Genomic DNA, 57,671 nt, shown 5'->3' with positions numbered 1-57,671 from the left:
TACCGGCATCATGTTGCTGGTGGCGGCGCTCAGTTGGGTACTGCTGCGCGCGGAACAGCGGATACTGGGCATGCTCGCCGCGGCGGTGGCGCTGTACCTGTCCCTGGATTTCGAGGTGCTCGGCAACATGAGCCAGTACTTCACCCATCCCTTCTTCGGCAACGGCCTCAGCCAGGAAACCGGAGAATCACTGCTGGTGGGCGTGGACGAGGCGCTGCGGATCATTCCCCACCCGGACAATGTGCTGCTGGCGGTCATCCACTCCTCCGGGCTGGTGGGTCTGATTCTGTTCATCGCCGCCTGGGCGGTGCCCGCCTGGCGCCTGCCGGACGGTGAACAGAACCTGCGCGAAGGGGCGATCTTCCTGATCGCCGCGGTACCGGGCCTGCTCGCCATGCTGGCGGTGGGCGCCTATCTGCTGGTGCCGTTCCACCCCAGTTGGATGAGCCTGTGGATGCCACTGGCTCTGATGCTGGCCAGCCTCAGCACCCGTGACACCATCCGCCCGCCCGTGCGGCACCCGCAACCGCAGTCGCAGTAACCGCACCATGGCTAAACGTCGACAACGCCCCACGGATCCCCGCGACCCGCGCCTTTGGCCCACACGTGTGGGCCTGGCCCTGTTCTGGCTGATCGGCCAGTTGCCCTGGGACCTGCTGCTGGCGCTGGGGCGCGGCATCGGGCATGTGGCCTGGTGGCTGGCCAGGAAGCGGCGGCATATCGCCGTGACCAATCTGCGTCTGTGCTTTCCCGAACTCTCCGACACCGAGCGGGAGGCCCTGGCCCGGAAAGTCATGGTCAGCACCGGCGAGGCCTTGATGGAGATGGCGGGCAGCTTCCACAACCGCCGCATCGACCTGGGCCAGCGGCTCTCGGTCACTGGCCTGGAGCACCTGGAAGCCGCTCGAGAGCGCGGCCAGGGAGTCCTGCTGCTGGGCATGCACTTCAATTCCATCGATGTGGGCAGCCGCCTGCTGGGCAAGTTCTTTACCTTCAGTGCGGTCTACCGCCCCAATGACAACCCGCTGCTGGATCACCTGATCACCGAAGGCCGCGGCACCTGGATAAAACACTCAGTGGACCGCCGCGACTTGCGGCAAACGGTGCGGCTGCTGCGCCAGGGCGAAGTGGTGTGGTACGCCCCGGATCAGGACTACGGCACCGAACATGCCGTATTCGCACCGTTTTTCGATGTGCCGGCGGCCACCATCACCGCCACCAGCCGTATCGCCCGCCTGGGCAAAGCGGCGGTGATCCCCTGTGCCCATTACCGCCTGCCCGGCGGGCGCTATAAGATCGAATTCGGCGAACCGCTACCTGACTTCCCCAGCGGCGACGACGAAGCCGACAGCGCCCTGATCAACCGCACCATCGAGCACTACGTGCGCAAGCACCCCGAGCAGTATTTGTGGGTGCATAAGCGCTTCAAGCATCAGCCGGACAGCATTTCCCCCTATATATAAATGACTCACACGGAGCATCTCAATGGCTAGAAAAGAAAAGCTGCTATTGCTATGGATGGCAGTTTCTTTCTGTCTTTTGTTTTCTGGCTTATTAATGTTTGGCCGCCGCCCTCGCGTACTAAACGTATTGGATGCGCTTTTCTTTATTCCAGCGTTTGTTTACGCGATGAAAACCAACCGAACCAACCTACTCTCTCTTTTGAAGAAGCACATCCCCCTACTCTTCTTCCTCCTGTATGCCACAGTCTCTACTTTTTTTTCCGATGCACCCAATCCCAGCCGGTTTCTTAGGGCTTTCTTTCACATCTTCACTTTCTTCATTTTCGTGGAGACCATTATCAGAAGAGCCCCCAAAGCATTTTGGGGTGGCATGCTGATCGGCGTCTGCTTCGCCTCAGTCATCGCAATTATCGACTTCTATTGCTACTATTTCGTTGTCGGGCGCCCATTCACTAGCGAATTGTATGGCGGATTGTTTGAGACCTTCCAAATCAATCGCTTTATCACACTCGACACCAACCAGCTTTATGCCAGTATGTATTTCATAACTTTGCCGTTCTTTGCCTTTTTGGCATCCTCTCGGCTACCCAAGAGCTGGGCGACAACACTGGCGCCTTATTTTGCCACCATATTGATCGTTATCTACCTGATCGCCAATCAGCGCCGGTCCACGCTGGTCGCCTTAATGGCCGGGTGTCTTGTATTACCCTTGGTAACATTAAAGAAGCGCCTTCTGATCCCACTGGCACTCATTGTTGCTGTGGCGGGCGGCATTCTTGCTATTCATCCAGGTATGATTGTTGACCGAGGCTCCAGCAACCGAATCGTGATTTGGGAAGGTACTTGGGAGATGATCAAGGAGCGCCCTCTATTTGGTCATGGCATGTCCAACAAGACAGAGGCCATTCATATTGTCCGCCCGATGGACGGCGTACATGAGGCCATCGACCATCCACATAATTACTATCTTTCTTTAGTTTACTATTTGGGCTTTTTAGGGCTTGCTCTATGGACAATGATTTGGCTACCTACCGCTTTAAAATCATTACGACAGGGAAGGCAAGCGCATCTATCACTAGCAGCACTGACTACCGGGTTGGTAGCTGTACTATTTGATGGCATTCACCCCTATACACCTTTTATGTACAACTGGCCGAGCGTCTGGATTCCAATGGCTTTATTAATTGGCATCTACAGAACACAACATAATCCCATCCTCCAAAAGGTGTCATGAGATGCGCATCGCCCAGATTTGCAAATACGCCAACACCACGGTTCAAGGAGTTGATCTATTCGAGGAGGTCGCTCGCGCTTTCCCAGATCACCAGTTCGACTTCTACGTTCTGCATGGTGATAGCAACCACGCAGAAAACCGCCTGAACTGCAATATGGTACACTGCCACTTCACCAAAAAGCAGCTAAAACGGGTTCGATTCTCCGTTTTGATCGAATTATTAACCAAGCTCAGGCGAGCCTCACTTGATGTTGTCATAACCCACCGCGTCACCCCAACGATTCTGATAGCTCTAATGCAGCTTTTCCTGAATATACCTAGAAAAATCGCGGTCATTCATGGCATCGGGCAGTTCCGAAAACCTCGAAGGAAGCTCTTTCTCCGTTTATGGCTGCGCAGTTGGACTATCGTTGCCGTTTCCGAAGCTGTGGCTGAGGATTTAGTTCGAAGTGGATTTTCCTCTAAGCAGGTAAAAGTCATTCGTAACGCAGTAAACGAAGAATTGGTTCAAAATAACATTCTTTCACGGGAGGAAGCTCGCAAAGCCCTCGGCATCCCTAGTCATGTCGGCCGTCTGGCGGGCACCATCGGGCGCTTGCATCGAGTGAAAGGACACCGCTATCTGGTCCACGCGCTGGCAAAGGAACCTGCGGCTCTTCCAGTGGCTATCATTGGTGGAGGAAGCGAAGAGGCCGCTCTTAAGGCACAGATCAAACAGCAAGCTCTTCAGAATCGGCTATTTCTCTGCGGCCCTTTCAAAAATGCTTATCGCTATCTGAGTGCCTTCGACGTCTTTATTATGCCATCGGTGAGCGAAGGGCTGCCAATTTCCATATTGGAAGCAATTAGTGCAGGAGTCCCCGCTTTTGGCACCTCCGTAGGAGGTATACCGGAAATTCTACCGAATCCCGAATGGACGCTGCCGCCTCAAGATAGTCAGGCGCTTGCCAAACGCTTGCTCACTCTGACCACATGCACCGAGAGCGATCTCCGAACAATAGCAAAAGCGCAGCATCAGGTAATGGAAGACAAGTTTGGAATCGAGCAATACCATCAGGCTTTCCGGGAACTAGCTCTAGGCTAGTTCCCGGAGAATTGCTTCCAATTGTCATGGAAACGTTTCATTTCCCGCTTACCCTTACGCACCCCTCGTTCGTGCCAGCGACTGAATCCGGCACCGTCCAGGTCAATCCAATGAATATGTTCCAGGGCATCCACCAAAACGTTCTGCGCTTTGGTGTCACCGTGCCAAAATCCGGCGCCATGAAGCCTATCCAACCAATACTCAGCTTGCGGCGCGATACGATGCGCTCGGGGTGGATCATGCTCCATCAGATAGCTTAGCGCTACACTGTCTATACGGGGAAAGGCGATCACTGCCTGGGCATCGCGACGCCTTAGCAGCATGACGGGACGCGGTGTTGGTATGCCCAACAGCGCCCAGGTCCAGCCCATCAACCAGGACACATCGGCTCTGCCACGAAACCAGCGCTGTTTCAGACGCGCCTTCCAACTGGTATCGCGGTAGTGCTTGATCACCCAATGCTCATCACCATGAACGCTGATACGACTGCCCTTTTTTATTAATGGCAGGGAATCCGGCGCCACCAACGCTCTGGCCAGCGTCTTTTTTTCTTCGTCCGGCAAGGCACGCTGCACGAGCCAGTCACCATGCTCGTCGCTATGACTGGCAATAGCCGACGACGCCCGGCGCCATTTCCTCAGAGCACTGGCGATCCGCCGTATGGAATGGCGATGTACCCGGGCTTTTAAACGGGCTGACGGCAGCCCTCGTTCGCTCAGAGCAGCCGCCACCCGATTCAGCAAAGTGTCATGCAAATCCAGGGGAGCCTGAGCACAAAACAGCGCCAGGTTATCAAGGATGGCTCCCGGTCGGCGCCTGCCTTCAGGCAGGGTGTCAATATCACCCGCGTCAAGAATCAGTGCTTGCCGGCCGTCGAACAGAAAATTATCCAGATGCAGATCGCGCTGGCGCCAACCGGCTTGATATAACCCAAAAACGCTGTCCAGCACAGCCGGCATCACTTGGTCTTCCTGGTGACGAAGGGCGGCACCCGCGGGCTCCCCTTCACACCATCGGGTCAACGCCACCGTACCATCGTCCAACTGGTGCAGCCCCAGAGGCTCAGGGGTGGGCAGACCAGCGGCCAGGAGCGCCTTTTGCCGCTCCTGTTCCGGAGCGGCTTTCTCCGCCTCGGGTTGAAAGAACAACTTCGCGAACACCAGCTCACCGCGCCAGCGCGCGCGCATGGCCAGCCGCCGTCCCGGCAGATGACGCAGGATGCGATCCGCATATAAAGGTTCATCACCAACCATCAGAGTGAATGCGGCCACCTCCCCCCAATCGCGACGGGAGAGTTGCGACAGTGACAACGGAGAATCACCGGTCATGCAGCCCCCTTTTTAAACAGGCTGGCAATCAGCCGGCGTACATAACGGGGCCGCAAAGCCAGCCCGGGGGCGGCACGCAATGCCTGAAAATAAAAGCGTTGAACCAGATCCGGCCATCCCCCTCTATCCGCCAGCTTCAGCAGCGACAAGGCACGGCGGGCCCGGTACGGCTTCCGGTACGCCATTGCCCAGGAGGGCAAGCCGTTGTTCTCGAATATCTGCTGTTCCAATGCCATTCCCACCGACAAGGCGGCCTGCAGATCATTCCGGCGGCTACCCGGGTGTTTATGCACGTTCAACAATGGCTCAGGCAATGCCACGGCCGTGTAGCAAGCCAGCAGATGGGCAAACACCGGCATATCCTCGGTATGACGCAGCTCTTCACGGAAGTCCACCGTGGCAAACGCCTCCCGGTGGATAGCGCTGGCGCCATTGCTGAATTGGATTTTTTTATTTAAATAAAGGGCGAAGTTGCGCTCCTGGTCATCGCCAACGGGCCCGGGAGGAACCGGCACGACTTTCCCTTCCGTCAAAGCATAATGCCCCGCGATCACCACCTTCGCCTGCGGGTGAGCCTGCACGCTGCTGGCGAAAGCAGAGAGCGCCCCGGCGCACAGCTCATCATCCGCATCCAGAAAAATCAGCCATTCATTGGACGTTTCTTCCACGCCTCTGGCACGTGTCGCGGCCGGACCACGGTTACGCTGCGTCAGACACCGTAACGGCCCGGCGCTCTCCGAAACCAGCCTCTCCATGACCTCAAGCGTGTTGTCGGTGGACCCGTCGTCGATCACCAGCACTTCAAAATGCGGATAGTCCTGGGCCAATACCGACTTTACCGCCCGTTCCAGGCAGTGAGCGTAGTTATAGGCCGGAATGACCACCGAAAACGCCGCACTCATGATCAGATATCCTTTCCCGGATGCTCGGCGAACGGCAACGGAAACGTCGGTGTTTTTTCGAAGTAGCGCTGATAGATGCGCTCGCCCTCGCGACGACTGGCATTCAGTAGCGGCGTCTTGTCGCTGAGCGCTTCCCGTAACGGCATGTCGGTGTAGATCCGTACGAAGCGCAGCACATCGCGCCGGGTCAGAGAAAAGCGGGCGGTGGAGAAATACAAGCCGCCCAGATCCTTGACCCGCCAGCGACGCGGCACCCGCCCGCGCACCTGGGAGCGGTGCAGGTCAATCAGATACAACGGCGCGGTGGCATCGTGCGCGGCGGCCGCATCCCGGGGCATCAGGAAATGCCCCAGGTAGAAATCACGGTGGTTCACACCAGCATCGTGCATGCGTTTGGCAATCTCCGCCACACGCCGGATCAAGGCCCATTTAAAGGCCGCCGGCGGCGGGTTGTCGCGCCAGGTTTCGCCGAGCTCTTCCAGGCTCACGGTGTCCAGCAATTCCTCGGTGACCAGGAAACTTTGCCGTGACGCCGGGTTGAGGCCGCGTTCGCCATAGCCGACGATGGTGAGCGTATCCAGCCCGGCTTCCGCCACCCGGCGAATGGCGCGCACTTCCGACATGGCGCCGAGGATCGGCAGTTTGGCCTGGGTCAGATTCTTGAGGATTTCACCCCAGCCGATGCCACCGTGGTACTTGAGAAAATAATGCCCGCGCCCGGTCTGGAAACGCAGTGTGCGGCGCCCCTCCCGCTCCCGGAACACCTCCCCCTGTTGGCGGGCGGCCTGTTCGAACGGGTCTTCGCCACGCCAGACCTCGGCCAGATCGTCACGCAGATACAGCGTCATGAAGACTTCCTTGGATGGCGTTCGATAGCGTCCACCGCGTGACGCACCAGATGGTAGATATCCGCGCTCTCGGCGAACGCCCTGCCACGCTGACGCCATTGGTCCCGTGACGTGGCCATCAGTGCCTTAACGTCGGTGGCTGAGGGTTCGGCACTGACCTTGCCCATGTTTGCCCGCTCAATATAGGGCGCGTAACCGCAAACCGGAGTGGTCAGCACTGGCAAGCCGGCCACCGCCGCTTCCAGCAGTACGGTGCCGGTATTCTCCGCATAGGCGGGATGGAGCAGCAGGTCCGCGCTCCACAGCCATTCCGCCACGTTATCCTGACCGCCCATGAAGTGCACACGGTCCCGCACCCCCAGACGGCGGGCACGGCGCAGGTAAGGCGCCGGGTTATCATCGCCCACCACATACAAAGGGATCCGCTCCGGCAAATCCGGCAACAACGCGATGGCGCGATCCAACCCCTTGGTGCGAAAACCGGAACCGACGAACAGCAACATCGGCGTGTCCTCGGCCAGCCCCAGCCCGGCTCGCAGGCGTTGACGGCGGGAGGCGTAGTCCTCCGGCGGGATGCGGTCACGGCGGATGCCCGGCGGCAGATCCACGAAGCGCTCGTCGGCGGTACCGTAGTGGCGTTGGTACAAGGCTCGCTGAGGCGGCGAAATAGAGAGGATCCGGGTGGCGGCGTCCGCACCGAACACCGCGGCTTCCTTGGCCAGTTTGTCGCGGTAGCGGGAAAGCCAGCGCCGCACGCCCCGATAACGGGCCGCCAGGCAGCCGTCGGCGGCGTAATACCAATCCAGTCCCGGCATTTTGTTGAAGCCCACCACGCTGTCGAAGCCTGCCAGTCGGTCCCGCACCTGCCGGGCGAAGCGATCATCGCGAACATGGTTCATGCCGTCGTGCACCGGCAAGGTTTCCACCGCCAGCCCGGGTTCCGGCGCACCGTGCCAGGCGCGGGTGAACACCGTGACCTCCTGCCCCCGGGACTGTGCCTCCCGGGCGATGGCGAGCATGTCCCGCTGCAGGCCGCCATAGGGGAAGTATTCAAACAACACAAAGGCCAGCTTCATGGATCCGTGACCTCCAGCAGCCGCTGCCACACCCACTGCGGTTTCAGACTGCTGAAGCAGGGTGGTTCCACCCCTTTGCCCAGACTGCCCCGGTAGGTGCATTTCTCCTGCACACAGGGCGCGCAGGGAAATTCCGCGCCCAGGGACTGGGCGCGGCTGCCCCAGACACCGGTCAGCCGCGGGTCGGTGGGGCCGTACAGCGCCACCCCGGGCATGCCGGTGGCGGCGGCCAGATGAGCCAGTCCAGTGTCCACGGCAATGAAGGCATCCCAGCCGAGGAATCGTTCGGTGAGCGCCTCCAATGACAGGCGCGGCAGCACTCGCGCGCCGGGCACGCCACGAACCAGCCGTTCCGCCCGGCGTTTTTCGGCTTCATCGCCCCAGGGCAGGTGCACGCGGTGTCCGGCCTCATCGGCCCATTCCACCAGTTCGCGCCAGAACGCTTCGGGGTAGTGCTTGGTGGGCCAGGTGGTGCCGTGGCAAAACACCAGGTTCGCGCCCGGAGTCAGTAGAGAGCGCGCCTCCTGTTGCCTGTGCAAACCGTAGTCCGGGGCGCTGTCCGGCGTGGTGTAGCCGAACACGCGGGCGAACAGCTCCCGCACCCGGCTGACCGCGTGCCCGCCACGGGGGATCGGCAATGGATGATCCAGTACTCGGGCCGACAAGGCCTCCCGGGCGGAGGTGCGGTCAAGGCCGTACTTGGGCCCGTGCGCCAGCCGTGTCAGGAAAGCGCTCTTGATCAACCCCTGGGCGTCGATCACCGCGTCGTATTCGGTCGCCTGAAGGCGTGCTCTGAAACCGCCCCATTCACCGCTGCGGCGAACCCTCAAAGGATGGCGGCGCCAGCGGCGCAAAGCACAGGGCAACACCTGCTCCACCGCCGGGTGCCGACCCGCCAGATCCGCAAAGGCTTCTTCCACCACCCAGTCCACACGCAATCCGGGCACCACCGCCTGGGCGTCGGTCAACGCCGGCAGGGTGTGGATCACGTCCCCCATGGACGAGGTTTTGATCAGCAGAACACGCATGTGCTTCCTGGCCTGTTAGAGGTCGCCCGCCATCATAGCGGTCTATCAACGATAACGCAGTTTACGAGCCAGCCAGCGGGCGAGAATTTTGCCATCCTCGCTGAGATGGCCGGTGTCCAGGTAATACTTGAGAAACCGGAGTTGATCGCGGCGGCTGACATTCTTGCTGCGCCGCGCCAGGCTTTCCAAATCGCGGAACAGGTGCCGGAATCCGGTGAACAGGTGGGTCTTTTCCAGATCGATGAAACGGACGTCGAACCGCTCCAGTGCCGGCCGCCAGGCCACGAACACATGCTTGGGGTAGAGATTGCGATGGGCAAAGCCCCGCAGATGCATGAAACGCAGCGTCATTCCCACGTCTTCCAGCAAACGCCGGCGCCGCGCCGGCGGCAGTGCCGGCATATCGATTTGATCGAGACTCTGGAAGCCGTCCAGTCCCAGGCTCACCAGGACATAATGCTCATCACCGTTGTCATCGACGAAGTGATCGAAAAACACCGGCCGCGCCACCGGCACACCCTTTTTCAAGCAGGCGGACAGCGCTCTGAACTCCGTTTCCAGGGTGGCCCGCCCCCGCAGAGGATGGCGCGGAGACCGCCGACGCTGATTGCACTGGCATTTGATATAGAGGTTGTGACTCGACGCCGTGCCATCGTCCATTCGCAGACAATAGACGTGCATGCTGCCGCCATAGCGCAGGTTGGGTTCATCCACCAGTTCCTTGTCCGGCAACGCCAGCCAGGCAGCGGCGTGATCCAGGCGCCGGCTGATCAGCGCCGGGCGCCAATCCGGATCAATGTATTTCTGGGGTATACGCACCCTCAATCCTCCTTGACGGCCAGATCCTGCAAAGCAGAGATCACCCGCGCCGGTTCCAGCTGGCGCAAGCAATTGAGATGGCCCAGGGGGCATTCACGCTGGAAACAGGGACTGCAATCCAGTCCCAGACGCACCACCCGCACCGCCGAACCCAGTGGTGGCGTGAAGTCCGGAGAGGTGGAGCCGTAAACCGCCACCAACGGACGGCCAAGAGCGGCGGCGATGTGCATCAGTCCCGAATCGTTGCTGACCACGGCATCAGTGGCGGACAGCAAATCCACCGCTTGTTCCAGGCTGGTGTTACCGGCCAGCAACTGTACCGACGACCGCTGCGCCCCGGGCAGCGCATCGCGAATGGCTTCCGCCACGGGCAGGTCCTTGCCGGAGCCGAAAATCCAGACCTGGCCGCCGCGGGTACTGATCCAGTCCCGAGCCACCTCGGCGTAGTGGTATTCCGGCCAGCGCTTGGCCGGGCCGAACTCCGCACCGGGGCAAAGCCCGAGCACCGGCACATCCGGATTCAAACCGTGGGCCCGCAGTGCCTGTTCCAGGCTGTCCTCACTGACCACCAGATGCGGCGGCGTGATCGTCTCAAGCGGCGGCGGAGAGGCCTCGGCAGGCAACGCCAGGGCAACGAAACGCTGCACCATCAAGGGATGACGCTGCTTATCGAGTACCCGGACGTCGTTGAGCAGGCCATAGCGCATCTCGCCACGCCACCCGGTGCGTACCGGCACCCGGGCCCAAAAGGGCACCAACGCGGATTTCAGAGAGTTGGGTAAAACGAAGCATTGATCGTAGCGACCGCGCAGGGAGCGACCCAGCGTCCGGCGGGCAGCCAGTTTCAGATCGCCATGGTCGAACGGCAAATCAAGAGGGGCACGCACTTCCGGCATGCGCGATAACAAGGGCCGGCACCAGGCAGGCGCCAGAACATCGATGGCGCAGTCCTGTTGCCGTTGCAGCTCGGCGAACAGGGTCTGCGCCATCACCATGTCACCCACCCACGAGGGGCCGACGACAAGGATGCGCTGGGATTCGGACATCAGGCGTCAGGCGTCCGCTTCGCGTCTCAGACCGCGAAGGTGAGCCAGTTCTGGTACTCGTCCAGCTTGCCGCGCACCAGATCGAAGTACACCGCCTGCAACTGCTCGGTGATTGGCCCCCGCTTGCCTTCACCGATGATACGGCCGTCCAGCTCACGGATTGGCGTCACCTCAGCCGCGGTGCCGGTGAAGAAGGCTTCGTCGGCGATGTAGAACTCGTCCCGGGTGAGACGCTTCTCACGGACCTTATAGCCCCGTTCCTCGGCCAGTTGGATGATGGTCTTGCGGGTGATGCCGTCCAGACAGGAGGTCAGTTCCGGGGTGTACAGCACCTTGTCACGGATCAGGAACACATTCTCACCGGAGCCTTCGGCCACATAACCTTCGTTATCCAGCAGCAGGGCTTCATCGGCACCACCGGAGAGGGCCTCGTTCAACGCCAGCATGGAGTTCATGTAGCTGCCGGAAGACTTCGCCTTGCACATGGTGATGTTCACGTGATGGCGGGTGTAGCTGGAGGTACGCACCTTGATACCCAGCTCCAGCGCTTCCGGAGACATGTAGGACGGCCATTCCCAGGCGGCCACGGCCACATGCACGTTAAGGCCGGCGGCGCGCAGGCCCATGCCTTCGCTTCCGTAGAACACCAGCGGACGCAGGTACGCGTGGGGAAGCTTGTTTTCCCGTACCACGTCGATTTGCGCCTGGTTGATCACATCCTTGGCGTACGGCACCTTCATGTTGAGAATATGCGCGCTGTTGAAGAGCCGGTCCGTGTGCTCCCGCAGGCGGAAGATAGCCGGTCCCTTGTCGGTCTCGTAGGCCCGCACGCCTTCGAACACGCCCATGCCGTAATGCAGGGAATGCGTCAGCACGTGCACCTTGGCGTCGCGCCAGGGCACCAGTTTACCATCCAGCCAGATAACACCATCTCTATCAGCCATGGACATGGCGGTCATTCTCCCAGAACTATGACCCGTGGAAGCGTGCCTTGCCGGGCACGTCTATTCTTCGAGGTCGAACCATTGCTTCCAAATCGCACGAACCCCCTCCCGCAAATCGCGGAATTCGGCATCGTCGACGATGGATTTCTCTTTGCGCAGCGAGGCGCGATGAGCCGCTGACCGGTAGGCCAGGTAGGCTTCCCTTAACAATCCGGCGTCCTGCGCCGGCATCAGTTCCAGAGCGGCAAGTGTTTCCAGCAACCGCACATTATCGGTGAAGCGGGTCAGTTCACCGTGGGAGGAGGCCCATCTGAGTACGCCATATTGCACCATAAATTCGATATCAACGATACCTCCAGGATCCTGCTTGAGGTGGAAACGGCCTTCCTTCCCCGATCCCAGGTGCGTCACCATGCGTTCGCGCATGGCCAGAACATCATCACGCAGGCCCCGTGGATCACGTGGCTGGCACAGCACCTGATGACGAATCGCGTCGAACGCCTGGCGCGCCCGGTTGCAACCGGCCACCACCCGGGCCCGTACCAGAGCCTGATGTTCCCAGGTCCAGGCGTCCTGAGTCTGATACTTTTCGAAGGAGGCCATGGACGACACCAGCAGCCCGGATTTACCGCTGGGACGCAGCCGCATGTCCACTTCGTATAGCTGACCGCTCATGGTGCGGGTGGACAGGATGTGAACGATGCGCTGGCCCAGGCGGGCATAGAACTGCTCGTTGGAGACCGGTTTGTCACCGTCGGTATTGCCGCCGGGGGCGGCATCGTGCAAGAACACCAGGTCCAGATCCGAGTTATGGCCCAGCTCGATGCCGCCGAGCTTGCCGTACCCCACCACCACGAAATCCGGATCGCAGGGCTGGCCGCTGTCCCGGGACGGCTTGCCGTGGCGTTCCACCAACGGCTCCCAGGCCAGCATCACCACCTGATTGAGAATGCTCTCGGCCAGCCAGGTGAGATAATCGCTCACCTTCATCAGCGGCAGCACCTGGGTCACTTCGGACGCCGCCACCCTCAACAGGTGAGCCTGCTTGAAGTTCCTCAGCACCTCCATCTGCTGCTCGAGGTCGTCCTCCGCCACTCTCAGCAGTTGCTGGCGCAACTCATCGTCCAGCTCGGTCCGGGCGGGCGGCGAGTACAGCGTGCCCACGTCCAGCAACTCGTCCAGCAACACCGGGTGGCGCGCCAGCCTTTCGGCGATCCAGGGGCTGGCGCCGGACAGTTTCACCAACTGGGTCAGGGCACCGGGATTCTCCACCAGCAGCGCGATGTAAGCACTGCGCCGCAGTACCGCTTCGATAAAGGCCACCAGCCGTGCCGCGGTGACCGCGCCGTGGCCCTGATAGCCCAGGCCCTCCAGCAGCAACGGCATCAACCGGTCGAGACGGTCGCGGCCGATACGCTGCATGTTCTCCACCGCCCGGCTCTCGCGCAGCTCATGAATCAGATCGTGGACCTGCTCCGCCTCCTGAATGCCCATGTTCGCCAGGGTGGCGATGGCCGCCTCGGGCTCCAGCCGCCCCTGCCAGACATCCACCAGATCCTGATCGCTCTGGCGCTCGTCGGATTCCTGTTCGGGATCGGCGATCACCTGGCTGAAGTGGAAGCGCACCCGCTCCCGGTGGCGACGCAAACCGCGTTCGAATACACGCCGTGAGGAAAACCCCATGGCGAAGGTCAGCCGCTCCCAACCGGCTTCGTCGTCGGGCAGACGCTGGGTTTGCCGGTCCGCCACCGCCTGCAGCCGGTGCTCCACATCACGCAGGAACACGTAGGCGTCCCGCAATTCCTCCACCACATCCTCGGGCAGCAGGCCCTGCTCGAGCAGCAGCGGCAGCACCTGGATCAGATTGGGCTGGCGCAGCGCCGGCAACTGACCGCCACGGATCAATTGGAAGGCCTGAACGATGAATTCCACTTCACGAATACCGCCGGCGCCGAGCTTGACGTCCGCCTGCATCCCCTTGCGGTTCACTTCCCGCTCGATCAGGGATTTCATTTCGCGCAGAGACTGGAATGCGCCGTAGTCGATGTAACGGCGATAGACAAAGGGATTGAGCCGCTCCACCAGGCGGGCGCCGGCCTGCAGATCCCCGGCCACCGGGCGCATCTTGATCAGCGCGTAGCGTTCCCATTCCCGGCCCTGGGTTTCGTAGTAGCTTTCCATGGCGTCGAAGCCCACCGCCAGGGCACCGCTCTTGCCCCAGGGTCGCAGCCGCATGTCCACACGGAACACGAAACCGTCGGCGGTGGTCTGATCCAGCGCTTTGATCAGCTGCTGGCCGAGACGCTGAAAAAACTGGTGGAAGCTCAGCGCGCGCCGCTCGCCTTCCAGCTCGCCTTCATGTTCATAGGCGAAGATCAGATCGATGTCGGAGGACAGATTCAGTTCCCGCGCGCCCAGCTTGCCCATGGCGAACACCACCAGCTTCACCGGTTGCCCGTCCGGCCCCGTCGGTGTGCCCTGACGGGCCCGGGCCCAGTCGTATAGCTGCTCCAGAGCGCAGGAAATCAGGGTGTCGGCCAACAGGGACAGGTCCGCCACGGTGCTGTGGTAGTCGCCCTGTCCGGCCAGATCCCGCCAGATGATGCGGGTCATATGACGCTGCCGCAGCCGCCGCAGCACCTGTTTTAATTCGTCCTCGCCGACACAGGCGGCCACCGCCTGTTGCACCTGGGTAACCAGGGACATGGCGTCCAGACGCTGATCCAGGGAGTGCTCGAGCAACCAGGGCCCCAACTCACCGTCACGGATGAAGTGTTCCGCCACGAAGTCGGAACCCGCCCAGACTTTGGGCAGATCGGCGAGCAGAGCGTCAGGCAGGGTATGGCCCGCCTCCTGAAACCGTTGCCAATGCTGGTCAACCAGCTGGGCAAGGTCATCGGGCAGGCCGGAATAGTCCGGTTCTGTCATGGGTGGTATTGTCCACAGCCTCGGGAAACAAGGAAAGGCCCGGTCCGGGCTTTTCCGCTGGCACGCTGGCACGCTGGCACGCTGGCACGCTGGCACGCTGGCACGCTGGCACGAAACACGCTAAACCCGAAGCCAGATCGCTGGCAAACAATAGCGAGCATGTTTGCGCACCCGCGATGACAGCCTTCCCAAACAATCCGCCCTCCCCGTCTCGCTACAGGGTCGGCAAGCATGGCGTGCCAGCGTGTTGCGTGTATGCGTGTCAGCCCAACAGCATATCCGGGGACGGCGTTACCCGCATCACTTCTTCCACCGTGGTGAACCCGGCGGCCACTTTCTGGGCGCCACTGATGCGCAGAGGCTTCATGCCACCGCGCACCGCCTCACGGGCAAGCGACTCGAGATCACCGCCACGATTGACCAGGCTTTTTACCGGCGCCGCCAGCGGCATGGCCTCATACACCCCCATGCGCCCCAGGTAGCCGGTGCCCCGGCACTCCAGACAGCCCACCGGCCGATACCAGCTTTCCGGCTGAGCCATCTTGAACGGCCGCACCAGTTCCCGCCAGGACGCCGCGTCCACCGCCTGCGGCGCCTTGCAGTGCGGGCACAGGGTCCGCACCAGCCGCTGGGCCATGACGCCGGTGACGGCGGCGGTGATCAGGTAAGGCGGCACACCGAGGTCGGTGAGCCGCACAATCGACGAAGGCGCGTCATTGGTGTGCAGGGTGGACAACACCAGGTGGCCGGTCAGCGCCGCCTGGATCGCCATTTCCGCCGTGGCCAGGTCGCGAATCTCCCCGATCATGATGATGTCCGGATCCTGCCGCAGCATCGCCCGCACCCCCTCGGCGAAGCCGACATCGATGTTGGACTGCACCTGCATCTGATTGAAGCTGGGTTCCACCATTTCGATGGGATCCTCAATGGTGCAGACATTGACCTCGCTGGTCGCCAGTTGCTTGAGCGTGGAATACAGGGTGGTGGTTTTACCGGAGCCGGTGGGCCCGGTGACGAAGACGATGCCGTGAGTGTGGCCGGTCATGGCCCGCCAGGCTTGGTGATCCTCCTGGCTGAAACCCATCTGCGCGAAGCTGCGCACCAGCACCTCCGGATCGAAGATCCGCATCACCATCTTCTCGCCGAAGGCGGTGGGCAACGTGGACAGCCGCAGTTCCACTTCGTTGCCATCCGGCGTTTTGGTCTTGAGGCGGCCGTCCTGAGGTTTGCGTTTCTCCGCCACGTTCAGCCGGGACAGGATCTTGAGGCGGCTGGTCACCGCCGCCATCACCGGCGCCGGCAATTCATACACATCGTGCAGGACGCCGTCGATACGAAAACGCATGCGCCCGGTATCCCGGCGCGGCTCCAGATGAATGTCGCTGGCGCGCTGGGAAAAGGCGTACTGCAGGATCCAGTCGACAATGTTGACGATGTGCTGGTCATCGGCGTCCGGGCGACCGCGACCGACTTCCAGCAACTGCTCGAAATTGGTGATATCCGCGCCGCCCTGACCACCGGAGCGACGGGCCCCGGCGATGGAGCGGCTGAGATTGTAGAACTCGATACGATAGCGGCGCAGGGCTTCGGGATTGGCCAGTACCACCCGCACCGCCCGGTCCCCCAGCACCTGCTGCAGATCCTCGCGCCAGTCCAGCCGGTAAGGCTGGTCGCAGCCCACCACCACCGTATCCGCCGACACCTCCAGGGCCAGGATGCCGTGGCGTTCGGCGAAGGCGTAGCTCATCACCTCGGTGACCCGGTCCACTTCCACCTTGAGCGGATCGATGTGATACAGGCTCAGACCGCTTTTTTTCGCCAGCCAGGCGGTGAGCACATCGATATCGAGGAGGTTGTGTTCATTCTGGCGGTCGGCCAGCCGGTATTTCGCCACCACCTGCAATGGATGCCAGCTCTGTTCGCTGCTTTCCCGCGGCGTGGTGGAGATCACGTTGTAGTCTTCCCGGGTCACGCGCTGCTCTTCGAGCAGTTCACGCATGACCCAGCGAACATCCAGCTCGAACGCCCGGGACGGACGAGCCGTGGTGATGGCTCCGATCACTACTACCCCCCAAAAAACCTATCTAATAATTAAGAAGATACTATCACTCTCCCGGGAAATAGGCAGCGGCACTTCATGGAATAGGCAGCAGCGACGGTATCTACTATACTCGCGCCCACTTCAGTGACGATTCCGTGACAGGGTCCCTATGTCCTTTGGCAGCTCTATTGCCGGCCTTTTCGGCCGATCGCCGATACGCCCCCTGCAAAAGCATTACGACACCGTGCACGATTGCGCTTTGGGCCTGGGCGATTTCTTCTCCGCGGTCCGCGACGGCGACTGGGAACGCGCCCGCGAAGCCCGCCAGCGCATCGCCCAATTGGAAAACCAGGCCGACGAGCTGAAGAAAGAGTTCCGCCTTAATCTGCCCAAAAGCCTGTTTCTGCCGGTGCCCCGCTCCGATCTGCTGGAACTGGTCAGCGTGCAGGACAAGGTGGCCAACAAGGCCAAGGACATCGCCGGCCTCATGCTCGGCCGGCAAATGACGCTCCCCCCCAGCCTCGCCGATAGCATGACCGACTATCTGCAAGGCGCCATCGATACTTCCGCCCAGGCCAAGAAGGCCATCAATGAACTGGACGAACTGGTGGAAACCGGCTTCAGCGGCCGGGAAATCCGTCTGGTGGAAGAGCTCATCGAGGAACTGGATCGCCTGGAACGGGCCAACGACGACCAGCAGGTGCAGATCCGCGCCCAGCTGTTCAAATTGGAATCCGGCTTGCCTCCGGTGGATGTGATGTTCCTATACAAGATCATCGACTGGATCGGTGACCTGGCCGACCGCGCCCAAAAGGTGGGCGGCCATCTTCAATTGTTGCTTGCCCGCTAGGGTCCGGCAGACCAGCAGAGGTTCCCTATGGAGTGGATGCTCGAACACAGCACCCTGATGCTGCTCATTGCCGGCGGCGCCGGTTTCTTCATGGCCCTGGGCGTGGGCGCCAATGACGTTGCCAACGCCATGGGCACGTCGGTGGGCGCGCGGGCGCTCACCGTCAAACAGGCGGTTCTGATCGCCATTGTTTTCGAGTTCGCCGGGGCTTACCTGGCTGGCGGTGAAGTCACCGCCACCATCCGCAAAGGCATCATTGATGCCGAGGTCTTCAACCAGACACCCCATTATCTGATCTACGGCATGCTCTCCGCCCTGCTCGCCGCCGGTATCTGGCTGGTGGTGGCCTCCTGGGCCGGCTGGCCGGTATCGACCACTCACTCCATCGTCGGCGCCATCGTTGGCTTCGCCGCGGTCGGCGTCGGCATGGATTCCGTGCATTGGGGACAGGTGGGCTCCATCGTCGCCAGTTGGGTGACGTCCCCGCTGCTGGCGGGCTTCCTGTCCTTCGCCCTGATAAAGAGCGTGCAGAAACTGGTGCTCAACCATGACGACCCGTTCCAGCGGGCCAAGAAAGTGGTGCCCTTCTACATGTTCCTGGTGGGCTTCGTGATCACCAAGGTCACCCTGGTGAAAGGCCTCAAGCACGTCGGTCTGGAAATGAGTTTTGGTTCCAGCAGCCTGTGGGCCGTCGCCGGCGGGCTGGTGGTGGCGGGCCTGGGAGTCCTGTTTCTGAACCGGATTCATCCGGACCCGGAGGCCGACAAGGATTTTCGCTTCAGTTCCGTGGAGCGGGTCTTCGCGGTACTGATGATTTTTACTGCCTGCGCCATGGCGTTCGCCCACGGTTCCAACGATGTGGCCAACGCGGTGGGCCCGCTGGCGGCGATCAGCAGCGTGCTGGCCAACGGCGGTGTGATTGGCAAGGAGTCGATCATCCCCGGCTGGATTCTTCTGGTGGGCGCCATGGGCATTGTCTTCGGCCTGGCGGTACTCGGTGCGCGGGTAATGGCCACGGTGGGCACCAAGATCACCGAGCTGACCCCGAGCCGCGGCTTCGCCGCCGAACTGGGCGCCGCCACCACCGTGGTGCTGGCTTCCGGCACCGGCCTGCCCATCTCCACCACTCACACCCTGGTGGGCGCGGTGCTCGGCGTCGGCATGGCACGCGGCATCGGCTCGCTCAACCTGCGTGTGATCAGCACCATCTTCACCTCCTGGATCGTCACCCTGCCCGCCGGCGCGCTGTTGTCGATTCTGTTCTTCTATTTCTTCAAGGGCCTGTTCGGGGCGTGAATTCGCTTGCACGCTTACACGCCAGCACGCAAACACGCTGATTCGCCTCGAGGTCGGCGATCAGGTTTTAGGGGGTTAGCGTGCAAGCGTGTTGCGTGTAAGCGTGCTTCGCCCCCTGGCGCGGCCCCGGCCGCGCTGGCTATACTGGCCCATCCCCTTGATTGGCCGAGAAAAACCGTGAGTACTACCGACCAGGTGAACTGGTTCCGCAACTCCTCTCCCTACATCAACGCGCATCGCGGCCGCACTTTCGTGGTGATGATGACCGGCGAGGTCCTGGACAGTCCGTTACTGCCTTCCCTGGTGCATGACCTGGCGCTGCTCAACACCCTTGGGGTCCGTCTGGTGCTGGTCCACGGGGCCCGGCCACAGATCAGCCGGCGCCTGCACGCCGCCGGGCTGGAAACCCATTTCGAGCACCACACCCGGATCACCGACAGCGCCGCGCTGGAAGCGGTGATCGCCGCGGTGGGCGCGCTGCGGCTAAAGCTGGAAGGCCTGTTCTCCATGGGGCTGGCGAACACCCCCATGCACAACGCCTCGATCCAGCTGATCAGCGGCAACTTTGTCATCGCCAAGCCCAAAGGGGTGCGCGACGGCTTTGACTACCAGCACACCGGCGAGGTGCGCCGCATTGAGGTCGGACCGATCCGCCGGCAGGTGGACGCCGGCAACGTGGTGCTGCTGTCACCGCTGGGAAGCTCCCCCACCGGCGAACTGTTCAACCTGAACGCGGAGGAAGTGGCCTCCACCGCCGCCATCGCCCTGGCCGCCGACAAGCTGATCGTGCTGGGCGATGGCGTTCGCATCAATGATGAGCAGCAGCGGATACTGCGCGAACTGACGCCGCAGGAAGCCGGGCGCCTGCTCGCCGACCAGCGCCTGCAGGACAGCGCCCTGGAACGGCATCTTACCGCCGCCTGTCACGCCGCCAGCAACGGCGTGGCACGTGCTCACTTGCTGGACGCCGGCGATGACGGCGTGCTGCTGAAGGAGCTGTTCACCCGTGACGGCTGCGGCACCATGGTCACGCGGGAGACTTACGAAACCCTGCGCGGCGCCCGCATCGAGGATGTCGGCGGCGTGCTGGAACTGATCTCCCCGCTGGAGGCGGACGGCACCCTGGTACGCCGCTCCCGGGAGCTGCTGGAAAGCGAGATACAACGCTTCCTGATCATCGAACGGGACGGCATGGTGATCGCCTGCGCGGCACTCTATCCCTTCCCCGATGAAAAAGTCGGTGAGTTGGCCTGCGTCGCCGTGCATCCGCAGTACCGCAGTGGCGAGCGCGGCATTCAGTTGTTGCGGCAATTGGAACGGCGGGCGCGGGAGCAGGGCCTGGAACGGCTGTTCGTGCTCACCACCCATACCTCCCACTGGTTCCAGGAGCAGGGGTTCCAGCCCGCGGACGTACACAGCCTGCCGGCACAGCGGCAGCAGTTGTACAATTGGCAGCGCAATTCCAAGGTGTTCGCCAAGACGCTCTGACCATGCCCAGTTCCCGGACCTCCGACACCGGCACCGCACCCGCTAGCGCCGGCCTTCGCCTGCGCCATTTTCTGGAGCGTTTTTTCCAGCTGCGCCAGCATGGCGATGACGCGGTGTTCCTGGCCCGCCTGCAACGGCTGCGGGCCACTCAGCGGCAGCGGCTTGCCGATACCCACGCCGACCTGCTCGCCGATCAACAGCTGCAACCGGCTCTGACTTTCCTGCTGGATGACGTCTACGGCGGTCAGGATCTGCTGCCGGTGGCCACCGAGATTCGCCGCGCCCTGCCCAAGGCGCTGAAGTTGCTGCCCGACCGGGTCATGGCCACCTCCGCCCTGGCCCTGGAAGCGGCGATTCTCACCCAGGAACTGGATGAAGCCCTGGTTCAGACGCTGGGCCCCCGATTGGATCAGCCGCTGGACCCGGCCGGCTATGCCGACGGCTACCGCGATCTCGGCGATGACGGAGCGCGCCGGCAACAGATCACGCTGGTGGCGGAACTGGGGCCGCGGCTGGACCGCTACATCCGCTCACGTACCCTGCAGACCACCTTCCGGCTGGTGCGCAAACCCGCTCATGCGGCGGGCTTCTCGAACCTGTATGATTTCATCGACCGCAGTTTCCGGGTAATGAAACCGGTGCCCAGCGTGACCGCCCTGCTCGAGCGCGTGGCGGCCCGCGAGGACGCGATCATGACGCGCCTGTTCGCCCGGCACCCTTTTCCGTTCAAGGACATCCCATGACCGACGCCAACGACGACAAAGTAACCCACTTCGGCTACCAGCAGGTTCCCTGGCAGGAAAAGCAACAGCGGGTGGCGGGCGTGTTCCGTTCGGTGGCGGCCAAATACGACGTCATGAACGACCTGATTTCAATGGGGAGCCACCGCATCCTCAAACGCATGACCATCGAACTGGCCGGGGTGCGCCCGGGCCAGCGGGTCCTTGATCTGGCCGGCGGCACCGGCGATCTGGCGATCAAATTCTCCCGTCTGGCCGGCGAAACCGGCCAGGTGGTGCTGGCCGACATCAATGACGCCATGTTGGCGGTGGGCCGGGACCGGCTCTATGACGCGGGCTGCGGACACAACACACAAGTGGCCCAGGTCAATGGTGAGTGCCTTCCTTTCGCCGACAATAGCTTCCATTGCGTGACTATTGCCTTCGGCCTGCGCAACATCACCGACAAGGACGCGGCCCTGCGCTCCATGTTGCGCGTGCTCAAGCCCGGTGGACGTCTGTTGGTACTGGAGTTCTCGCAACCGGTGAACAAGCCCTTCGCCAAGCTGTATGACCTGTACTCCTTCGCGGTCTGGCCGCGGCTGGGCAAACTGGTGGTGAACGACGCCGACAGCTATCAGTACCTGGCCGAGTCGATCCGCATGCACCCGGACCAGGACACCTTGCAGGGCATGATGGATGAGGCCGGTTTCGTGCGTACCGAATACTTCAACATGATCGGCGGCGTGGTGGCCCTGCACCGGGGGTTCAAAGCCTGATGTCGGATCCCGGACTGCTCTCCACCACCGCCGTGGCCGCCCTGGAGCGGGCCATCAACACGGCATTGCGCGGCGACCCGGTAACCGCCGCCGCGCTGCGCCAGCATGCCGGCCGGTTGCTGGCGGTACACAGCACTTTGCCGCGCACCGCGGTGTTTCTGCTGATCGTGGAGGACGGCGTCGAGCTGTACCTGCGCAGCGAAGCGGCGGCGGACGTCAGCGTCACCGGCAATCCGGTGGATCTGGCCGCGCTGCTGCTGGACTGGAAACGCCAACCCAGTGCCATCGGCGGCCCGGTTCGCATCGAGGGCAATCGCGAGTTGCTGCAGTCCCTGCGCGAGCTGGCCCGCGACCTGCAACTGGACTGGGGCGCCATGCTGGAACCGGCGCTGGGCGGTGAACTGGCGCAGACCCTGCACCAGGGCGCCATGCGCCTGGGCGGCTGGGCCCGTGACGCGTTTCGCCGCCTCGGCGATCAGGTGGGCGACTACCTGGGCAACGAATCCGGCCTGCTGGCGCTGCGCCGGGACGTGTACGAGTTCTACCAGGACGTGGATGAGCTGCGCGGTGATGTGGACCGCCTGGAAGCCCGCGTTCAGCGTTTGTTATCAAGGAGTTCCACGCCCTGATGCCACCGTTTGCCCGCTTGTTCTCGGTCACCCTGGTGGTGTGCCGCTATCGTCTGCTGTCCCTGCTTCCGGCGCACCCCATTCGCCCGCTGCTGGTCTTTCTGCAGTATCTGGTGCCAACCAGCTGGCGCGGTACCGGCGACCTCAGCGAAGGCGAACGTCTGCGTCTGGCGCTGGAGGAACTCGGCCCGATCTTCATCAAGTTCGGCCAGTTGATGGCCACGCGCCGGGATCTGCTGCCTCCGGACTGGACCGACTCCCTGGCGCGTCTGCAGGATCAGGTGGCGCCCTTCGATGGCGGTGAAGCCCGGCAAAAGGTCCAGGCCAACCTGCCCAAACCCTTTGATCAGGTGTTCGCCACCTTCGACGAGCGGCCGTTGGCCGCCGCCTCGGTGGCCCAGGTGCATCCGGCCACCTTGCTGGATGGCCGTGAGGTGGTGGTCAAGGTGCTGCGCCCCGGTGTCGAAATGAGGGTGGAGCGGGATCTGCGGGTGATGGGCTTCGGCGCCCGGATACTGGAGAAACTCTGGGCCGATTCCCGCTATTTCCACCCGGTGCGGGTGGTGCGCGATTACCAGTCCGTGATCCGTGGCGAACTGGACCTGGAGCAGGAAGCCAGTAACAGCGAGACCATGCGCCGGCATTTCCTGTTCAGTTCCCTGCTGCACATCCCGGAAGTGCACCTGGATGTGTCCTCCCGTCAGGTGATGATCTCCGATCGCATTTACGGTATCCCGGTCAACGATATCGAGCGCATCAAGGCCGCCGGTATCGATCCTCGGGCCCTGGCCGAACGCGGCGTGGAAATCTTCTTCGCCCAGGTGTTCCGGCACAATTTCTTCCATGCCGACATGCACCCGGGCAATATTTTCGTCAATCCGGCCAACCCGGATCTGCCCCAATATATGGCGGTGGACTGCGCCATTGCCGGACGTCTGTCCCGCCATGACCTCAACGTGCTGGGGCGCATGGTCCTGGCGGTGATGCGCGAGGATTACCCGATGCTGGTGGATCTGGTGATCCGGGCGGGATGGAGCAACGCCCCGATCGATCGCCATCGTTTCGAGCAGGAGGCCACCCAGTTGCTGGCGCCGGTACGCTCCGCCTCCCTGGAACAGTTGGAATTCGCCCCGTTGATCCTGCGCCTGTTTGATCTGGCCCGGGAATATCACATCGAGGCGCCGGTACAATATGTGCTGTTGATGAAGACCCTGGTGCATATCGAGGGGCTGGGCCGCAGCATCTACCCGCAACTGGATATCTGGACCGTGGGCCGGCCGTTGCTGGAAGCGTGGATGATGGAGGAATACGGCCCAGCCGCCACCCTCAATAAACTGCGCAACCGGCTGCCGGAATGGACCGCGCAGCTGCCGGAAATGCCGGACCTGCTGCGTGATGCCCTGGAAAATCTGCGCGATCACCCGCAACGGCAACAGGACATGGAATTCCGCCTGGCACTAAACTTGCGACGCAATCGCCGCCGCGCCCTGGCGGGTGTCGGCGCGGTGGCCCTGGGCCTACTGGCGGGCATCGACGCGCTGCTGGCCGGCAGCGGCTGGGCCTGGCCCCTGGCCGGCGCCGGCGCCGTGTTGCTGGCATGGTCGTTGCGCGCGTAGGTGAACCGGCCCGTACTTTGCTACACTGACGGGCCTGCACTGGAGACACCATGTCGGATATTCTTAACCAATTGCACCAAGTCCTGGAGGCCCGCAAAGGGGCGGCCCCGGACAGTTCCTATGTGGCGAGTCTGTACCATAAGGGCCTGAACAGGATCCTGGAGAAAGTCGGCGAGGAAGCCGTGGAAACCCTGCTCGCGGCCCGGGACCTGGAAGCCGGCGGCGAGGCCCAGGCCTTGATCAGTGAAACCGCCGATCTGTGGTTTCATTCCATGGTCATGTTGGCCCACCTAGGATTGCACCCCGACCAAGTGCTGGCGGAACTGGAGCGTCGCTTCGGCCTGTCCGGGCACGAAGAAAAAGCCTCTCGAGGAGATTAATCATGTTTTCCGGTATCAGTATTTGGCAATTGCTCATCGTCCTGGCCATCGTGGTTCTGCTGTTCGGAACCAAGAAGCTGCGCAACATCGGTAACGATCTCGGCGGCGCGGTCAAGGGCTTCAAGGACTCCATGCGTGACGGAGAAAATGAGCAGGACCCGCAACGTCTGGCTGACGAGCAGAGCGAGACCACCCAGGAACAGAAAGAAAAGGACAAGGATCAGGTCTGACCTGAGCGGAGCCGCTACCTATGTTCGATGTCGGCTTTTCCGAGCTGCTGCTGATTTTTGTCATCGCCCTGGTGGTGCTGGGTCCCGAGCGCCTGCCGAAAGCGGCCCGTACCCTGGGCTACTGGGTCGGCCGTGCCCGTTCCACCTTCAATAACCTGCGCAACGAGCTGGAACGTGAAGCGTTGAACATGGACATGCGCGAGCGCATGGAAAAACAGATGCGGGAAATGGGGCTGGACGAAGACAGCATCCGCAAGGCCAAGGACAGCCTGCTGTCCCCACACGAAGTGGCCGAAGCCCGGCGCAAGCCGGAGCCCTCCCCGGAGAGCGAAGCCAATCTGAGCGCTCCGGATGACACTCCCGCCTCTTCCGAGCGCCCCCCTTCCAGCCCGGCGGAGAACAAACCCAATGAATGACGAGCACCACGGCGATACCGCGCAACCGCTGGTCGCTCACCTTCTGGAACTGCGTAACCGCCTGCTGCGGGCAGTGGTGGCGGTTCTAGTGGTGTTCCTGTGTCTGTTTTATTTTTCCCGGGAACTGTACACGCTGATCGCCGCGCCCCTCATGCAGGCAATGCCCGAGGGCACCCACATGATCGCCACCGGCGTGGCCGCGCCCTTCCTGGCACCGTTCAAGCTGACGCTGTATCTGAGCATCTTCGTGGCGGTCCCGGTCATCCTGCATCAGGCCTGGGCCTTCGTGGCTCCGGGGCTCTACCGCCATGAAAAACGGCTGGCGATCCCGTTACTGCTGAGCAGCGTGCTGCTGTTCTACGCCGGCGCCGCTTTCGCCTACTTCGTGGTCTTCCCGCTGATGTTCCAGTTCTTCACTTCGGTGGCCCCGGAAGGCGTGTCCGTATCCACCGACATCAGCAGCTATCTGGATTTCGTGCTGGCGCTGTTTCTGGCTTTCGGTGTCGCCTTCGAGTTGCCCATCGCCATCGTCCTGCTGATCGCCTCCGGCGCCACCACCACCGCCAAGCTGTCCTCCTCACGGGCCTATGTGGTGGTGGCTTGTTTTGTGCTTGGCATGCTGCTGACGCCACCGGATATTATCAGCCAGACCCTTCTGGCGATCCCGATGTGGCTGTTGTTTGAGGTGGGTCTGATCTTCGGCCGTTTCATCGAGAAGGAAAAGGCGCAGCGGGAAGAGGAAGACGACAGCGTTTCCGCCAAGGACGAGTGATCAGCGCCCCAGACACGCCTTGTTGCGCAGGAAATCGACGATCCGGGCGCGAACCGCCGGATCCCTCGTTCCCTGACCATGGCCGCCGCGCAGCGGCTGAAACAGCTTCGGCGCCTCGGCGGCGTGGTACAGGCGCTCGCCCTGCGCATAGGGGATCACCGGATCTTCCCGGCTGTGCAGGATCAGTAACGGGCGCGGTGCCAAAGCGGCAATGTTGTTTTCCGGATCCCAGTCGCGCGGTGGCAACGTCGGCACCACCAACCATTGCAACGGCCACAGCAACCAGCTGCGCCCCATTACATCCTTGGCAATGTCCCGATAGCTGGCGAAGGTGCCCTCGAACACCACGCACTGGACCTTGTCCTCATTGGCCGGCCGCGCCAGCACCCGGGTTCCCATGGCCGCCCCAAGACTCTGACCAAACAGAATAATCGGTTGACCCTCGGCACGCCCGGAAGCCACCAGCCAGTCGAGCCCCAGCTGGATGTCATCGAACACCTCCGGCAACTCGGCGGAACCTTCCGACAAGCCATAGCCCCGGTAGTCCAGTAGCAGCACATTGAAACCCTGCTCCGGCATCCATTGCACGTTGGCCAGATGAGTGCTGATGTTCTCGCCATTACCGTGCAGGTAATAGACGGTGGCGATGCTGTCTCCACGGGCCGGCAGCCACCAGGCGTGCAGACGCAACCCGTCCGGCTGGATCAGAATCACGTCCTCATAATCCAGTCCCTGACGGGCCGGATTCTGCGCCCAGGGTTTCATCGGATAGAAGAACACGCCGCTGCATCCGCTCACCAGCAACGGCACCAACAGCAGCATCAGTCGTAATACCATCGCCACTCCAGATTGAAACCGGTGTCGCTGTCACCACGCCAGCCTTCGCGTTCCAGGGAGGCGCGCAGACCATGCTGACGCCCCAGCGCGTAGTGAGCGCTGAGCCGGGAACGATGCCGGTATTCGTCGTTGGTAAAGTAATGCCCGGCACTGCTGAGTTGCCACTGCCAGGCGCCGGTGTTGTAAAGCAACCCGGCCTCGGCGCCCCCGCCCGGAGTAATCCAGGTGCTGAAAGCGCTGTTGTTTTCCGCCCGGGCGCTGAGCAGCATATAGGGTTGCCAGCCCTGCCAGCGCCAGCTGAGGCCGGCACCGCCCTGAACATACCGGGTCAGCCTGCGCCCTTGCGCCCAGGCCCGTTCCAGCCCACCTTCCACATACCAGCTCAACGGCTTGGAGAAAGTGTCCCGGGGGCTCAGCGAGCGAATACTGACTAGGTCCAGACGTTCCAGTTTCACCGCCTGACTTTCAGTACTGCGCAAGGTAACCCCCAGCCCCTCGATCTGCGCGCCGTCAAGAAAGCCTCGGCGGTTATCCAGCAGGTCATGGTAGGTCATCCGCCAGGTGAGCTGACCGTAATCGTCCGCGCCCCATTGGCCGCCGGAGACGCCCAGCATTTTGGTGCCATGCCCCTCTTCCGGGGGGCGCTGCGGCTGCACCCGAGGCGGTGTCGCCGTCGGCAGGCGGCTCATCAGGCCCAGCAAGGCGAAGGAGCGCTTGGCCACGTCCTCGGTACGTTCCTCCTTGCGATGGATAAACCGTACATGGCGGTAAGCGGTTTGCGCCATCAGCGCCTGCCGCGGCGGCGGGTAGGCCTGAAATTCCGCGCTTTGCGCCAAATCCGGATCATCGGCGAGACGGCGGGAGAGGCGCCGTTCCGCCACCGTCATCTCCGCCACCAGGGCTTCCAGCTCCTGCGCCTTGGACGGTCGATAATGGCGCTGTTCGATCAGGTCCTTATCGTCCAGAGCCCGCACCGTATTGACCGGCAGTTCGGCGAACCGCCATTTGTCCAGCAAGCCGGTGCCAGGCCGGGCCACTTCCACCAGTTCCAGCAGCCGGAACGAGCAATTCTCGTCGAAAAAGTAATAGTCGAAATTGATGTCCTTGAGTTCCCACAAATGCTCAATAACCCAATCAATCTCTTCCTGATTCAGGGTCAGGTCGTACTCCCAGATGTCCCGGTTTTCCATGTGGGAGTATTCCTGGATTTTCTGCACATAGGGCACCAGGGTGAAGCGCCCTGGATAGCCCCCGGCCAGGCCACGGTATATGTAGAACAGGGAGTTGTCCTGCTCCGAGGTCATGGCGCCGAAATTGACCGCCCAGGACAGCCAGACCGTCCCGTCGCCGGTCTGATCCAGCCGTAACAAGGTGTGGCCGAACATGGAAGAAGGGCTGTTCAGGTAGGCGGCGGGAAAGACCAGCACGGCCCGGTTCGCCTGAACCGATTGGCGCCATTCCATATACTCGTCGCAATGAGCGAAAGGCGCACTCTCCTGCCAACCACTCTCTTCCCAACCCAAGTGCTCGGCAAAAAAGCGATAGCGGGCAGGGAAACGGCAACGCTCCGGCGCCTGTGCCGGCCGCAATGCCTCAATGGAGGCATTCAGTTCCGCCAGCGGATCATCCTTGCCGGTGTCGGAGAGGAAAAAATTATCGTCGTCCACATAGCTGCGGTGGCGATCACGAAGGGTGGCGCCCGGATTAATATGCAGCAAGGCCTGCCAGCGCGGCTCCCGGGCAAGGTGCTCCCGGCTTTGCGCGGCGGCAACGGTATCGGACAGGATCAGGAACAGGCCCGCGAGGGCGCACAGAACTCCAGTGCGCATGGCACATCCTGGCAGGAAAAAAGAAAAGCGTGAAACGAGGGCCCCGCCGAAGCAGCGGGGCCGTCAAGCACTTATACGTACTTGGCCAGTTGTTGGTCCTGGCTCATTACCATATTGATTTGCTGCATCACTTCCGCGGCAGTAACGTCCTGGCTCGGGAAGATGGAGGCAAAGTTCTGATGCATAAGGCTGTTGAAGTGAGCGCGATCCGACGCGTCCACACCGATGGAAACAGACAGCGCGGTCAGAGCTTCACCTTCACCCACCGCCATGTCCTGGGCCACTTCTTCCATCACGCCGTTCATACCCAGCAGACTTTCACCGCTGTAGGTCAGAGCACCGTTGGTGTCACAACCGTTGGTGCCGGAAGTCATACCGAAAGTCGCGTTACCGGAGGTACCGTTGAAAGTGGTGGCCAGAATGTGCATCGGCAGGCCGGATTTGCCTTCGAACAACAGGTTACCCCAACCACAGCCCGGGCCACCCGGAGCCACGGCGTGAGCGGAGAAGGAAGCACCCATCAGTGCAGCAGCAAGAAGCGTTTTTTTCATCTTTGATCTCCTGATATTTTTTACCATCGTCCCTAAGGAACTTGCCTTGGCCCCCATCGACGATCCCCGGGAGCATGCAAATCATCATAAACCAGGGGTTTCCCATTGCAATACGGGTGTCACGTAAAAAAGGTCCATTTACAAAACGCAACCTGACCGGGATCACAGCTCCAGAAGAAAAGTCACCGGCCCATCGTTGACTAAATGCACCTGCATGTCGGCGCCGAAGCGGCCGGTGGCCACCGGTACCTGGTGAGCCCGCAAGGCTTCGACGAACGCCTGGTACAGGCGCAATCCCAGCTCCGGTTCCGCGGCGCCGGAAAAGCCGGGCCGACGCCCTTTGCGGGTATCCGCCGCCAGGGTGAACTGGGAGACCGCCAGTACCTCTCCGGCCACATCGCGGACATCCCGATTCATCTTGCCCTCCGCATCGGCGAACACCCGGTAACCAACCAGCCGTTCCGCCAGCCGCCGGGCCGTGTCAGGCTCATCCCCCCGCTCCACACCGACGAACACCAGCAGACCCTGTCCAATACAGCCGATATTTTCCCCCGCCACTTCCACACGGGCTTCGCGCACTCGTTGCAACAACACTTTCACGCCAGCCCCCCGCGCTGTTCCAGACGATGCACCGCGGCAATCAGCGCCTCCCCAATCCCCGCCTCACTGGTGGCATGGCCGGCGCCGGGCACCCAGCGCAGGCGACTGTCCGGCAGTGTCTGATGCAACAACCACGCTTGCTCCGGCGGACACACCAGATCATAGCTGCCGTGCACGATCTCCACCGGGCAGTACAACCGAGCGCAGCGCGGCAGTAACGGTTCCGGCAAGAAGCCCTCGTGCACGAAGTAGTGGGTTTCGAGTCTGGCCATGGGCCAGGCATGATCGTCCACGTCCACACCGGTCAGCGGTATCAGGGTGGACAAATGGGTTTCCCAACGAGTCCACTCCCGAGCCAGCCGCATGCCCTCCTCGTTCTGGTCTTCACACGCGGCGAGCGCGGCATGATAACGGGCCAGCACCGTGCCTTCCCCGGCCGGCAAGGCCTCCACCAACCGCTGCCATTGCTCGGGGCGATAGCGGGCGGCACCGTGCTCGGTATAAAGCCAGTCCATGTCTTGCCGCCGGCACAGGAAGACGCCCCGCAACACCAGTGACGCCACCCGCTCGCCATGCTCCAGAGCATAGCTGAGAGCCAGCGTGCTGCCCCAGGATCCTCCCATCACCACCTGCCAGCGGGACACGCCCAGATGCTGGCGAATGCGTTCGATGTCGTCGACCAGGTGCGCCAGGGTATTGTGGTTAGTGCCGGCGCGGGGACGGCTCTTGCCGGCGCCGCGCTGGTCATGGATCACGATGCGGTAATGACGCGGGTCAAACAATCGACGCAGCAACGGCGAGCTGCCGCCACCGGGGCCGCCGTGGAGCACCACCACCGGTACGCCGTCCGGATTGCCGCATTGTTCCAGATAGAGCTCATGGCCGTCGCCGACGGCCAGATACTCGTGATGAAAGGGTTCGAGGGGAGGATACAGCGCCATGGTGATCTTCTTGCCGAGGTGCGCTCCAGCATAAGGGTTGCGGAAACGAGCGCAAGACGCAGGCAAAGCTTCACGACCCAGGCCGCTTCCCACCGAAGGTTTTACGAAGCCGCCGTAGGAGCTTGCCTTGCAAGCGAATGGGCTCTCGGCCAAAAAGATTCGCTTGCAAGGCAAGCTCCTACAGCGGCTTCGTAGCGACCTCGGAATTCGTGCCTGCAAGGCACGGCTGAGGGCTTAGAGTGTGCAGCCCCTGGTCAATCCTCGCCGCTGAACTCCGCTTCCATGTCCAACTCCTTGATCTTGCGGGTCAGGGTATTGCGCCCCCATCCCAACAACGCCGCCGCGTCACGTTTACGGCCGCCGGTATGCTGCAGCGCCACTTCGATCATGGTGCGTTCGAACACCGGCACCGCCTGATCGAGAATCGCCCGATCACCCTGGGCAAGCGCCCGGTCCGCCCACTGACGCAGGGATTTCTGCCAGTCGCCGCCGCCTTCGGCAGGCCGGCCCACGGACTGACGCAGTTCCGGCGGCAGATCGTCCACCAGCACTTCCCGGCCGGACGCCATCACCGTCAGCCACCGGCAAGTGTTTTCCAACTGCCGCACGTTGCCCTGCCAGGGCAGCGCCGCCAGATACTTTTCGGTGTCCTTGTGCAGCACCTTGGGTTCCACGCCCAGCTCGCTGGCGGCCCGTTGCAGGAAGTACCCGGCCAGCTGCGGGATGTCTTCCCGGCGCTCCGCCAGCTTCGGAATATGGATGCGAATGACATTGAGGCGGTGGAACAGATCCTCGCGGAAATCACCTTCGCGCACCAATCGTTCCAGGTCCTGGTGGGTGGCGGCGATGATGCGCACGTCCACATGAATCGGAGTGGTACCACCGACCCGGTAGAATTCGTTCTCCTGCAGCACCCGCAACAGCCGCGTCTGGGCCTCCAGCGGCATGTCGCCGATCTCATCCAGAAACAGGGTGCCACCGTTGGACTGTTCAAAGCGGCCCACCCGCTGGGCATTGGCGCCGGTGAACGCGCCCTTTTCATGGCCGAACAATTCGGATTCGATCAAATCCTTGGGAATCGCCGCCATGTTCAACGCCACGAACGGCTTTTCCCGGCGCATGGAATGACGGTGCAGCGCCCGCGCCACCAATTCCTTACCGGTGCCCGACTGGCCGTTGATCAACACGGTGACATTGGAGTGGCTGAGCCGGCCGATGGCGCGAAACACTTCCTGCATGGCCGGCGCTTCACCGATGATCTCGGTGGGGGTTTCCTCGTTGGCCACCACCGCTTCACCGCGGGCCTCCTGGCGGTGCTTGATGGCCCGCTTCACCAGCGCCACCGCCTCGTCCACGTCGAACGGCTTGGGCAGATACTCGAACGCGCCGCCCTGATAGGACGCCACCGCCGAATCCAGATCCGAGTGCGCGGTCATGATGATGACCGGCAGATCCGGGTGCTTGCGCTGCAGGATCTTGAGCATGCGCAACCCGTCGGTACCGGGCATGCGCACGTCGGAAATCAGCACATCCGGTTCCCGGGTGCCTTCTTCCAGGGTATTGAGGGCCTCATCCGCATCCTCGAAACAGGCCAGTTGAAACCCCTCCTGGCTGAGCGCCTTCTCCAGCACCCAGCGGATGGAACGGTCATCGTCGATCACCCATATGGTCGAGGTCATGCCTGTGCTCTCCCTACATCATCGGGCCACCGGCCGGCCTGTCAGGCCGAATCCGAGGTGGCGCTGTTCGCTTCCGGTAATTCCATGGGCAGCAGCAAACTGAACAGGGTCCGGCCCGGTTCGCTGTCGCATTCAATCAGCCCCTGGTGTTGGCTGATAATGGATTGGGCGATGGACAAACCCAGACCGGAGCCATTGGCTCGGCCACTGACCATGGGATAAAAGAGGGTTTCCCGTAACTCTTCGGGGATCCCCGGGCCGTTATCTTCAATATCCACCCGCAACACCAGACGGTGGCGGGTGGAGCCGATGGTGAATTGCCGCAATACCCGGGTGCGCAGGAGGACCTGCGCGTCCTCGGTACCGGATTCCAGCAACGCCTGGATGGCGTTGCGCATCAGATTCAGCAGCACCTGGATCAGCTGATCGCGGTCGGCGGGAATGTCCGGCAGACTGACATCGTAGTCGCGCAGGATCCGCACCCCCTGGGGGTATTCCGCCAGCAACAGTTGACGCACATGCTCCAGGCATTCGTGCACGTTCACATCGGCGAACGCCGGCGGTTTACGCGGCCCGAGCATGCGATCCGCCACCGAGCGCAGGCGGTCCGCCTCGTCGATGATCACCCGCGTGTACTCGGCCAGATCCGCACTGGGCAAAGCACGCTCCAGCAGTTGCGCGGCGCCGCGGATCCCACCCAGCGGATTCTTGATTTCGTGTGCCACGCCCCGCACCAGTGCGCGGGTGGCCTGATGCGCGTGCACCAGGGCCTCCTCGCGGCTGATTTTGAGCATACGGTCGAGCCCCTGCATTTCCACCAGCAGCGCCATCGGATAGCCGGGCTCCTGCAACGGTGTAATGCTGTAATCCACCGTCACCTGCACCCCGGGGGCCACCTCCAGCTTCGCCTCCCGGCGCGTAAAGGGGTTACCGTCCTCGATGCACTGCTTTAGTGCGCCATGGGCATTGCCGTCATCACGGAAATAGTCCGGCAGCACCTGCCCGATGATCCGGCTGGCACTGGTGGACAACATAATCTCCGCCGCCGGGTTGAGGTAGCAAACCCGCAACTCATCATCCAGCAGCATCACCGCGGTGCGCAGGTGATCCAGCAAGCGTTTGTGCATTACCTTCTCGGTCTTCATGATTCGGCCCATAACGGGGCATAAGCAATTATCAGGCCACCCGCCAGAACCATCGGGATGAGGCAAACCGGGCACTGCTGGAGGGCGTCGAACGGCCAGACGGCCAGAATCAGTGTAGCCAGTACACAGGAGGGATGCACCGACTTGGTGCGAATCAGAAAAAAGGGGTCAGGAATCGGGCTTAACGGTTTGAGCGCGGGTGGCGGGCTGCCCGACGGAGGCCGGTGAACCGGCCTTCGCGCCGCTTCCGAGGGCGCTGCCAGAGCCCGGACTGGCGGCGCCCCCTCGCTGGGCAGCCTGCCCGATCCCGGCCCTTCCGCTGGGCGCGGGCGCCCGACCACTTTGCAACCGGCTGGTGCGATGCACATGCACGGTGACCGCGGCGGAGCGCTTAAGCTCCTTGCCTTGCTGATCCAGCACACGCGCCACCAGCACATGGCTACCCCGTTCCGGATCCCGCAGCGCGGTTCCGGACAGGGGCTTGCCATTATCCAGAATCTCCAGCCGGTGCCCGGCCTGCAGAGCCGGTTCCAACGCCACCTCCACACTGATCGCCCCCTCCGGATTGCGCACGGTGGCATTCGGCTGCGGGGAAACGATCGCCAGACGCTGGTAGCCCCCGAAGACCGGCTGCGACGACTCAGGCGGCTCGGCCGACGGCCGGGCCCGTTGCGGCCCCGGCACGGTATTGGTGGGGCCGATGCGGACCGCCTCGGCATCGCGGCCCTCCGGCGGTGCGTCGGTGAACGTTACGTTGCCGTGTTCATCGACACTACGGAAGATCGTCTCGCCTCGGGTTTCCGGCACAGCATCGGCCCGCGCCGAGACAGCGGCGCAGACACCCATAAAAGTGATCAATAGAACGGTTGTGGTTTTCATACGGTCCTTCTCCCCCCAAGAGACACGACTTTGATTCTGACCGCACCGGAACGGGGAGAAAAGGGTCTGGGGCACACTAGAGGAACAACGGTGGTGGAGGCTCCATCGGGGAGGCGGGTCTGCACGGAGACCTTTCGGAACAGGAGCCCACATGACCCATTCCACCGTGGTTCCTCCGGCGGTTAGAAGGACACCCTGCTTTCCGGCCACCTCGAAGCTGAGCCGCGTTACGCCTTTGCGGGATCCTGTCGAACAGGGACGTTCGACCGGAAGCCTACAGGGACGTATTCACGGCGTTCCCGTAAAGGCGTAACGCGGCTCAGCTGTCCATGATGGAGGGTAATGCCGGTTCCCAATTCCGTGATGAACCACAAAAAAGGCCCCGCCGAAGCGAGGCCTTGCAACTGCCGGGAACTTGGGATTCTTAGCAGCTGTAGTACATGTCGAACTCAACCGGGTGCGGGGTCATGTTCAGACGCTCGATCTCTTCACGCTTGAGCTGGATGTAACCGTCCAGCATATCCTTGGTGAACACGTCACCGGCCATCAGGAACTCATAGTCCGCTTCCAGGCAATCCAGAGCCATGGTCAGGGTATGAGCCACGGTCGGGATACCCTCGGCTTCCTCGGCCGGCAGATCGTACAGATCCTTATCCATGGCATCGCCCGGGTGCATCTTGTTCCTGATGCCGTCCAGGCCGGCCATCAGCAGGGCGGCGAAACACAGGTACGGGTTGGCGGACGGATCCGGGAAGCGCGCCTCGATACGACGGGCTTTCGGGCTGTTCACCCACGGAATCCGGATGGAAGCGGAACGGTTACGGGCGGAGTACGCCAGCATTACCGGTGCTTCGAAACCGGGCACCAGACGCTTGTAGGAGTTGGTGGAACCGTTGGTGAAGGCGTTGATGGCGCGAGCGTGCTTGATGATACCGCCGATGAAGTACAGGGCTTCCTCGGACAGTCCCGCGTAGCTGTCGCCGGCAAACAGGTTCTTGCCGTCTTTGGCCAGGGACACGTGCACGTGCATACCGGAACCGTTGTCACCGATCAGCGGCTTGGGCATGAAGGTGGCGGTTTTACCGTAAGCGTGCGCCACGTTGTGGACGCAGTACTTCAGGATCTGAACTTCGTCGGCCTTGGCGGTCAGGGTGTTGGCGCCAACACCGATTTCGCACTGGCCGGCGGTGCCCACTTCATGGTGGTGCACTTCGATTTCCAGGCCCATCTGCTCCATGGCGGCGCACATGGCGGCGCGCAGGTCGTGCAGGGAATCCACCGGTGGTACCGGGAAGTAGCCGCCTTTCACGCCCGGACGGTGACCGATGTTGTTCTTCTCGAACTCATCGGCGGACACCCAGGCCGCTTCTTCGGAGTAGATGTTGTACATGGCGCCGGACATGTCGGACTTCCACTGTACGGAATCAAACACGAAGAATTCCGGCTCCGGACCGAACAGAGCGCTGTCGGCAATACCGGTGGACTTCAGGTATTCCTCGGCGCGCTGAGCCACGGAACGGGGATCGCGCTCGTAGCCCTGCATGGTGGAGGGCTCGACGATGGTGCAACGCAGGTTCAGGGTGGTGACGTCGGTGAACGGATCGACCACCGCGGAACTGTCGTCCGGCATCATGATCATGTCGGACTCGTTGATACCTTTCCAGCCAGCGATGGAAGAACCATCGAACATCTTGCCGTCCTGGAAGAAGTCTTCGTCCACTTCCGAACTCGGGATGGTGACGTGCTGCTCCTTACCCCGGCTATCGGTAAAACGCAGATCGACCCACTTCACGTCGTTATCTTTGATCAGCTTCAGCGTCTTTTCAGACATTGTAGAACGTCCTCCTGGAACGGGTATGTGTCTGGCATTCAGTGGTATCGGCGGGCCGACCACTCGAAGCCGCTATTCTCGGGCACTCGGCCCCGCATGCCAATAGGAGAGCAAATTACGTGCCAGCCCTTTTTTAGCGCATCCGGGCCGTAACGCCCCGAAATCGGCCGGCATATTGGGGCAGGAAGCACCAATATCGTGCACAATCAACAAAAGTGCACCATTAAAGTGCAATGGACGGCTCTCCAATCTCGAGCGTCACCCTCACCTCATGGCCCTCTTCCCGGGTTTCCAGCACCGCATGCCCATTGATCCGGCACCAGGCGGGAATGTCGTTGAGCGCCCCCGGGTCGGTGCAGATCACCGTCAGGGTATCGCCTTGCTGGAGTGTGTTCACTTGATTCTGGGTTTTGATCACCGGCATCGGACACAGCAGCCGGCGGGCGTCCAGTTCGTGATGGCTCATGGTTACACCATCCATTCCGGCGAAACCTGATCCGGCGTCGCCGGCCGCACTGGCAACTGACGGACCACGCCGCTGGGATCGCGTACTTCCACCACCACCTCGTCATCGGTTCGCCCTTTGGAATAACGGGCGACGATAGCGGCCGCCTGGCGTAGTTCGTGGTCGGACTCCAGCTTGCCGTCGATCAGAGCCAGCGGTCCCGGGCAGCTCGACGTGGTGATGCTGGTGAACTGATATCGATAGCCTTCCAGGAAGCGATTCTCCCCCTCCTCGCGGCTGATGATCAGCTTGTAGTGCGGCGCCGGGCGGATATGCCGCCCGACCTTCAGCAGCATGATGTCATCCAGTTCGTAACGGCGTTCGTTACGAGCCTGCCACAGATCCGCCAGCTTGCGCGAATAGGACTCATCGGTAAGGAAGCAGCAGCCGCCGGCGGGCTGGGCGAAGTCATCCAGGCCAAAGCGCTTGGCCAGCGCCATTTGCGGCTTGCGGTTACGGCCGGAAAAGTCGTGCAATTGGCTGCGATCCACCCAGCCTTCCCGTTCCGGCAGGGTCTCCGGCAGGTTCTTGGCGCTGAGCGGACGCAACAGGCGATCATCGGCACCGGATTCGCGGCTGATGATCGGCATGGTTTCCTTGCGCTGGCTCTTGGGACGCTGCCCCACCACCTCACCGGTGATGATGAAGTCGAACCCCTTCTCGCCAGCCAGTTCCCGAGCCTTGTTCAGCATCAGGGTGGCCTTGTTGACCATGAAAATCTTGCAGTCCAGGCAGGGGTTCAGATTGGCGCCATAGCCGTGTTTCGGATTGAGCACCACATCCTTGTACTCTTCCGAAATATCCACGATATGCAGTTTGATACCCAACTGCTCGGCGACCCAAAGCGCATTGTTACGCTTGTTTTTGTCCTTGTCCTTTTTGCGGATGGCGTGAGTATGGCCTTCCACACAGAAGCCGGTGAAGAAATTCACCCCTTCGACGTGGATGCCTTGTTCCTGCATGACTTTCACCGCCAGCATGGAGTCCAGGCCGCCGGAAACCAGGGCGATGGCGCGTCGTTGCAGCGGTCGTTGCAGCGTTTGAGGGGCTGACTCGGTCATAGGGCGGCTCGCGTGCCGGTCAAAAAGTGGGCGACGGAGTATAGCAAACCCGACCCGGGTAACACTATCCGCGCCGTCCGGCGTTTTCTTCAACGCCGTGCCGAGACAAGGCGGTTATTCCGTGATCGTATCCGGCGGCTCCGGGGTCGCCACCGCGAAATGGTGTTTGGCGAACACGACCCTTTGCTCCACCGGCTCCTCGCCCTCATCCTTGCCGCGCTGTTCCAGATGGCGCTCAACGATACCGCAGCGACGCAACAGTCCATCGTCATTGGCGATCTGGATATTGAGGCCGGGACGGGCATTGAGCTCCAGCATCATCGGTCCCTTGTGCTTGTCCAGCACCAGGTCCACGCCAAGATACCCCAGCCCGGTCAGGTCATAGCAGCGTGCCGCCAGCGCCAGACACTCCTCCCAATCCGGAATGGTGACGCCCGCCACCGGATGCGCAGTATCGGGATGGCGGTCGATTTTCAGATTGTGCCAGGTACCAGACAGGGTCACCCCGGTGGCAATGTCCACGCCCACGCCAATGGCGCCCTGGTGCAGGTTGGCCTTGCCGTCGGACTGCCGGGTGGGCAGACGCAGCATGGCGAACACCGGGTAGCCCTTGAGCACGATGATGCGCACATCCGGCACCCCGCCGATGCTGATGCGGTCAAACAAGTCGGTGGAACGGACCCGGTATTCAATCAGCGCGCGGTCGCGATGGCCGCCCAGGGAATAGATACCGGAAATGATCCCGGAAATGTGAAATTCCATCTCTTCGGGGCTGACCATGCGACCGGAGACCGTGCGGTAATAACCCTCGAAGCGATCGGAGATGACCATAATGCCGTCACCGCCGGCCCCCTGAGAGGGTTTGATGACGAAATCCCCATGGGTTTCCACGATCTCCGCCACCTTGCCGATGCCCTGCTCGGTCTCGATGATGCCGTACATATCCGGCGCCCGGATACCCGCGTCCAACGCCAGCTTCTTGGTGCGGATTTTGTCGTCCACCAGCGGGTACAAACGGCGATCATTGTAACGCAGCACATAATCGCCGTTACGCTGGTTGATGCCCATCACGCCGCGCCGCCGCAGAGCACGCCAGGTTTTTACCCCGAACATTCAACGCCCCTCTTCGGTCATGGCCCGGAAGCGGACCAGTTCAGAGAGCCGGTAGCCGCGGTAGTGCCCCATGAATACCATGAACGCCGCCAATATCAGGAGGATGCCCGGGAAGGTGAACACCAGATAGACCAGCGGGCGCCACACCATCAACAAGTGACAGAGAATCGCCACCACCAAGGTACCGATGGCTACTTTCATGGACTGCGGTCCGCCCCGCTCTTCCCAGACAATGGACATCCGCTCGATCACCATGGTCAGAATCACCATCGGGAACAGCGCCACCGACAGCCCCACTTCCAGGCCCAGCTTGTAGCTGAACAAGCTGATCAGCCCGATCAGGATCACCACGAAGGTCAGCACCACCGACAACCGTGCCATCAACTGCAACTTGAGATGTTCCAGATACGATCGCAACGACAGGCCGATGGTGGTGATGAAAGTGAACAGAAGCACCCCCCAAACCACCTGAGTCTCACGGAACGCCAGGGCGATCAGTACCGGGGTGAAAGTACCGAGGGTCTCCACGCCAATCAGGCTGCGCATCAACAGCACCAGCAGCACCCCCACCGGAATCATGATCAGGATCCGGTGGAGCTGTTGTACCGGTAGCGGCAAATCATAGAGCGAGAAATCGATGAAGCTGGAAACGTCCTGGGAACTCAGCGTCTGCGCCAATTGCAGAGCGCTCATTTCATTCTGGTGAACGCTGAACTTCACCTCCGCGTTGCGGCCACCATCCAGGCTGTACAGGGGCGCCTGTCCACTCCACCACACCAGACGGTCCTCCGGCAGCCCCTGCTGACCGGTATTGGGGTTGAAATACAGCCAGGCATCGCCGTTGTAGGAACGCAACCATAACTCCGGCTGCTGATTCTGCACCTCGGACAGACGCAGGGTGTACACCGGCTCCGCCGGGATGTGCGCCACCGCCAGCAGCAGATCCACCACCCGGGCCCGGTTCTCCGGCGCCATGTTCCCACCCAGCAACAACCGGACATTATCGTTGTCGTCGCGGCTATTGACCCGTTTGATGGTCTCGCTGATGAAGGTTTCGATGTCCGCGGAATGCTGGCGAATCGGTGCCAGCAGGGCGTCGGCGGCCACTTTTTCCGCCCCGGACAGCGTCGGGCTGGGGCGGAATTGCGGCCCGGGTTCCTTCGCCTGACCGCCGGGCTCGGCGAAACGGGGGGTGATCAGCAATCGGTAATACAGGCTCTGCCGCCCCTCCACCCGACGGCTGGACCAGGTCACCAACCGGTTGCCACCCTCACGGCTGACGTTGACGCCATAGTTATTGGAGATAAAGCTTTCATTCAGCGTGGTGAAACCACTGTCCAGTGGTGGCACGAACATTCGCACCTTCACCGGGTGGTTACCCCTGGCCTGAAACTGGACCTGAGCATCCACCACCCAGACCGGATCGGTTTCACTTTCGGTAACCGGCACTTTCTGAATCAGAATCTGGTAGGCCATGCTGCCTATGCCCAGAACCAACAATGCCACGGCCAGCAGCCGCGCGTGCAGTTTCACAGAACCCATGTTCCAGCCTTATTCGGTTTCTTCGGCCGCCAAGCCGACGGTGTCTTCCCTGGAGCAGGATGGCGCACCCCCGCTCATGGATTGTGCCGGGTCCACCAGAGCCCCCAGCGAAACCAGCGCCTCGGATCCCACCAGCAGCGGGAACCGGAAGTCACTGCGATCGGTCAGATTGACGTCCACCTGCCGGGCCCGGTCACGGACACACAGCGTCAATTCCACCACCGGACGGCGGCTGTAGCCCGGCGCCCCGTCGATCTGGTTTTCGGCACGGCGTTTGATACGCACATGTTTGGACAGTGGCAGTTCAAGCGTGCGCCACTGATCCTGCTCCAGCCCGATTTTCTCGCGCTGCTCTGGCACCATCCACAGATCAAAGGATACCCAATCCTGTCCATCCCGCTTGAAAGTCCGGATTTGCCGGGCACTGAGCGAAGCGGACTGGGCTCCGGTGTCCAGTTTAGCGGGCAGCGCGATACCCAGCTCTTCGATCATGATCTCTTCGTTGAGGCCCAGAATGATCTTTCCGGGGTCCTCGCCGTCGGCGACGGCCTTGATGGGCAGGGCCAGACAAAACGCTATCGCCACTGCATACCTTATGCCGCACGCACACCCAAACCGCATATAGCGAATACCTTCCTTGTCCAGAACCACATTGGAGAAATGCCACCACGAGCAGGCTGATATGCCAATCCGGGCAGCCCGGGAAGCCAGGGAGGCTCGAAACGGATCGTCATCGACGGGCAGTGTATGACCGGTACGACCCCGTTTGGTTGCGCCATTCTAGGCGAATGCGCACTACCTTGAAGCAACAACCGCAAAATCGTGAACCGGGTCGCATTCTCTCATAGCCCGCGGGCGCCGCCCACTGTCACCGGCGGTTAGCCATACGCCCGACAAGACGGTGGCTTCGGTAGCCAAGGGGACTGTACAATGCGCTCCCGCCGTGGCCCCGCCACGGCCTTATTACTCGCTTCGGAGCCTGTTTCGTGATTGAACGTCTGCGCAATATCGCCATCATCGCCCACGTTGACCACGGCAAGACCACCCTGGTGGACAAGCTGTTGCAACAGTCGGGCACACTGGGAGACCGCGCCGGCGACGTCGAGCGGGTAATGGACTCCAACGACCTGGAGAAGGAACGAGGCATCACCATCCTCTCCAAGAACACCGCCCTTAAATACGGCGACTACCGTATCAATATCGTCGACACCCCTGGCCACGCCGACTTCGGTGGCGAGGTGGAGCGCGTCATGTCGATGGTGGACTCGGTGCTGCTGCTGGTGGACGCGGTGGACGGCCCCATGCCGCAGACCCGCTTCGTGACCCAGAAAGCGTTCGCCGCCGGCCTCAAGCCGATCGTGGTGATCAACAAGATCGACCGCCCCGGCGCCCGCCCGGACTGGGTCATGGATCAGGTGTTCGATCTGTTCGACAATCTCGGCGCCAGCGACGAGCAGCTGGACTTCCCGGTGGTGTACGCCTCCGCCCTGAACGGCATCGCCGGCCAGGAGCCGGATCAGATGGCGGAAGACATGACCCCGCTGTTCCAGACCATCATCGACCGGGTGCCGGCACCGGAAGTGGATGCCGACGGCCCGTTCCAGATGCAGATTTCCTCGCTGGACTACAACAGCTACCTGGGCGTGATCGGCATCGGTCGTATCAAGCGTGGCCAGGTAAAAGCCAACTCGCAGGTGAAGATCATCGATCGCGAGGGCAAGGTACGTAACGGCCGGATACTGCAGATCATGGGGCACCATGGTCTGGAGCGGGTGGATGTCAGCGAGGCCGGCGCCGGCGATATTGTCTGTGTCACCGGCATGGACCCGCTGGATATTTCCGACACCCTGTGCGACCCGAACAATGTCGAGGCCCTGCCACCGCTGACCGTGGACGAGCCCACCGTGAGCATGGTGTTCCACGTTAACACCTCGCCGTTCGCCGGCCAGGACGGCAAGTTCGTCACCAGCCGCCAGATTCGTGAGCGCCTGGAGGCGGAGCTCAAGCACAACGTAGCCCTGCGCGTGGAAGAAACTGGCAGCGCCGACCAGTTCCGTGTCTCCGGCCGTGGCGAACTGCACCTGTCGGTACTGATCGAGAACATGCGCCGCGAAGGCTTCGAGCTGGCCGTGGGCCGCCCGCAAGTGATCGTGCGCGAAGTGGACGGCCAGAAGCAGGAGCCTTACGAGAATGTAATGGCCGACGTGGAAGAACAGCACCAGGGCGCGATCATGGAACACCTGGGCCTGCGCCGCGCCGAGATGACCAACATGGAGCCCGATGGCAAAGGCCGTGTACGCCTGACCTTCGTCGTGCCCAGCCGCGGCCTGATCGGCTTCCGCAGTCTGTTCCTGACACTCACCTCCGGCACCGGCATCCTCAACAGCACCTTCAGTCACTACGGTGAGTACAAACCCGGCGACATGGCCCAGCGCAACAATGGCGTGCTGGTCTCCATGGTCAAGGGCAAGGTGCTGGCGTTCGCCCTGTTCAATCTGCAGGAGCGTGGCCGCATGCTGATCGACCCCAACGTGGAAGTTTACGAAGGCCAATTGATTGGTATCCACAGCCGGGGCAATGACCTGGTGGTGAACCCCACCAAGGGCAAGCAGCTCACCAACATGCGCGCCTCCGGCACCGACGAGAACGTGATTCTCACCCCGCCGGTGCGCTTCAGCCTGGAACAGGCCCTGGACTTCATCGAGGACGATGAGCTGGTGGAGGTCACCCCGCACTATCTGCGCCTGCGCAAGAAATTGCTTACCGAAACCGAGCGCAAGCGCGCCAGTCGTTAAAATCCCGCCTCAGAGCCAGTCCTTAGCGCCGCTCCATTTTTTGGGGCGGCGCCGATTTTAAGCAATTATTTTCGCCCGCATATGCACTAAAACCAGTCTGTTTTTAGGCTTTTGGTGAACGTTCTGTAAAAAAGCCCCCGCATGGATATCGACGGCAAAAGAATCCCCCTAATGTCTTTAATTCCACATGGAGGAATCAAGGGGAACGAGACGATGAAACCCTCTCTTTTACTTTTGCCGCTTGCCGCCGCCCTTCTGGCCACCGGCTGTGCCAGCCAACAAACCACCACCATGGACAGCAGCGCCGACAACCAACGTCTGCAACAACTGGAGCAGGAAAACCAGCAACTACGCGCCCAATTGGGCAATGAGCAGCCCGCGCCCGCATCTCAGGCCCCCGATCTGCTGCCACCGAACGCCAAACCCGGACACTGTTACGCCCGAGTGGTGATTCCGGAAACCTATAAAACGGAAATGGAACGGGTCATGGTGTCGGCGGAAGACACCAAACTCACCACCACTCCCGCTCGTTATGAAACCGTGCAGGAACGGGTGCTGGTGAGAGAAGCCACCACCAAGCTGATCACCAAGCCGGCGGAATACCGCACGGTCTCCGAACAGGTGCTGGTGCGTCCCGCCTACACCACCTGGAAAAAAGGCCGCGGCCCGATCGAGCGAATCGACCAGGCCACCGGCGAGATCATGTGTCTGGTGGAAGTGCCGGCGGAATACAAAACCGTCCAGCGCAAGGAGCTGGTGCAGCCGGAACGGGTGGAGGAAGTCGCCATCCCCGCCGAATACAAGACCATCGAAGTGGTCAAGCAGGTGGCACCACCGCAGACTCACAAACAGGTTATTCCCGCTCAATACCGGGATGTTCCGAAGCAGGTGAAAGTCACCAACGCCGACATGGAATGGCGTGAAATCCTGTGCGAAACCAACACCACTCCGGACGTGGTCCGCCGTCTGCAACAGGCGCTCAAGAACGAAGGCTACGATCCGACCTGGGTGGATGGCGTTTATGGCAGCCGCACCCGGGCCGCCGTCATCGCCTATCAGAAGGACAATAATCTGCCTTCCGGTCAGTTGACCATGCGCACCCTCAACGAACTGGGCGTGAAACTCTGACCTCACCGCCCACGGCGGGCCCCGCCCGCCGTGGCCTCCCCTGTCTTTTTGCCCGCATAGCCGCCGGACACGCTATACTCCCTCCCCCTTCCGGCTTCCTTGTGCCCCTCAAATGCTGCACGTTGCCCTGTACCAACCGGAAATCCCGCCGAACACCGGCAATATCATTCGCCTCGCCGCCAATACCGGCGCCGGGCTGCATCTGATCGAGCCGCTCGGTTTCAGTCTGGATGAAAAGCGCCTGCGGCGCGCGGGGCTGGACTATTCGGAATGGGCGAGAGTGACCGTGCACCCGGATTTCGAGGCCTTCCTGGCCGCCATGGCCGGGGCTCGCCTGTTCGCTCTGACCACCAAGGGCCACACCACACCCAGTGACACCCGGTTCGAGGACGGCGATGTGCTGCTGTTCGGCCCGGAAACCCGGGGATTGCCCGCGGAGATCCTGGACCGGCTGGCGCCGGCGCAACGGCTGCGGCTGCCGATGGTGGCCGACAGCCGCAGTCTCAACCTGAGCAACGCGGTGGCGGTAACCCTCTACGAGGCCTGGCGCCAGTTGGGGTACCCGGGCGCGGTGACAGGCTGATCGCGGCTGGTGAGCCGCGATGTCATCCGTCAGTATCGTCTTTACTGAACCGTCACGCTCTCGTTGCCTTCCGCCTGCTGTTGACGCTGTTGCTGGTACAGAGCGTCGAAGTTCAGCGGCTGCAATACCATCTGCGGGAAAGACGCCTTGGACACCAGATCCGACACCACTTCGCGCACGTAAGGGAACAGCAGATTGGGGCAATAAGCGCCGAGCAGCTGATTACGCTCCTCGTCTTCGATACCGACCAGAGTGAAGATGCCGGCCTGTTTTACTTCCACCAGATAAAAGGTTTTCTCTTCCCCTTCATCCTTGGCGGTCACGGTCACCGTCACTTCCACCTCGTACTCGTTGGAGTCACCGAGCCGGCGGGCATTGTTGTTCAACTGAACATTGACCTTCGGCTTCCACTCCTGCAGGAAAATCTCGGGCGCGCCCGGGCACTCGAAGGAAGCGTCCTTCAGGTACACGCGCTGCAGTTGAAATACTTTTTCCTGTTGATCCGCCATCATTATCTCCATGGTTTGCAAGGCCGCCCCCGGCGACCCGTGTTATTCGGCAAGCAAGGCATCCAGCTTGCCCGCCCGTTCCAGGGCGTAAAGTTCATCGCAGCCCCCCACATGGTGCGGCCCGATCCAGATTTGCGGCACGGTACGCCGGCCGCTGCGTTCCATCATCTCCTGGCGTCCTCCGGCAACACGATCCACATCGATTTCATGAAGCCGCGCCGCCTTCGACACCAACAAACTTTTGGCCCGCCGGCAGAAAGGACACCACGAGGTGGTGTACATTGTCACCTCGGCCATACTGCCACCTCGGCCATCAGGCCTTCACCACCGGCAGGTTATCATTGCGCCAGGCGTTGATGCCGCCCTGAATGCGGTAAAGGTTGGGAATCCCCTTGCCACGCAGCTGACGCCCCAGGTGTGACGACTGATTGCCCATTTTGCAGGCCAGAATCACGGGACGGTCCTTATAGGCCTGTAGCTGCGAAAGCTGATCCATGACCTGCCCGGAGGGGATATTGACACTACCAGCGATGTGGCCGGCGCGGAACTCCTCGCCGTCACGCAGGTCGATGATCACGCCGTTTTGCTGGTTGATCAGATTGGTGGCCAATTGCGGACTGATGGGCTTGCCCCCACGCCGGGACTCAATCGTGAAGAAAACAGCCCACAACAGAAAGAAGGCGGAGACCAGAAGATAATGGTTGCTGGCAAACTCGATCAAACGATCCATGGTTGCGTTCCTGCCGAGGTAAAATCGGCGCCAAGTATACACATCGGGGGCCGGTTACGGTAAAACCCGCTGCCATGAGACGTCTTTTTCCCCTGCTCCTGCTGTTGAGCCTGGTTGCCCGGGCGGACGATCCGTCCGCCAAGCAACTGGAAGCCCTGAAGGAGCGCATCCGCGAGCTGACCTCGGCTCAGAATCAGGACCTGGAGCGCCGCGACGACCTGCAGGCGAAGCTGCGTGATACCGAAAAACGCATCGGTACCCTGGGCCGTGAACAACGCCACCTGGACCGGGAGGTCCAGGACGCCGAGCAACGTCTGGCCGAGACCGAACAGCGCCAGGCCGAACTGGCGGCGGAGAAGAAGGTTCAATTGTCGTGGCTGGCCCGCACCGTGCGGACCAGCTACCAGGCCGGCCGGGAGGAGCGCATCAAGCTGCTGCTCAACCAGGAGGAGCCGGAACGGGTAGCCCGGCTGCTACGCTACCAGGAATATTTCCAGCGCGCGCGGCGGGATCGCCTGGTCAACCTGGAAGGGGAACTGGTCGATCTGCGCCAGGTGGCCCGGGAAGTGGCCGATGCCCGCGCCGACCTGCTGGACCGGCGCACCGCCCTGGCCCGACATCGCCAGGAACTGGAGGCCGCCGGGCACGAACGGGAGAAGGCACTGGCCGCCCTTGGCCAGTCGTTGGAGAACCGCGGTGGCCAGTTGAGCAGCCTGCGCGCGGATCAACAGCGCCTGGAACGTCTGCTGGAGCAAATGCGCCAGGCGGCCGAACAGGCGGCACGGGAGAACCCGCCAAGCGGCCCGAGCCGGCCGGCCGCAAGCGGCGGCACCCCCTTCGGCAAGCTGGCGGGCGGTCTGCCCTGGCCGGTGCACGGGCCGCTGCTGACCAGCTACAACAGCCGTCGCGAAGGCGAACTGCGCTGGACCGGGGTCATTCTGGGTGTGGACGAAGGCACGCCGGTGCAGGCCGTGCATCCCGGGCGGGTGGTGTTCGCCGACTGGTTGCGCGGCTTCGGTCTGCTCATCATTCTCGATCATGGCGACGGTTACCTGACGCTCTACGGCTATAATCAAAGCCTGCTGCGCCAGGTCGGCGACCAGGTCGCCACCGGCGATGTGCTGTCCCTGGCGGGCCGTTCCGGCGGCAATAGCCGCAGCGCTCTGTACTTCGAAATCCGCCACCGTGGCAAGGCGGTGAACCCGGCGCGCTGGTGCGACCGCCGTGTTACACTGCCGCCCATTGCTCGTAACAACTGATCGCCGTAACAACTGATCACCCGCGCCAACTGACGCCAGGATTAGAGCCTCATGTTGAAACTGCCTCACGCTGTTCTGCGCTCCACTTTGCTCGCTCTCACTGTTTTCGTTCCCACTCTGCACGCCGCCACTACTCCCGAGGCCCTGGACGAGCAGGCCCGTGAAGCCGGCGTCCCGGTGACCCAGTTGCGGGCCTTCGCCGAAGTGCTGGAGCGGGTGCGCGGCGCCTACATCGAGGAAGTGGACGAGAAGGAACTGCTCAATGCCGCCATTCGCGGCATGCTCTACGAACTGGATCCGCACTCCGCCTACCTGACGCCGGATCAGTTCGAGGATCTGCAGACCACCACCACCGGTGAGTTCGGCGGTCTGGGCCTGGAAGTGACCATGGAAGACGGCTTCGTCAAGGTCGTGACCCCCATTGATGATTCCCCCGCCGCCCGCGCCGGCATCCGCGCCGGCGATCTGATCCTGAAAATTGACGACACCTTCGTCAAGGGTCTGAGCCTGGAAGAAGCGGTGGAGAAAATGCGCGGTGAACGCGGCTCCAAGGTCTCCCTGTCGGTCCTCAGCGAAGGCGAGGAACAGCCGCGCACGGTGGTGCTGGAGCGGGACCGCATCAAAGTACAGAGCGTAAGACAGGACACCCTGGAGCCGGGTTACGGTTACATCCGTATCTCCCAGTTCCAGAACAACACCGGCATGGAAACCGGCAAGGCGCTGGAGAAATTGCGGGAGGAAGGCCAACTCAAAGGGCTGGTCCTGGACCTGCGCAACAACCCGGGCGGCGTTCTGGACGGCGCCGTGCAAGTGGCCGATCTGTTTCTCAACAACGGTTTGATCGTCTACACCCAGGGCCGTGACGAAGCCAGCCGCAACGACTATCGCGCCCACGCCGGCGACCGGCTTCAAGGTCTGCCACTGGTGGTACTGGTCAACGGCGGCTCCGCTTCCGCTTCGGAAATCGTTGCCGGCGCCCTGCAGGATCAGGGGCGCGCCGTGATCGTCGGCAATCGCACCTTCGGCAAAGGCTCGGTGCAAACAGTACTACCGATCAGCGGCGACAGCGCGCTGAAGCTGACCACGGCCCGTTATTACACCCCCGAAGGGCGCTCGATCCAGGCGGAAGGCATCGTCCCGGACATCAAGGTGGAAGTGGCCAGCGTCAAACTGCTCAAGGAGCACCTGCCACGGGAAGCGGACCTGCCCCATCATCTGATGAACCAGAATGGAGAGAACGGGCCGGACGCCGAGCCGGAAGAGGAACCGCTGGCCAGCCGCGATTACCCGCTGTCCCAGGCGCTGTCGATTCTCAAGGGGATTACGCTGGCGGGGAAACGCTAGAGCCGGTCGGCGTTACCGCAACGGCAGCCAGCGCACCACCGAGCCCGCGCGCCAGGCGTCATCACCGGCCGGCACCCAGGCCAGCACATCGGCGGCCATCAGGTTGGACAGCATATGCGACGCCTGGCGCGGCAACGGCGCCAGTGCCGTGGCACCGGTGAGCGGGTCGGTTTGCAACCGCATACGCAGCCACTGATCACGGCGATCGTCCGGACGCGCGTCTTCGAGCAGGCGGCCATAGCCCCAGGGCGGCCCCGCCGGATCGCCTTCCAGAACCCGCAGCACTTCCGCCACATGCACCGTCAGTCCCACCAGCACCGCCGCCGGATTGCCCGGCAACCCGATCAGTGCGGTGCCTTCTCGAGTCCCGAACCACAGCGGCTTGCCCGGCTTTTGCGCCAGCTTCCAGAAGTGTCGGGTCACACCCAGCCGTTCCGCCGCTTCCGGTAAATAATCCCGGTCGCCCACCGACACGCCGCCGGTGGTGATGACCACGTCCGATTCCGTCAGCGCCTGCTCCAACGCCTGGCAAACGTCCTCGAAGCGATCCGCCACCGCCTGGCAACGCACCAGCGGCTGACCACGCTGCGTTAACCAGCCGCGCACCAGCGGTCCGTTGGCGTCATAGATTTGCCCGGGCGTCAGCGGCTCGCCCACGGGTTTGACCTCGTCGCCGGTCACCAGCACCGTCACCCGGGCTTTCGGATGCGCGTTCACGCTGGCCACGCCGGCCATGGCCAGCGCCGCCAGACGGCCGGCGTCCAGGCGCGTGCCGGCGGCCGCCAACTCGGCACCGCTTTGCAGTTCCTCGCCCTGACGACGCAGGTCCGTCTCCGGTGCCACCACGCGGTCTACCCGGATGGTGCCCTCCTCGCGGACCACCCACTCCTGTCGCACGATGGTATCCGCCCCCGACGGCACCGGCGCGCCGGTCAGAATGCGCATGGCGCAACCCGGCGCCAACGCTGTTTCCGTGCTTTGCCCGGCGGGAATGTCGCCACTGAGGGTCAATCGCACCGGACTGTCCTGCGTGGCCATGGCCAGATCGACGCTGCGTGCCGCATAGCCGTCCACCGCGCTCTGATCGAACAGCGGCAGGTCCACCGCCGCCCGCGCTGGTGCCGCCAATACCTGGCCCAAGGCGGCTTCCACCGGGTAGTCGCTGGCCGGTAACGGCGTCAACACGCGCCGGTAGGTGGCCAGGGCCTCGGCCACCGGCAGCAGCTCCGGCGTGGTACCGCATCCCATCAGAGACTCCCCTTCAATCTGGTTTATTTGCTTACACGCAACGCGCCTGCACGCCATGCTTGCCGGCCCAATGCGAGACGGGAAGGGCGGATTGCTCGGAAAGTCATAAACGCCGGTACGCAAACACGCTTGCTGTTCTTTGCCGACGATGGGCTCAGGAGCTTGCGTGACGACTGACTTCCCAAGCAATCAAGCCTTTCCGTTCGCCCCCGGGCCAGCAAGCATGGCGTGCAAGCGTGCCGCGTGTCAGCGTGCTTGCGTGCCTTAATTACTGATACCCGCCCGGATGTGGGCGGCCGGCCCGGCACACTTCCAGCAGGTGCACCAGCCCCGGCAGCAGTGCCGCCAGGGTCTCCTCGGCGCCGCGCCGGCTGCCCGGGAACGTCACTACCGCGCTATCTCCGGCCAAGCCGGCAATGCCTCGTGACATCATGGCGTAGGGAGTACGGCGCTGACCGAAGTCCCGCGCCGCCTCCATTACCCCCGGCAGTTCGGTGGTCAACATGGGTTGCACGGTGTCCACGGTGCAGTCACGGGGCCCGACCCCGGTGCCGCCGACGGTAACGATCAGCGCGGTGCCCCCGGTCAGTTGTGCCTGCACCGCCTCGCGCAGTTGATCCGGCTCGTCCGGCAACACCTGATAATGCACCGGTTCAAAACCGGCGGCGGTCAATCCTTCCTCCACCGAGCGCCCGGCGGTGTCCGGTTTGCGGCCGGCGGCCACGGTGTCGGACAGCACGATCACCGCCGCGCTCATCGGCGCACGCAGATAACGACGGAACTGGGACTTGCCGCCGGTTTTTTCCAGCAGGCGGCCGTCGGTGATTTCCAACTGATCCGGACGGCAGTGTGGCTTGAGCATATCGTACAACGTGAGCGCCGCCATCTGCGCGGCGGTAAGCGCTTCCATTTCCACCCCGGTGGGGCCGATGGTCTGCACCTCGGCCAGGATCGTTACCTGTTCCTCGCCCAGTTCGAACTCCAGCTCGGCGCGGTGGATCGGCAACGGGTGGCACAGCGGCAGCAGTTCGTCGGTGCGCTTGGCGGCAAGAATGCCGGCGATGCGCGCGGTCTTCAGGGCATCGCCTTTATCGGTGTCGCCCCGGCGCAGGCGCTCGATACAGTCCTGCGGCGCCCGCAGACAGCACTGGGCACGGGCGCTGCGGAACGAGTCCGGTTTGTTACTGACGTCTTTCAAGAATGATCTCCATCACAATGGGGAACCCGGTGATGGTCCGGGTGAGAGTCGACATGAACGTCATACTGATCGCCCGACTGCGAGTCCGGGCGAATGCAACAGCCCTGCACATAGGCGCTGCTGCCGTCGGTATAAAATTCTTCCTTCCAGATCGGTGCCTGATGCTTCACTTCATCCACCAGGTAACGGCAGGCCTCGAACGCCTCCGCCCGGTGCGCGGCCCGCGCCACGCACACGATCGCCACGTCACCGATGCGCAGCGCGCCCAGGCGATGCACCACGCGGCAATAGCTCAGGCCGAAGCGCTCACGGGTCTGTTGTTCAATTTCGGCGATGCGCTTCTCCGCCAACGGCGCGTAGGCGGTATAGCGCAGGCTCTCCACCGGCAAGCCCTGGTGGTGGTCACGCACGGTGCCGGCGAACAGGGCCAGACCGCCGCATTCGGGATAGTGATCCAGCGCCAGCAGTTCATCGATGGCAATCGGCTGTTCGGTCAAATGCGTCCTGTTACTCGAATCCGTCATAGTCAACCTCCCGCCACCGGCGGCAACAGCACCAGATGGCCGGTTTCCGGCAGTGGATCCGAACGCAACAGAATGTCGGTATCGCGCACCGCGGCACACTGGTCCAGGCGCGGTTGCAGGGCCGGACACTGATCCGCCAGCAACACCAGCGCCTCGGCCACCGTGGCCGGCGCCGTTGCGGTGGCGAGGGTGATGCGCTCGCCACCCGCCAGCGCAATCAGTTCACCGTAAAGTTCAAAGGACAGATTCATCAGCCTCCCATCCCGTGCATGGTGATTGGTCGGTCCACCGGGCCAGGCGTGGCCGCGTAACCGGCGTCCTTGTGCCAGACTCTTTGTTCGATGCGACACCGCAGCTGGGCTTCGCTTTCCCCGGTGCGCAGCGGCGTCAGCAGGTCGTGCCCCTGGCGGGCGAACAGACAGGTGTAAAGATGCCCGTTGGCGGTCAGCCGCAGCCGGTCGCAGTCGGCGCAAAAGGGCCGTGTCACGGTGGAGATCACGCCCAGCGTATAGCTCTCGTCGAGCCGGTATTCGGTGGCCGGCGCGGCGCCGCGTGGCCGCGCCTCGATGCGATAGCGCGCCGCCAGAGTGTCGAGAATGCGTGCCTCGGACACCACCTGCTCCTCACGCCAACGGCCCGGTTCGTCCAGCGGCATGTATTCGATGAAGCGCAACGGCAGATCACGGGCCTTCGCCCAGTGGGTCAGCGGCAGGATCTGGTCGTCGTTGTACCCCTGTATCAACACCGCGTTCAGCTTGACCGGAAGGCCGCTGTCGCGGGCTTTTTCGATCCCCGCCAGCACCGGCGCCAGCGGGCGGCGAGTAAGCGCCTGAAAGCGGCCCTCGTCCACCGCGTCCAGGCTAATGTTCAGATCGTCCAGGCCGGCTTCGATCAGGTCGTCGAGCAATGCCGGCAAGCGGGTGCCATTGGTGGTCATCGACAGCCGCTTCAGCCCGTGCTCACGCAACCGGGACAGCGCCGCCACGCACGCCACCACGTCCTTGCGCAGCAGCGGCTCGCCGCCAGTCAGACGCAGCTCTTCAATACCGTTGTCCACGAACAGGGTCGCCAGCCGCAACAGCTCCTCCCGGTCCATCAGCTCTCGCCCGGGCAGCCATTGCGGGTGTTCCGGCATGCAATACCGGCAACGGAAGTTGCAGCGGTCGGTCAGCGACAAGCGCAGCTTGCGTTTGATCCGTCCAAAACGGTCCTGTAATGGCTCTTTTACTAACAACGGCTCAAAGGCTATGCCCATGATCAGTCTCCCCGGCTCAGACGGGCACAAGCGTCGGCCACTTCCGCGGGGTTATTCAAACTCCACAGCGGCTCCGGCTGCACGTCGGAAAAGTCCACCGGCCGCGCACCGATGGTGGCGAACCAGCGACGCGGCGCCCGCTCGCCACGCTCCAGCACTTCGGCGAGCCCGCTTTCCAGATCGCGATTCAGCAAGCAGCACAAATACTGCCCCTGACCATGCGCCTCAGCATACACTGCCTGCAAGCCGTGCTGCTTGGCCTGGATCATTAAACGGGGCAACAGATCGTCGGGCAAGGCCACCGCATCACAGGGAAGGATAAGCACCCATCGTGTGGAGGCCGTGCGCAACGCGGCCAGGATACCGGCCAGCGGCCCGCGGAAATCCGGCCAGGGATCACTGGCCACCGGCACCCCCAGCGCCTGGTAGGCACGCAAATTACGGTTGGCCACGATGAGTCTCGCCGTTCCGGCCGGCAGGGCTTGCAGCACCCGCTCCACCAGGCTGCGGCCCAACACGGGTATCAGGCCCTTGTCCACACCGCCGAGCCGGCGTCCCTGGCCACCCGCGAGGATCGCAACCGTCACGTCCTCCATCACGCGCCCTCCGCCAATCTCGCCTCTTCGATCAGGGCGCGGATTTCCGGCTGGCAGGAACCGCAATTGGTACCCGCACTGACACAGCGCCCAACGCCCTCTACCGAGGTTAACCCGTTATCGCGAATGGCGTCGAGGATGGTATTCCGTCCCACCGAGAAACAGGAGCAGACTGTGGCGCCGACGTCGTCGGCCGGGTCCACCGAGCGCCCCAGTTTGAGTCCGACGACATCCGCCTCGGATACCCTTTCCTTGCCGAACAAGCGGTTCAGCCAGCTGCGTGAAGGCAGCTCGGCGCGCGGTGATAAATAGGCACAGGCCAGCAGCCGCCCTTCCGCCAGCGCGGCGGCGCGATAATCACCGGCACTGTCCTCGCCCACTTCCAACCACTGCGGTTGCTGCTCGAATCCCAGCAGCGACCGGCTCCACTGGTGCGGCTCCTCCAGCCGGCCCCGGCCGGCCAGTTCATAGCGCAGGAAACCGTCGCCCTGGATACAGACCCAATAGGCCGGCGCCTCGCTGCCTTCAAACTGCAGCGGGGAACGGCTATAGACCACTCCGTGCCAATCCACCGGGAACGGCGACACCATGACCGGGGTGTGCTTGAACTCCGGTTCTCCGGAGAGCGGGTCCACCACCGGGTTAACCAAGGCGCCAACGCGGGCATCCGACGCACGCTGATCATTCCAGTGAATCGGCACGAACACGGTTCGGCGCGGTTGATCGGCGGTGCAGCGCAGCCGCGCCACCATCGCGCCCCAGCGGCTGGCCACGCGCACCAGGGCGCCGTCCTGTACACCGCACAGCATGGCTTCGTAAGGATGCATTTCCACGAACGGTTCGGGCAAATGGCTGGCCAGACGCGGGGCGCGGCCGGTGCGCGTCATGGTGTGCCATTGGTCGCGAATACGGCCGGTGTTGAGCACCAGCGGGAACTCGTCATCCACCGCGTTGACCGGGGCACGGGGCGCGGTAGGCACCAGCCGGGCCTTGCCGTCCCCATGGAAAAAGCGGCGGTCCTGGAACAGCCGGGGGGTATGTTCACCGGCTTGCGGCACCGGCCATTGGCACGGGCGCAGGCGATCATAGCCCTCGGCGTCGAGACCCGCCAAACCGCCAATATGGAAAGCACGCCGCATGCCGTCGTCATCGTTGCGCCAGGCCGACAACCGCGCGTGCTCATCGAAAATCTGATGGGGCTGCTCAAAGCCGAAACCTTCGAACCCCAGCCGGCGCGCCACCTCACTGACCGCCCACCAGTCCGGCTTCGCCTCTCCCGGCGACGGCAGAAAGGCTTTTTGCCGGGACAGGCAGCGTTCCGAGTTGGTCACGGTACCGTCTTTCTCGCCCCAGCCCAGCGCCGGCAGCACCACCCGGGCCTCGGCGGCGGTATCGGTATCAGCAAACAGATCGGACACCACCACCAGCTCGCAACGGCGCAGGGCCTCACGGACCCGGTCGGCGTCCGGCAGACTCACCACCGGATTGGTGGCCATCACCCACAGGGCCTTGATGCGGCCATCGTGTACCGCGTCAAACAAATCCACGGCCTTTAAACCCGGTTCCCGGGCGATGCTCGGACTGCCCCAGAATTCCTGCACCAGTTGCCGGTGTGCCGGCTCATCCAATTCCAGATGCGCCGCCAGCGTATTGGCCAGGCCGCCGACTTCCCGGCCGCCCATGGCATTGGGCTGGCCGGTGATGGAAAACGGCCCCATGCCGGGCTCGCCAAGCCGCCCGGTGAACAGGTGGCAATTGATGATGCTGTTGACCTTGTCGGTGCCGCTGGACGATTGGTTCACGCCCTGGGAAAACACCGTCACCACTTTGCGGGTTCGCGCGAACAGCGCGTAAAACGCCTGCAGTTGCGCCACCGGCACACCACAGGCCTTGGCCACGGCCTCCAAACGGCCGCCGTCGGCACGGGCAACGGCCAGCGCTTCGGCGGCACCGCCGGTATGGTTGGCGACAAACCCGGTGTCCACCACGCCGTGCTCTTCCAGATAGGTGAGCAGCCCGTTGAACAGCCAGACGTCGGAGCCGGCTTTCACCGGCAGGTGCATATCCGCTTGTTCGCAGGTGGCGGTGCGGCGCGGATCCACCACCACGATACGTTTCTCCGGCCGCTCGCGCCGGCTCTGCATTAATCGCTGATAGACAATCGGGTGACACCAGGCGGTATTGGAGCCCACCAGCACCACCAGGTCGGCTTCTTCCAGATCCTGATAATTACCGCCCACCAGGTCTTCGCCGAAAGCTCTTTTATGACCGGCCACCGCGGAGGACATGCACAGCCGCGAATTGGTATCAATGTTGGCAGTGCCGAGCCAGCCCTTCACCAGCTTGTTGACGACGTAATAGTCCTCGGTCAGCAACTGGCCGGAGACGTAGAACGCCACCGCCTCCGGGCCATGCTGGTCGATAATGCGGCGCATATCCGTGGCCACCCGATCCAGCGCCCGGTCCCAGGACACGGTTTGTGCCTGGCCGTCGTCATCGCGCATCAACGGCCGCAACAGACGCCCTTCCAACCCCACCGTCTCCGCCAGCGCCGCCCCTTTCACACAGAGGCGGCCCTGGTTCGCCGGGTGATCCGGATCGCCTTCGATACGTAACCGGTTCGGTGCGCTCTCGTCTCCGGGCGTGGCGATCACGCCACAGCCCACACCACAGTAGGGGCAAGTGGTGCAGGTCATGTTGCCACCTCCGCCAGGGTATCCGCGGCGACGCCGGAAGTGTCCAGCAGCGTCTGAACCAGAGGCTCACAACTGCCACAGCCGGTGGCGGCGCCGGTACATTGTTTGATCGCCGCCAGATCACAGTGGCCGTCGGCGATGGCCTGACACAAGGCGCCCTTGGTCACGTTCTGGCACTGGCAGAGCGTGGCGCTGTCCGGCAACCGGGTGACATCAAGGGCTGGCGCGGCGCCCTGGCCCGCGGGCAGGATCAATTGCTCCGGCGTTTCCGGCAGCGCCATGTCATTGAGCATCAGTTGCAACAGCGTGTTGTATTCCCGTGCGTCCCCCACCAGCACGCCGCCCAGCAGGCGACGACCGTCCTCGCTCACCACCAGCTTCTTGTAAATTTGCTTGCGCTCGTCCTCGTAGCGATAACAGCAGGCCCCCGGCGTGCTGGCATGAGCGTCACCCAGGGACGCCACGTCCACGCCCATCAATTTCAATTTGGTGGACATATCGGCGCCGGTGAACGGCACCGCCAGGGTTTCATCACACCGATGCCGCAAATGACTGACGGCGGCGCGCGCCATCTCGTAACCCGGCGCCACCAGACCATAGATGCGTCCGCCCCAGAGCGCGCATTCACCGATGGCGTAAACATCGGGATCGGAGGTACGGCAGTGATTATCGATGACAATCCCGCCGCGCTCCCCCACCGCCAGCCCGGCGTCACGGGCCAGTGTGTCCTGGGGGCGGATGCCGGCGGAAAACACCACCAGATCCGCTTCCAGGTGCTCGCCGTCGGTGAAGTTGAGACGGTGACGGTAAAACTCTCCGTCGATGATTTCCGTGGTGTTCATGCCGGTATGCACGAACACGCCAAGCTGTTCGATCTTGCGGCGCAACAGCGCGCCGCCGCCATCGTCCACCTGCACCGCCATCAGGCGCGGCGCGAATTCCACCACATGGGTCTGCAGACCGATATCGCGCAGGGCCTTGGCCGCCTCCAGGCCGAGCAGACCACCGCCGATCACCACGCCCACTTCCGCATCCCGCCCGGAGGCCATGATCGCTTCCAGATCCTCGATGGTGCGATACACCAGACAGCTGGGGCGGCCCCGTCCCGGCACCGGCGGCACGAACGGGTAAGAACCGGTGGCCAGCACCAGCTTGTCATAGTCCAGCGTGGCACCCTTGGCGGTCCGGATCGTCTTGTTCTCCAGATCGATGCTGTCGGCACCCTCACTCAAACGCAGCTCGAGCCCGTGGCGTTCAAAAAAACGCTCCGGCACCAGAGACAGGTCCTCGCTGCTGCGTCCGGTGAAGAATTCCGACAGGTGAACACGGTCGTAGGCCGGACGGGGTTCCGCGCACAGTACCGTGACCTGATAACGG

General features: G+C 62.5%; 55 protein-coding genes (2 of these 55 running past the window's edge). 20 read left to right on the top strand and 35 right to left on the bottom strand.

The genetic code is table 11. The features are described from left to right. The 4 genes in view from B5T_RS03210 to B5T_RS03195 are tightly spaced (at most 22 nt apart) and all read left to right on the top strand, a layout consistent with a single transcriptional unit that may run on beyond the window. Positions 1-541, top strand: the 3' end of a protein-coding gene (locus tag B5T_RS03210; RefSeq protein WP_014993020.1) for a hypothetical protein. Its footprint begins 647 nt before the window's first position; only the last 541 of its 1,188 coding nucleotides appear in the window; the start codon falls outside the window, past its left edge; it ends in the stop codon at positions 539-541. Positions 542-548: 7 nt separating this feature from the next. Beyond that, the gene (gene lpxL, locus B5T_RS03205; RefSeq protein WP_041716784.1) at positions 549-1,463 is read left to right on the top strand and encodes an LpxL/LpxP family Kdo(2)-lipid IV(A) lauroyl/palmitoleoyl acyltransferase; all 915 of its coding nucleotides are present in this window, start codon (positions 549-551) and stop codon (positions 1,461-1,463) included. A 22-nt stretch (positions 1,464-1,485) separates the two neighbouring features. Continuing rightward, positions 1,486-2,697: an O-antigen ligase family protein gene (locus tag B5T_RS03200; protein ID WP_014993018.1), complete on the top strand. Its 1,212-nt coding sequence runs from the start codon at positions 1,486-1,488 to the stop codon at positions 2,695-2,697. A 1-nt stretch (position 2,698) separates the two neighbouring features. Then, positions 2,699-3,781, top strand: a complete 1,083-nt coding sequence (locus B5T_RS03195; RefSeq protein ID WP_014993017.1) for a glycosyltransferase — start codon at positions 2,699-2,701, stop codon at positions 3,779-3,781. On the opposite strand, the gene B5T_RS03190 is transcribed toward B5T_RS03195, so the two are convergent. From B5T_RS03190 to B5T_RS03145, 10 genes are all read right to left on the bottom strand, one after another. After that, complete coding sequence (locus B5T_RS03190; protein ID WP_014993016.1) at positions 3,778-5,109, bottom strand: BUD32 family EKC/KEOPS complex subunit; 1,332 nt, start codon at positions 5,107-5,109, stop codon at positions 3,778-3,780. The two genes, B5T_RS03195 and B5T_RS03190, sit on opposite strands and share 4 nt — an antisense overlap. After that, entirely contained in the window at positions 5,106-6,011 is a 906-nt protein-coding gene (locus B5T_RS03185; protein ID WP_014993015.1) for a glycosyltransferase family 2 protein, read from the bottom strand. The genes B5T_RS03190 and B5T_RS03185 overlap by 4 nt, the downstream gene beginning before the upstream one ends. Positions 6,012-6,013: 2 nt before the next feature. Beyond that, positions 6,014-6,859 (bottom strand): lipopolysaccharide core heptose(I) kinase RfaP, encoded by an 846-nt coding sequence (gene rfaP / locus B5T_RS03180; protein ID WP_014993014.1) that lies wholly within the window; start codon positions 6,857-6,859, stop codon positions 6,014-6,016. Further along, positions 6,856-7,935, bottom strand: a complete 1,080-nt coding sequence (locus B5T_RS03175; protein WP_014993013.1) for a glycosyltransferase family 4 protein — start codon at positions 7,933-7,935, stop codon at positions 6,856-6,858. The genes rfaP and B5T_RS03175 overlap by 4 nt, the downstream gene beginning before the upstream one ends. Next, positions 7,932-8,963: a lipopolysaccharide heptosyltransferase I gene (gene waaC / locus B5T_RS03170; protein WP_014993012.1), complete on the bottom strand. Its 1,032-nt coding sequence runs from the start codon at positions 8,961-8,963 to the stop codon at positions 7,932-7,934. Before waaC ends, B5T_RS03175 begins: the two co-directional genes overlap by 4 nt. Before the next feature lie 45 nt (positions 8,964-9,008). Next, the gene (locus B5T_RS22175; protein ID WP_014993011.1) at positions 9,009-9,782 is read right to left on the bottom strand and encodes a lipopolysaccharide kinase; all 774 of its coding nucleotides are present in this window, start codon (positions 9,780-9,782) and stop codon (positions 9,009-9,011) included. 2 nt (positions 9,783-9,784) lie between these two features. Beyond that, complete coding sequence (gene waaF, locus B5T_RS03160) at positions 9,785-10,828, bottom strand: lipopolysaccharide heptosyltransferase II (protein ID WP_014993010.1); 1,044 nt, start codon at positions 10,826-10,828, stop codon at positions 9,785-9,787. Positions 10,829-10,854: 26 nt separating this feature from the next. Next, the gene (locus tag B5T_RS03155) at positions 10,855-11,778 is read right to left on the bottom strand and encodes a branched-chain amino acid transaminase (RefSeq protein ID WP_022997182.1); all 924 of its coding nucleotides are present in this window, start codon (positions 11,776-11,778) and stop codon (positions 10,855-10,857) included. 54 nt (positions 11,779-11,832) lie between these two features. Next, a complete protein-coding gene (glnE, locus tag B5T_RS03150) occupies positions 11,833-14,700 on the bottom strand; it encodes a bifunctional [glutamate--ammonia ligase]-adenylyl-L-tyrosine phosphorylase/[glutamate--ammonia-ligase] adenylyltransferase (RefSeq protein WP_014993008.1) in 2,868 nt (955 codons plus the stop codon). A 262-nt stretch (positions 14,701-14,962) separates the two neighbouring features. Further along, positions 14,963-16,699: a GspE/PulE family protein gene (locus tag B5T_RS03145; RefSeq protein WP_081586943.1), complete on the bottom strand. Its 1,737-nt coding sequence runs from the start codon at positions 16,697-16,699 to the stop codon at positions 14,963-14,965. 211 nt (positions 16,700-16,910) lie between these two features. On the opposite strand from B5T_RS03145, the gene B5T_RS03140 reads away from it, so the two are divergent. The 11 genes from B5T_RS03140 to tatC all read left to right on the top strand — a co-directional run bounded on the left by B5T_RS03140 (position 16,911) and on the right by tatC (position 25,916). Then, on the top strand, positions 16,911-17,591 hold the full coding sequence (locus tag B5T_RS03140) for a TIGR00153 family protein (protein ID WP_014993006.1): 681 nt from the start codon (positions 16,911-16,913) through the stop codon (positions 17,589-17,591). 27 nt (positions 17,592-17,618) lie between these two features. Further along, positions 17,619-18,887 (top strand): inorganic phosphate transporter, encoded by a 1,269-nt coding sequence (locus B5T_RS03135; RefSeq protein WP_014993005.1) that lies wholly within the window; start codon positions 17,619-17,621, stop codon positions 18,885-18,887. 177 nt (positions 18,888-19,064) lie between these two features. Beyond that, positions 19,065-20,375, top strand: coding sequence for an amino-acid N-acetyltransferase (gene argA / locus B5T_RS03130; RefSeq protein ID WP_041716781.1), 1,311 nt, complete (start codon positions 19,065-19,067; stop codon positions 20,373-20,375). 2 nt (positions 20,376-20,377) lie between these two features. Beyond that, a complete protein-coding gene (locus B5T_RS03125; RefSeq protein WP_014993003.1) occupies positions 20,378-21,118 on the top strand; it encodes an FFLEELY motif protein in 741 nt (246 codons plus the stop codon). Further along, entirely contained in the window at positions 21,115-21,873 is a 759-nt protein-coding gene (ubiE, locus tag B5T_RS03120; protein ID WP_014993002.1) for a bifunctional demethylmenaquinone methyltransferase/2-methoxy-6-polyprenyl-1,4-benzoquinol methylase UbiE, read from the top strand. Before B5T_RS03125 ends, ubiE begins: the two co-directional genes overlap by 4 nt. Then, positions 21,873-22,502 carry a ubiquinone biosynthesis accessory factor UbiJ gene (locus B5T_RS03115; RefSeq protein ID WP_014993001.1) on the top strand — a complete coding sequence of 210 codons (630 nt, stop codon included), beginning with the start codon at positions 21,873-21,875 and terminating at the stop codon, positions 22,500-22,502. Before ubiE ends, B5T_RS03115 begins: the two co-directional genes overlap by 1 nt. Further along, a complete protein-coding gene (locus tag B5T_RS03110; RefSeq protein ID WP_014993000.1) occupies positions 22,502-24,118 on the top strand; it encodes an AarF/UbiB family protein in 1,617 nt (538 codons plus the stop codon). Before B5T_RS03115 ends, B5T_RS03110 begins: the two co-directional genes overlap by 1 nt. Before the next feature lie 50 nt (positions 24,119-24,168). Next, complete coding sequence (locus B5T_RS03105; protein ID WP_014992999.1) at positions 24,169-24,498, top strand: phosphoribosyl-ATP diphosphatase; 330 nt, start codon at positions 24,169-24,171, stop codon at positions 24,496-24,498. Between the two features lie 2 nt (positions 24,499-24,500). Next, positions 24,501-24,728, top strand: a complete 228-nt coding sequence (gene tatA / locus B5T_RS03100) for a Sec-independent protein translocase subunit TatA (protein WP_014992998.1) — start codon at positions 24,501-24,503, stop codon at positions 24,726-24,728. A 20-nt stretch (positions 24,729-24,748) separates the two neighbouring features. Then, entirely contained in the window at positions 24,749-25,144 is a 396-nt protein-coding gene (gene tatB / locus B5T_RS03095) for a Sec-independent protein translocase protein TatB (RefSeq protein WP_014992997.1), read from the top strand. Then, a complete protein-coding gene (tatC, locus tag B5T_RS03090) occupies positions 25,137-25,916 on the top strand; it encodes a twin-arginine translocase subunit TatC (RefSeq protein WP_014992996.1) in 780 nt (259 codons plus the stop codon). The genes tatB and tatC overlap by 8 nt, the downstream gene beginning before the upstream one ends. Here the strand turns inward: tatC and B5T_RS03085 are convergent, their stop codons facing one another. The 14 genes from B5T_RS03085 to B5T_RS03020 form a co-directional block, all read right to left on the bottom strand. Next, entirely contained in the window at positions 25,917-26,753 is an 837-nt protein-coding gene (locus B5T_RS03085; RefSeq protein ID WP_014992995.1) for an alpha/beta hydrolase, read from the bottom strand. After that, positions 26,738-28,582, bottom strand: a complete 1,845-nt coding sequence (locus tag B5T_RS03080; RefSeq protein WP_014992994.1) for an Lnb N-terminal periplasmic domain-containing protein — start codon at positions 28,580-28,582, stop codon at positions 26,738-26,740. Before B5T_RS03080 ends, B5T_RS03085 begins: the two co-directional genes overlap by 16 nt. Before the next feature lie 71 nt (positions 28,583-28,653). After that, positions 28,654-29,133 (bottom strand): DUF3015 domain-containing protein, encoded by a 480-nt coding sequence (locus tag B5T_RS03075; protein WP_014992993.1) that lies wholly within the window; start codon positions 29,131-29,133, stop codon positions 28,654-28,656. A gap of 162 nt (positions 29,134-29,295) precedes the next feature. Further along, positions 29,296-29,733: a D-aminoacyl-tRNA deacylase gene (dtd, locus tag B5T_RS03070; protein WP_041716778.1), complete on the bottom strand. Its 438-nt coding sequence runs from the start codon at positions 29,731-29,733 to the stop codon at positions 29,296-29,298. Beyond that, positions 29,730-30,674 carry a prolyl aminopeptidase gene (gene pip / locus B5T_RS03065; RefSeq protein WP_014992991.1) on the bottom strand — a complete coding sequence of 315 codons (945 nt, stop codon included), beginning with the start codon at positions 30,672-30,674 and terminating at the stop codon, positions 29,730-29,732. Before pip ends, dtd begins: the two co-directional genes overlap by 4 nt. A 254-nt stretch (positions 30,675-30,928) precedes the next feature. Beyond that, positions 30,929-32,353, bottom strand: a complete 1,425-nt coding sequence (gene glnG, locus B5T_RS03060; protein ID WP_014992990.1) for a nitrogen regulation protein NR(I) — start codon at positions 32,351-32,353, stop codon at positions 30,929-30,931. A gap of 41 nt (positions 32,354-32,394) precedes the next feature. Beyond that, the gene (glnL, locus tag B5T_RS03055) at positions 32,395-33,480 is read right to left on the bottom strand and encodes a nitrogen regulation protein NR(II) (protein ID WP_269147539.1); all 1,086 of its coding nucleotides are present in this window, start codon (positions 33,478-33,480) and stop codon (positions 32,395-32,397) included. Positions 33,481-33,666: 186 nt separating this feature from the next. Beyond that, entirely contained in the window at positions 33,667-34,377 is a 711-nt protein-coding gene (locus tag B5T_RS22170) for a DUF4124 domain-containing protein (protein WP_014992988.1), read from the bottom strand. Positions 34,378-34,801: 424 nt separating this feature from the next. Beyond that, positions 34,802-36,208: a glutamate--ammonia ligase gene (gene glnA, locus B5T_RS03045; RefSeq protein ID WP_014992987.1), complete on the bottom strand. Its 1,407-nt coding sequence runs from the start codon at positions 36,206-36,208 to the stop codon at positions 34,802-34,804. 223 nt (positions 36,209-36,431) lie between these two features. Next, on the bottom strand, positions 36,432-36,674 hold the full coding sequence (locus B5T_RS03040; RefSeq protein WP_014992986.1) for a sulfurtransferase TusA family protein: 243 nt from the start codon (positions 36,672-36,674) through the stop codon (positions 36,432-36,434). Between the two features lie 2 nt (positions 36,675-36,676). Continuing rightward, entirely contained in the window at positions 36,677-37,774 is a 1,098-nt protein-coding gene (locus B5T_RS03035) for a tRNA (5-methylaminomethyl-2-thiouridylate)-methyltransferase (protein ID WP_014992985.1), read from the bottom strand. 114 nt (positions 37,775-37,888) lie between these two features. Next, entirely contained in the window at positions 37,889-38,887 is a 999-nt protein-coding gene (locus tag B5T_RS03030; protein WP_014992984.1) for an alpha-L-glutamate ligase-like protein, read from the bottom strand. Then, positions 38,888-40,429 carry an inactive transglutaminase family protein gene (locus B5T_RS03025; RefSeq protein ID WP_041716775.1) on the bottom strand — a complete coding sequence of 514 codons (1,542 nt, stop codon included), beginning with the start codon at positions 40,427-40,429 and terminating at the stop codon, positions 38,888-38,890. Positions 40,430-40,438: 9 nt separating this feature from the next. Then, positions 40,439-41,014 (bottom strand): ATP-dependent zinc protease family protein, encoded by a 576-nt coding sequence (locus B5T_RS03020; protein ID WP_014992982.1) that lies wholly within the window; start codon positions 41,012-41,014, stop codon positions 40,439-40,441. A gap of 401 nt (positions 41,015-41,415) precedes the next feature. Here B5T_RS03020 and typA point away from each other — a divergent pair, with 401 nt between their 5' ends. The 3 genes from typA to trmL all read left to right on the top strand — a co-directional run bounded on the left by typA (position 41,416) and on the right by trmL (position 44,935). After that, the gene (gene typA, locus B5T_RS03015; protein WP_014992981.1) at positions 41,416-43,224 is read left to right on the top strand and encodes a translational GTPase TypA; all 1,809 of its coding nucleotides are present in this window, start codon (positions 41,416-41,418) and stop codon (positions 43,222-43,224) included. Positions 43,225-43,437: 213 nt separating this feature from the next. After that, positions 43,438-44,352 (top strand): peptidoglycan-binding domain-containing protein, encoded by a 915-nt coding sequence (locus tag B5T_RS03010; RefSeq protein WP_014992980.1) that lies wholly within the window; start codon positions 43,438-43,440, stop codon positions 44,350-44,352. Between the two features lie 112 nt (positions 44,353-44,464). Next, complete coding sequence (gene trmL, locus B5T_RS03005; protein ID WP_014992979.1) at positions 44,465-44,935, top strand: tRNA (uridine(34)/cytosine(34)/5-carboxymethylaminomethyluridine(34)-2'-O)-methyltransferase TrmL; 471 nt, start codon at positions 44,465-44,467, stop codon at positions 44,933-44,935. Positions 44,936-44,976: 41 nt separating this feature from the next. On the opposite strand, the gene secB is transcribed toward trmL, so the two are convergent. Genes secB through B5T_RS02990 form a run of 3 tightly spaced genes read right to left on the bottom strand, consistent with a single transcriptional unit; the run spans position 44,977 to position 46,174 of the window. Then, positions 44,977-45,444, bottom strand: a complete 468-nt coding sequence (gene secB, locus B5T_RS03000; protein WP_051015439.1) for a protein-export chaperone SecB — start codon at positions 45,442-45,444, stop codon at positions 44,977-44,979. Between the two features lie 42 nt (positions 45,445-45,486). Then, a complete protein-coding gene (grxC, locus tag B5T_RS02995) occupies positions 45,487-45,741 on the bottom strand; it encodes a glutaredoxin 3 (protein WP_014992977.1) in 255 nt (84 codons plus the stop codon). A gap of 16 nt (positions 45,742-45,757) precedes the next feature. Beyond that, a complete protein-coding gene (locus tag B5T_RS02990; protein WP_014992976.1) occupies positions 45,758-46,174 on the bottom strand; it encodes a rhodanese-like domain-containing protein in 417 nt (138 codons plus the stop codon). A 74-nt stretch (positions 46,175-46,248) separates the two neighbouring features. Here B5T_RS02990 and B5T_RS23710 point away from each other — a divergent pair, with 74 nt between their 5' ends. Then, positions 46,249-47,433 carry a murein hydrolase activator EnvC family protein gene (locus B5T_RS23710; RefSeq protein ID WP_014992975.1) on the top strand — a complete coding sequence of 395 codons (1,185 nt, stop codon included), beginning with the start codon at positions 46,249-46,251 and terminating at the stop codon, positions 47,431-47,433. A gap of 51 nt (positions 47,434-47,484) precedes the next feature. After that, on the top strand, positions 47,485-48,777 hold the full coding sequence (locus tag B5T_RS02980; protein ID WP_014992974.1) for a S41 family peptidase: 1,293 nt from the start codon (positions 47,485-47,487) through the stop codon (positions 48,775-48,777). Positions 48,778-48,789: 12 nt separating this feature from the next. Here the strand turns inward: B5T_RS02980 and B5T_RS02975 are convergent, their stop codons facing one another. From B5T_RS02975 to nirB, 8 genes are all read right to left on the bottom strand, one after another. Further along, complete coding sequence (locus B5T_RS02975) at positions 48,790-50,025, bottom strand: molybdopterin molybdotransferase MoeA (RefSeq protein ID WP_014992973.1); 1,236 nt, start codon at positions 50,023-50,025, stop codon at positions 48,790-48,792. A 268-nt stretch (positions 50,026-50,293) separates the two neighbouring features. Further along, on the bottom strand, positions 50,294-51,223 hold the full coding sequence (gene moaCB / locus B5T_RS02970) for a bifunctional molybdenum cofactor biosynthesis protein MoaC/MoaB (protein ID WP_014992972.1): 930 nt from the start codon (positions 51,221-51,223) through the stop codon (positions 50,294-50,296). Continuing rightward, complete coding sequence (locus B5T_RS02965; protein ID WP_051015438.1) at positions 51,220-51,747, bottom strand: molybdenum cofactor biosynthesis protein MoaE; 528 nt, start codon at positions 51,745-51,747, stop codon at positions 51,220-51,222. Before B5T_RS02965 ends, moaCB begins: the two co-directional genes overlap by 4 nt. A gap of 2 nt (positions 51,748-51,749) precedes the next feature. Next, positions 51,750-51,998, bottom strand: coding sequence for a MoaD/ThiS family protein (locus B5T_RS02960; RefSeq protein ID WP_041716772.1), 249 nt, complete (start codon positions 51,996-51,998; stop codon positions 51,750-51,752). Next, complete coding sequence (gene moaA / locus B5T_RS02955) at positions 51,998-53,002, bottom strand: GTP 3',8-cyclase MoaA (RefSeq protein WP_014992970.1); 1,005 nt, start codon at positions 53,000-53,002, stop codon at positions 51,998-52,000. The genes B5T_RS02960 and moaA overlap by 1 nt, the downstream gene beginning before the upstream one ends. 2 nt (positions 53,003-53,004) lie before the next feature. Continuing rightward, positions 53,005-53,598, bottom strand: coding sequence for a molybdenum cofactor guanylyltransferase MobA (gene mobA, locus B5T_RS02950; RefSeq protein WP_014992969.1), 594 nt, complete (start codon positions 53,596-53,598; stop codon positions 53,005-53,007). Further along, on the bottom strand, positions 53,598-56,294 hold the full coding sequence (locus B5T_RS02945; protein ID WP_014992968.1) for a nitrate reductase: 2,697 nt from the start codon (positions 56,292-56,294) through the stop codon (positions 53,598-53,600). The genes mobA and B5T_RS02945 overlap by 1 nt, the downstream gene beginning before the upstream one ends. Then, a protein-coding gene (gene nirB, locus B5T_RS02940; protein WP_014992967.1) for a nitrite reductase large subunit NirB crosses the window boundary here: on the bottom strand, positions 56,291-57,671 show its 3' portion. It continues 86 nt past the right edge of the window; the window shows 1,381 of its 1,467 coding nt (coding positions 87-1,467); the start codon falls outside the window, past its right edge; its stop codon occupies positions 56,291-56,293. The genes B5T_RS02945 and nirB overlap by 4 nt, the downstream gene beginning before the upstream one ends.

The sequence above is a fragment of the Alloalcanivorax dieselolei B5 genome, assembly GCF_000300005.1.
GTDB classification, from domain to species: Bacteria; Pseudomonadota; Gammaproteobacteria; order Pseudomonadales; family Alcanivoracaceae; genus Alloalcanivorax; species Alloalcanivorax dieselolei.
Note: the sequence above shows the minus strand (reverse complement) of the source record. Positions and strands in the feature narration are given on the sequence as shown.

Coding starts and splice junctions, on each gene's coding strand:
- lpxL (WP_041716784.1), top strand. CDS start 549: ATGGCTAAACGTCGACAACGCCCCACGGATCCCCGCGACCCGCGCCTT.
- B5T_RS03200 (WP_014993018.1), top strand. CDS start 1,486: ATGGCTAGAAAAGAAAAGCTGCTATTGCTATGGATGGCAGTTTCTTTC.
- B5T_RS03195 (WP_014993017.1), top strand. CDS start 2,699: ATGCGCATCGCCCAGATTTGCAAATACGCCAACACCACGGTTCAAGGA.
- B5T_RS03190 (WP_014993016.1), bottom strand. CDS start 5,109: ATGACCGGTGATTCTCCGTTGTCACTGTCGCAACTCTCCCGTCGCGAT.
- B5T_RS03185 (WP_014993015.1), bottom strand. CDS start 6,011: ATGAGTGCGGCGTTTTCGGTGGTCATTCCGGCCTATAACTACGCTCAC.
- rfaP (WP_014993014.1), bottom strand. CDS start 6,859: ATGACGCTGTATCTGCGTGACGATCTGGCCGAGGTCTGGCGTGGCGAA.
- B5T_RS03175 (WP_014993013.1), bottom strand. CDS start 7,935: ATGAAGCTGGCCTTTGTGTTGTTTGAATACTTCCCCTATGGCGGCCTG.
- waaC (WP_014993012.1), bottom strand. CDS start 8,963: ATGCGTGTTCTGCTGATCAAAACCTCGTCCATGGGGGACGTGATCCAC.
- waaF (WP_014993010.1), bottom strand. CDS start 10,828: ATGTCCGAATCCCAGCGCATCCTTGTCGTCGGCCCCTCGTGGGTGGGT.
- B5T_RS03155 (WP_022997182.1), bottom strand. CDS start 11,778: ATGTCCATGGCTGATAGAGATGGTGTTATCTGGCTGGATGGTAAACTG.
- glnE (WP_014993008.1), bottom strand. CDS start 14,700: ATGACAGAACCGGACTATTCCGGCCTGCCCGATGACCTTGCCCAGCTG.
- B5T_RS03145 (WP_081586943.1), bottom strand. CDS start 16,699: ATGCGTGAACTGCTCGAAGAGCAGCGCGTGACCCGGGAAGACTACAAC.
- B5T_RS03140 (WP_014993006.1), top strand. CDS start 16,911: ATGTCCTTTGGCAGCTCTATTGCCGGCCTTTTCGGCCGATCGCCGATA.
- B5T_RS03135 (WP_014993005.1), top strand. CDS start 17,619: ATGGAGTGGATGCTCGAACACAGCACCCTGATGCTGCTCATTGCCGGC.
- B5T_RS03125 (WP_014993003.1), top strand. CDS start 20,378: ATGCCCAGTTCCCGGACCTCCGACACCGGCACCGCACCCGCTAGCGCC.
- ubiE (WP_014993002.1), top strand. CDS start 21,115: ATGACCGACGCCAACGACGACAAAGTAACCCACTTCGGCTACCAGCAG.
- B5T_RS03115 (WP_014993001.1), top strand. CDS start 21,873: ATGTCGGATCCCGGACTGCTCTCCACCACCGCCGTGGCCGCCCTGGAG.
- B5T_RS03110 (WP_014993000.1), top strand. CDS start 22,502: ATGCCACCGTTTGCCCGCTTGTTCTCGGTCACCCTGGTGGTGTGCCGC.
- B5T_RS03105 (WP_014992999.1), top strand. CDS start 24,169: ATGTCGGATATTCTTAACCAATTGCACCAAGTCCTGGAGGCCCGCAAA.
- tatA (WP_014992998.1), top strand. CDS start 24,501: ATGTTTTCCGGTATCAGTATTTGGCAATTGCTCATCGTCCTGGCCATC.
- tatB (WP_014992997.1), top strand. CDS start 24,749: ATGTTCGATGTCGGCTTTTCCGAGCTGCTGCTGATTTTTGTCATCGCC.
- tatC (WP_014992996.1), top strand. CDS start 25,137: ATGAATGACGAGCACCACGGCGATACCGCGCAACCGCTGGTCGCTCAC.
- B5T_RS03085 (WP_014992995.1), bottom strand. CDS start 26,753: ATGGTATTACGACTGATGCTGCTGTTGGTGCCGTTGCTGGTGAGCGGA.
- B5T_RS03080 (WP_014992994.1), bottom strand. CDS start 28,582: ATGCGCACTGGAGTTCTGTGCGCCCTCGCGGGCCTGTTCCTGATCCTG.
- B5T_RS03075 (WP_014992993.1), bottom strand. CDS start 29,133: ATGAAAAAAACGCTTCTTGCTGCTGCACTGATGGGTGCTTCCTTCTCC.
- pip (WP_014992991.1), bottom strand. CDS start 30,674: ATGGCGCTGTATCCTCCCCTCGAACCCTTTCATCACGAGTATCTGGCC.
- glnG (WP_014992990.1), bottom strand. CDS start 32,353: ATGACCTCGACCATATGGGTGATCGACGATGACCGTTCCATCCGCTGG.
- glnL (WP_269147539.1), bottom strand. CDS start 33,480: ATGCACAAACGCTTGCTGGATCACCTGCGCACCGCGGTGATGCTGCTG.
- B5T_RS22170 (WP_014992988.1), bottom strand. CDS start 34,377: ATGAAAACCACAACCGTTCTATTGATCACTTTTATGGGTGTCTGCGCC.
- glnA (WP_014992987.1), bottom strand. CDS start 36,208: ATGTCTGAAAAGACGCTGAAGCTGATCAAAGATAACGACGTGAAGTGG.
- B5T_RS03040 (WP_014992986.1), bottom strand. CDS start 36,674: ATGAGCCATCACGAACTGGACGCCCGCCGGCTGCTGTGTCCGATGCCG.
- B5T_RS03035 (WP_014992985.1), bottom strand. CDS start 37,774: ATGACCGAGTCAGCCCCTCAAACGCTGCAACGACCGCTGCAACGACGC.
- B5T_RS03030 (WP_014992984.1), bottom strand. CDS start 38,887: ATGTTCGGGGTAAAAACCTGGCGTGCTCTGCGGCGGCGCGGCGTGATG.
- B5T_RS03025 (WP_041716775.1), bottom strand. CDS start 40,429: ATGGGTTCTGTGAAACTGCACGCGCGGCTGCTGGCCGTGGCATTGTTG.
- B5T_RS03010 (WP_014992980.1), top strand. CDS start 43,438: ATGAAACCCTCTCTTTTACTTTTGCCGCTTGCCGCCGCCCTTCTGGCC.
- trmL (WP_014992979.1), top strand. CDS start 44,465: ATGCTGCACGTTGCCCTGTACCAACCGGAAATCCCGCCGAACACCGGC.
- secB (WP_051015439.1), bottom strand. CDS start 45,444: ATGGCGGATCAACAGGAAAAAGTATTTCAACTGCAGCGCGTGTACCTG.
- grxC (WP_014992977.1), bottom strand. CDS start 45,741: ATGGCCGAGGTGACAATGTACACCACCTCGTGGTGTCCTTTCTGCCGG.
- B5T_RS02990 (WP_014992976.1), bottom strand. CDS start 46,174: ATGGATCGTTTGATCGAGTTTGCCAGCAACCATTATCTTCTGGTCTCC.
- B5T_RS23710 (WP_014992975.1), top strand. CDS start 46,249: ATGAGACGTCTTTTTCCCCTGCTCCTGCTGTTGAGCCTGGTTGCCCGG.
- B5T_RS02980 (WP_014992974.1), top strand. CDS start 47,485: ATGTTGAAACTGCCTCACGCTGTTCTGCGCTCCACTTTGCTCGCTCTC.
- B5T_RS02975 (WP_014992973.1), bottom strand. CDS start 50,025: ATGGGATGCGGTACCACGCCGGAGCTGCTGCCGGTGGCCGAGGCCCTG.
- B5T_RS02965 (WP_051015438.1), bottom strand. CDS start 51,747: ATGACGGATTCGAGTAACAGGACGCATTTGACCGAACAGCCGATTGCC.
- B5T_RS02960 (WP_041716772.1), bottom strand. CDS start 51,998: ATGAATCTGTCCTTTGAACTTTACGGTGAACTGATTGCGCTGGCGGGT.
- moaA (WP_014992970.1), bottom strand. CDS start 53,002: ATGGGCATAGCCTTTGAGCCGTTGTTAGTAAAAGAGCCATTACAGGAC.
- mobA (WP_014992969.1), bottom strand. CDS start 53,598: ATGGAGGACGTGACGGTTGCGATCCTCGCGGGTGGCCAGGGACGCCGG.
- B5T_RS02945 (WP_014992968.1), bottom strand. CDS start 56,294: ATGACCTGCACCACTTGCCCCTACTGTGGTGTGGGCTGTGGCGTGATC.